Consider the following 56750-nt stretch of genomic DNA (forward strand, 5'->3'; position numbering starts at 1 on the left):
GCTCCGCTCTCCTCAACCACGACATTTCTCCAGCCGCCTCCCCCCCCCCCCGGCGCCCCGCCGGGCGCCCCCCCCCGCGCCCCCGCGCCCCCCCCCCCCCCCCACGCCCCCGTACCCGTACCCGTACCCGTACCCGTCACCCGCACCGGCACCGGCACCGGGCGGCTCAGACCAGTTCGGGCTGTGCTTCGCGTCGCGGTTCCGGCAGCCGCACCGGCTCGGGCTGCCGGTCCCACCGCCGGGTGGCCCGGACGTAGCCGTAGGCCACCGAGGCCATCGCCAGCACGATCAGCGGCCCGAACACCCACGGGTGTCCGGCCATCTCCACCGACAGGTAGCGGTACGAGGCCAGGAGCGCGGCGAAGACCGCGGTGCCGTAGCAGACCAGCCGGATCCCCTGCCGGTCCCAGCCCCGGTCGACCGAGCGCATCGCCGCGTCGATCGTGAGCGTGAACACCACGCCGGCGACGATGTCCGCACCGTAGTGGTAGCCGAAGCCCAGGGTCGCGCCGAGCGTGGTGATCAGCCAGAACGTGCCCAGGAAGCGCAGGGCCCACGGGCCCTTGCGGGAGTGCAGGAAGATCGCGGTGGCCCACGCCGTGTGCAGGCTGGGCATGCAGTTGCGCGGGGTGACCTCGTCGAAGGGGATCGGCTGCGGGGTGCCGACCGGCGGCGGCGTGTTCGGCCACAGGTCGGCCAGTGCCCACTGGCCCCCGTCCGCCCCGTACGCGAAGATCGGCCCGACCACCGGGAAGACCATGTAGATGGCAGGTCCGAGCAGCCCGATGACCAGGAAGGTGCGGACCAGGTGGTGGCCGGGGAAGCGGCGCTCGACCGCCACGTTGCGCAGCTGGTACAGCGCGACGATCACCGCGGCCACCGCGAGCTGGACGTAGACCCAGTCAAGGACATGGGCGCCGACCGAGCCGGTGGCCTCGACGATCCGCCCCACCACCCATGAGGGGTTGCCCAACGCGTGGTCGGCGGTCGCCACGTACGGGTCGAGCACCATGGGGCGGGTCTTTGACGTGATCAGCAGCCAGGTGTAGCCGGTCTTCCGGCCGGCCACCAGCAGCAGGGCCAGTCCGACGCCCTGGAGCAGCAGGACGCGCTCCCGGCCGGTGCGGCGCGTCACGGCGATGACGGCACACCCCAGCGTCACCCACAACGCACCGTTGCCGAACATCATCTCGGCGCCGACCGCCCACCGCACGAGCCAGAAGACCAGGTCGATGCCGATGGCTGCGCCGACCGCGAGGAAGCGCTGCCGCCAGGTGAGCACCACCAGCATCAACGTCATACTGGCGTACAGCACCGTCCCCGACGCGGGAGCGAAGATCACCTCGCGCGCCTGGGCGGTGATCGGACCCGGCGTGCCGTAACCGCGCGCGGCGATCTCCAGCGCGACGAGGAATCCGAGGGCCACCGCGCTCACCGCGGCCCACAGCACCACCCGCGGCCGACGCCACGCGGCCGACTCGACTGCCCCGTCGATGCGCGCGAGGACGCGCGATACCGCAGATATCAATTCTTCAGCCGATGTTCATGATTCAACTTGGTCAGTGTTGACTCGAACATGCTAGCGGAGCGACCGGGATCCACTACCAGGTGATCCCTACCACGCCGAGGGGCCCCCGCAGGCCGACGGCCGCCGGTGGGGACGGCTCGGCGCACCCGGGTTGACGGCCGCCTCGGCCGCGGCGGGACGGATGGCGACGGAGCCGACCGGGCGTCATCGGCGATGGCGCAGACGGCACCAGAGCGGCAGGCCGAACCAGAGCCAGACCACTCCACCGAGGATCACGGACGTCAGCACCGCGGAGCCGCCCACGCCCAGCACCATGGCCACCACCAGGAGGAGCGAGCTGCTCATGGCCACCATGAGCAGCACCAGGCCGGCGATGGCCAGCCTGTGGGAGACCGTGACCAGTTGGGTCCGCATTCCACAGCGGAACACCACCCGGTGGAACGGTGCCGGCGCGGTGAGGAACGCGGCGGCGCCGAAGGTGACCAGCAGGGTCACCACGTACTGGCCGGCCTGCACGTCCGTGAGCGCGTCGAAGCGCGGGCTGAAGGCGAACGTCATGAGGAAGCCCAGCAGGATCTGCACCCCCGTCTGGGCGACACGGACTTCCTGTAAGAGCTCGGCGTACGCATCGCCCGGATCCGGTTCGGTCCGCGCATCGGAGTCGGGGGCAGCCGGCGGCGCGGGCGGGCGGTGCCGCTCGGGAACCGGCCGGAGGGTCGGCCTCTTGGCGGTCAGGGCCATGGCGGTACCTCTTCCAGTGGGGGTGGTCCGGCGGGCATCCGCGTCGAGGCAGCGCCGCGCCCGTCGCACGGGCTTCCCGCCGAACCCCTGATGAAGTTCCGGTGAACGGGTAAACGACACCCCCGCCCGCCCGGTTCACCCGACTCCTGACGGACCACACACCTCGTCACTTCGCGCCCCTGCCCACCGCACAGGAGGGGAAGCTAACCGGATAGATCATCCAGATAGCTGCTACGATCCGACAAACGGATGAGCTATCCGATTCGAGAGAGGGTGGGTGAGCCATGAAAAGGACGGCAGTGGTCACGGCTGGAACGGGCGGCATCGGCTTGGAGACTGCGCTGGGACTGGCGGCTGCCGGGTTCTCGGTCACCGTGGTCGGGCGCGACGCCGACCGGGGTGCCCGGGCAGTCGAGCGGATCAACGCAGCGAGCCCGGCGCCTGCCGCCCGGTTCCTCGCCGCCGACCTCGCCTCGCTCGACGAGGTGCGCGCGCTGGCCGACCGGATCGCGGCCGACCGTGCCGCCGCGGGCGCACCGCTGACCGTGCTGGTCAACAACGTCGGGGCGATGTTCGCGGAGCGACAGGACCTGGGCGGCGTCGAGGCGTCGTTCGCCGTCAACCACCTCTCGCCCTATCTGCTGACCGAACTCCTCCTGCCCACCCTGACGGCCGGCGCGCCGAGCAGGATCGTGAACGTGACCTCGGGTGCGGTCGCGCTCGCCAAGCGGACGTTCAACGCCGTTGAGCCGCCCGGCGGCTACTACGGCTTCCACTGGTACGGTCGCGCCAAGCTCGCCAACCTCGTCTACACGCTCGACCTGGCCGAGCGGCTCGACGGCACGGGCGTATCGGTCTTCGCCGCCGACCCCGGTGGCGCCGCGACCGCCATGACCGACGGAACCCTGACCGACCCGAAGATCGTCTCGCCCGCCCTGCGGTTGCTGTGGCCGCTGGTGCGCCGAAAGTTCGAACGCTCGACTTCGGGTCCGGCCTCCGTGGCGGCCAGGCCTTCGATCGTCGCGGCCACCGATGACGCCCTGACGGGCCGGACCGGCATCGTCATCGGCGCACGGGCCCGTCCGGTGAGGCCGTTCAGCGCCGCGACCGACCCGCGCGCCGTCGAGGCGGTGCGCCGACTCAGCGAGCAGTACGCGCCCCTCGTGGCGGGCTGAGCGGGCGGGCTGACCCGGCGGGCGGCGGCGGCACGGGCGGCGGCGGGATCACCGGATGGGGCATCCGATTAGCATGTCCCCATGACGACGACGCCCCTGCGCAAGGACGCGGCCCGCAACTGGGACCGGATCGTCGCCGTCGCCCGCTCGCTCGTCGACCAGGGCATACCGTTGCAGCTCAACGACGTCGCCCGGCGCGCCGAACTCGGTGTCGGCACCGTCTACCGCCACTTCGCCACGACCGAGGCACTGCTGGAGACCGTCGCCACCCCGTGCCTGGAAGCCCTGGTCGCCCACGGTGAGCAGGCGCTGGCCGACACCGACCCCGGGCGCGCGCTGGAGGCCTTCCTGACCCGCACGGTCGAGGCGCAGGTCACCGACGCCTCACTGGCACCGGTCACCGCCGCCCCCGCAGACGCCCTGCCGCACACCACCGAACTCAAGAAGTCCCTGTGGTCGACCGGCAGCGCACTCCTCGACCGGGCCCGCACGGCCGGGGTCGTACGCACCGACGTGGCCTCCGCCGACCTGGTTCCCCTCATGTGCGGCATCGCCTACGCCGTGGACGTCCACAGCGGCGGTTCCACCGACCGGATCGACACCGCGCACCGCTACCTGGCCACACTGCTCGGGGGTCTGCGCGCCGCGCCACCGCGGCCGTGAGGCTCCTCCCGGAGCACCGGCACCGGACCTCGGTGCGACCCGTGGGGGCAGGTGCGGCCAGCACCGGCACGGTCAGGAGATGAGCGAGCGGCCCGTGGGCGCCAGGCGCAGGGTCCGGGGGGCGGCCGTCTGCTCCCGCTCGATGCCGGACAGGACTTCGTCCCGTGCGACGGGGTGTGCACGTACGGCGGTGAAGTGCCGGCGGTGAGCACCTGGACGCTCCGGGCTGGTACCGGGAGCCCGAGCAGACGCCGCAGCTGCCGCTGTTCGTCGACGCGGTGCTCACGCAGCGGGTCGTGGACGCGCGCTACCGTCGCTGACGCGCGCCGCAGGAGGTGTCCCGCCGTCTCCGCCCCTACGGCCTGGTGCTCAAGTCCGGCGTCTGGTACGTCGTAGCCGCTACGGAGAGCGGGACGGCGACCTACCGCGTCGCCCAGGTCCTCGACGCGGTGCTGAGCGAGGAACGGTTCGACCGGCCGCGGGTCTTCGAACTGGGCGCGTACTGGGCCGCCCACCTGGCGGACTTCCAGGCACGCCGCTACACGGGCACGGCCACCATCCACCTGTCCCGGCGAGGACGCCGACGCCTGCCCGACAACGTGGCGCCGGAGGTGGTGCGGGGCGTCGACGCCACCGCGACGGCCGTCGGCGCGGACGGATGGGTGGAGGCGGTTGTTCCGATCGAGAGCACCGCGCACGCATGCGTGAACTGCTGCGGCTCGGCGCGGACGTGGAGGTCGTCGCGCCGGCCGAACTACGCCGGGCCATGGCCGACACGATCGGCGCACTCGCCCGGGCCTACGGGCTCACCGGCCCCGTCTGACCTCTGGGTCGGCTCCCCGCGACGGGCGCGTCGAAAGGCTCCGGGTGGTCTTCCCCCCGGCCGGCCCCGTAGCAGGATCCGGGGCCTGCGCCGTCCCGTGCATGCTCACGGCCGGGCGAGGATCCTCGACAGGCCGTACGCGAAGCGCTCGTCGAAGGAGTCCGCGCCGACGTGGGCGAGCGCCCGGTGGAGGGCGGGGTGCGCCGTCGCGGAGACCGCTGCTGGCAGCCGTCCTTCCAGGGGTTGGTGTGCGGCGGCCTGTTCCTCCTGGGCCAGTCCGAGAGTGAAGTAGACGAGCGTCCACGCCGTCCAGGCTGCCTCGCGCTCGTCCAGGCCGCCGTCCAGCAGGCCACTGACGAGGGCGTTCGCGAAGCGGAGGGTGTGCGGCTCGGGGGCATTGGTGCCGACGACGAGGGCAGCTCCGTCACGGTGGGCGAGCAGCGCGCCGCGATAGCGGCGGGCCAGTTCACGGACCCGCTCGTCCCAGGAGTCGGGCAACCCGCCGAGCGGGATCTCGCCGATGAGGGCGTCGGCCATCAGCTCCAGCATCCGCGCCTTGGTTTTGACGTGCCAGAGCACGGTGTTCATCCGCACGCCGAGGCGGTCGGCGACGGCCCGTGTGGACAGCGCCTCCAGCCCCTTCTCCTCCAGCACGTCCAGCGCCGCCCGGATCACCGTGTCGGCGTCCAGGCGTGCGCCCTGCCCCTCACCCGCTTGCTTCTTGGTCATTGACCTAGTTTACTCAGCGCCAAGCATTGGTCAGTGACCAAGAAAGTAGTGAGGGGACGTCATGGAACAACTCGTCGTCATCGCCGGGGGCGGCCCGGTCGGCCTGTGGCTCGCAAGCGAACTGCGGCGCGGCGGTGTGGACGCCACCGTGCTCGAACAGCGCCAGGAGATCGATCGGCGCTCCAAGGCGCTCACCATCCACCCGCGCACCATCGAGGTGCTCGCCTCGCGCGGCACACACGGCCCGTTCCTCGACGAGGGCCTGCGCATCCCGGGGGGCCACTTCGCCATGCTCGCCGAGCGCCTCGACTTCCGGGGGCTCGCCACCCCCTTCCCCTACACCCTCGCCCTGCCGCAGGCCCGGACCGAGGAACTCCTGGAAGACCACGCACGCGCGCTCGGGGCCCGGCTCCTCCGTGGTCACCGCGTCACCGGGTTCACCGAGCACACGGAGTCGATCACCGTACGGGCGCAGGGGCCTGACGGCCCGTACGAACTGCCGGCCGCCTACCTCGTCGGCTGCGACGGCGTCCGCAGCACCGTCCGCACCACCGCCGGCATCGACTTCCCCGGTACCCCCTCCACCGTCTACGGCTGGCTCGGGGACGTCCTCCTCGACAGCCCGCCACGGGCGGGCTTCAGCACCTTCGGCCCCCGCGGCGGACTGATGGTCGCACCGATGCCCGACGGGCTGTACCGGGTCGTCGGCGTCAGCCCCGACAGCCTCACTGCAACCCGGCCGGCAGAGCTCACCCTCGCCGAACTGCGCGACAAGACGATCGCCATCGCCGGAGAGGACTTCGGCATGCGGGACCCCCGGTGGCTCTCCCGCTTCGGCAACGCCACCCGCCTGGCCGACCGCTACCGCCGCGGGCGCGTCCTCCTCGCCGGAGACGCCGCCCACCAGCACTTCCCCGCCGGCGGAGTCGGCATGAACGTCGGCATCCAGGACGCACACAACCTCGGCTGGAAACTCGCCGCCACCCTGACCGGACGTGCGCCCGACGGCCTGCTCGACACCTACCACGACGAACGCCACCCCGTCGGGGCCCGACTCGCCGAGCACAGTCGCGCCCAGACCGCACTGATGTCCTCCTTCACACCCGAGAACCTCGCCCTGCGCACCCTGCTCGGCGACGTGATCGTCCGACGCCCCGCGGTCAACGAGGATCTGTCCGAACGCCTCACCGCGCTCGCCGTCCGCTACCCTGCGACCGTCCCGGACGCGCACCCCCTCACCGGCACCCGCGCCCCCGACCTGGCCTTCGCCGGCTCCGACGCCGGCCTGTTCGCCCTTCTGCGGGCCGATGCTCACCTCCTGCTCCTGCTGTCCGGCGGCGACCGACCGTCCACACCGGATCGGCCCGGGCTCGTCGTACGCACCGGCGCCCTCCACCGCCCGCCCGCCGCCTGGGCGGACGTACGCGCCGCCCTGATCCGCCCCGACGGGCACGTCGCCTGGATCGGCACCGAGGGGAACGACGCGGACCTCGCTGCCGCCGCACAGGAGGCACTCGCCGCAGCCACACCGTGAAGGCGGACGGGCTCGCCCTGAGCGCGCAGCGGAAGACGCCGGCCGACAGGCCCGGTGTGGAACGATCAGATGTGTCGTCGCCGGGTGCACGTGACCGCTCCTAGAACCAGCTGCCCACGGCCGCGGCGACGGGGTCGGCCCCCGGCTCGCGCAGGGCGTAGAGCGTCTTCGCACCGACCCACAGGAGGGTCCTGCCGTAGGGGAGGTCGGGGTGGCGGTCGACCATCGTGTGGAAGAACTCGGTCGCGGAGGAGCACTGCTCCAGCGACGCCTCGGCGTCGTCGAGGTACCGACGGGTCCCGGCGATGACGCGGGTGGCGTCGTCGTCGAGGTCCTCGTTCTTGTGGCCGGCGACGACGTACCGGGGTGCGAGCGCCTCGACGGTGCTGATGGCCTGGCGCCAGGCGTCCAGGCCGCCCCCGGCCGACTCGCCGAGGTACATGTGGGCGCCGTTGTAGAGCGCGTCGCCGGCGACCACGAGACCGAGGTCGGGGACGTGCACGACGCTGGTCTGCTCGGTGTCGGTGTGGCCCACCTCGACGAGGTGCAGGGCGTGCCCTTCGAGGGTGAGGGTGTTGTCGGGGACGGTGACGGCGGTGACCGGGGCGTCGGGGATCTGCCCGGGCCAGAGCTTGTCCCAGGCGAACGGCCGGGCTTCCACGTTGCCGTGCATGACGGCGATGGTGCCGGCGGTGGCGATGACGTTCTTCCCGCTGTCGGCCACCCATGCGGCGACCTCCTCGATCTGGCCGTCGGTGCTGCCCCTTCTGGCGGGCTGGAGCGGTGCGATGCGGGAGGACGGGCTCGGGCCGTCACGGGGCCGTCACCGGGCCTTCGTGGGTGGGTGCCCAGGCGGTGATCGATGCGGCTACTGCGGGTCGGCGAGGAACGCTTCGACGTCGGCGGCGAACTCGGCGTGGTGCTGGAACAGGAAGCCGTGGGCCGCGTCGGGGTAGATCTTCAGCCGTGCCTGCGGGATCAGACCGGCGAGCAGGTGGGTGTAGTGGGGCAGGATCATCGGGTCGCTGTCGCCATTGGCCACGAACACGGGCAGTTCGAGGCAACCGAGCCGTTGGAGCAGGCCGTGGTCGGGGATGCCCCAGGCGCAGACCGCGTCGTACTGCGCCTCCCGGGTCGCCCAGGACGTCGGCACGTCCCGGTCCTCGGTCCTGGCGAACATCCGCTGCAAGGACTGTTCCCCAGCCTTCCGGCTCGCCGGTGAGGGGGTGTAGAAGACGTCGAGCACTTCCTCGGCGCCGCTGTCGGGGGCGCCGATGGCGCCGATGACCTCCGGTGCCCAGCCGTGCATCCCGGCCGCGCCCTGCGGCGCTGACGAGGCCAGCACCAGGCGCCTGACGACGTTCGGCCTGGTCAGGGCGATCTGCTGGGCGACGAAGCTACCGAGGGAGAACCCCAGGACGTCGACCTGCTCCAGGCCCGTCGCGGCCAGGAAGGCGAGGGCGTCGTGGGCCATCTGCTCCACGGTGTGCGGTGTACTACCGCCGGAGCCGCCGACCCCGGTGTTGTCGAAGGCGATCACACGCCTGGTCGAGGCGAGCGCGTCGACGAGTGCGGGATCCCAGTTGTCCAGGTTCCCGCGGAAGTGCTGGAGCAGGACCAGCGGGACGCCTGTATGACTCCCTCCTGTGTCCCGGTAGGCGTAGGCGATGCCGTTCGCGGCGGTGACCGTCTTGTTCGGCAGGGTGGCGTACGAGTTCTGCTGCCCGCTCCTGGCGCTGCTCTCGGTGGTGCCGGTAGCCATGTGCACGCTCCGATGGGGTGTCCTGCGACCACTGGTCCGGAGGGCTCGGTGACGCTGACCCGAGGCCACCTCCCATGTCCGTCTCGGAGGCGCGGGGGACACCGTCACACTCGGCAGGCCTCCGGTCCCTCACCTAAACATGTGAGGGAGCCTCCGGTGGTCAGGCCGCACCGGTGGCCGGCCGATAGAGGACCCACGAGCATGCACATCGGTTCGGCCGAGCCGTGGACCGCAGTCCGCGCCGCGGACGGCCACGGCTCCGGTCGAGTGGTGCTGGTCAGCGGAGCAGCGGTCCAGTAGACGATGCCCCGGGACGTGATCTGGTGGCACAGAGGGCGGGCAGGACAGCGCGCGGCCGCGACCGGACCTCCGCCCCGGTCGCGGTCGCGCCGCTTTGGAGGTCAGCCACTTCTGGCGGTCAGTAGCCGCCGGAGGAGGTTGCCGGGGCCCCGAGGGTGAAGGTGGCCGGAGCGGCGCAGCAGCCGCCACCGCTGTTCTCCCCGGCGGCCTCGGGCTGGTCGAAGAGGCCCGCGCCGCCGCAGACACCGGTCTCCGGCAGGGTGAGTTCGACGCGTTCGGCGGCCTCGCGGTCGCCGGCGAGGGCGGCGGCGATCGAGCGCACCTGCTCGTAGCCGGTCATGGCCAGGAAGGTCGGGGCACGGCCGTAGGACTTCATGCCGACCAGGTAGACGTCCTGCTCCGGGTGGGAGAGCTCGTTCACGCCGTGCGGGTAGACGGTGCCGCAGGAGTGCTGGTTCGGGTCGATCAGGGGTGCCAGCCCGACCGGAGCCTGGAGGCGCTCGTCCAGGTCCAGGCGCAGCTCGGCCAGGAACGACAGGTCGGGGCGGAAGCCGGTCAGGACGATGACCTCGTCGACCGGGTCGAGGCGGCGGCCGTCCTCGGCGACGAGGACCAGCTGCTCGCCGTCCCGTTCGACGGCGGTGGTGCGGAAGCCGGTGACCGCGTCGGCGTACCCGTGGTCGACGGCGGCCTTGGCGGCCAGGCCCAGGGCGCCGCGGGCGGGCAGCTGGTCGGCTTCGCCGCCGCCGAAGGTGGAGCCGGAGATGCCGCGGCGCAGGATCCAGGTGGTGTGGGTGCCGTCGGTCTCCTCGGCCAGGTCGGCCAGGTACGCGAGTGCGGTGAAGGCGGAGGCGCCGGAGCCGATCACGGCGGTGCGCTTGCCGGCGTAACGGGCCCGGATCGCCGGGTCCTCGAGGTCCGGCACGCGGTAGGAGATCCGGTCGGCTGCGGTGCGCTCGCCGAGCGCGGGCAGGCCGTCGCCGCCGATGGGGCTGGGGGTCGACCAGGTGCCCGAGGCATCGATCACGGCGCGCGCGGTGAGCCGCTGCTCCGTTCCGTCAGCGTGCGCGACGTGGACGGTGAAGGCCTGCTGCTCGCGGTCGGCGTCCACGACCCGGTCGCGGCCCTGGCGGGAGACTCCGGTCACCCGGGCGCCGAGGCGGACGCGGTCGCCGAGTACGGCTGCCAGCGGCTGGAGGTACTGCTCGGCCCAGTCACCGCCGGTCGGGTAGCCGCCGGGCTCCGGCTTGACCCAGCCGGTGGGGGCGAGGAGCTTCTCGGCGGCCGGGTCGACGACCTCGCCCCACGCGGAGAACAACCGTACGTGGCTCCACTCGCGCACGGCACTGCCGGCGGCCGGGCCGGCCTCCAGGACCAGGGGTTCCAGGCCCCGATCGACGAGGTGGGCTGCGGCGGCCAGGCCGGAGGGGCCCGCTCCGATGACGACGACGGGCAGGTCGGTGGTGGCGGGCGCGTTCATGGTCGACTCCTCGATATTTCGATACCTGTCGATGGCTTGCCCTGCCAGCATGGCGCTTGTTTCGATAGACGTCAACATAGACATTCATCGAAGCAGCATCTCCCCCTGGCGGTGCGCAGCCCTCGGCGGCGGCCTGGACGACCACGGGCCGCCCACTGCACCACGGCGGCATCTCCCTCACGCATGACCGGCTTGCCTCTGTGGGGCCTGGAGGGACACTGGCCGCACTAGTTCGACGTATGTCAACATAGATGCATGTCTAACGTGAGCACGCTGCCCCTGCTGGAGCCTGAAGCCGTTGCGCCGTGCTGCCCGCCGCTGACCGAGCGCCCGCTCACGGCAGAGGAGGCGGAGCGCACGGCGAGGATGTTCAAGGCCCTGGGCGACCCGGTGCGTCTGCGCCTCTTCTCCGCCGTCGCCTCCCACGAGGGCGGGGAGGCCTGCGTCTGTGACATCTCGGACGTCGGCGTGTCCCAGCCGACCGTCTCCCATCACCTGAAGAAGCTCAAGGAAGCCGGGCTGCTGTCCTCCGAGCGGCGCGGGACGTGGGTCTACTACCGGGTCGAGCCGTCCGTGGTCGCGGCCATGGGCGCGCTGCTGGCCGGCGCGGGGAAAGCAGCTTGACCTCGGCTTCCTTCAGGCGTCGTCCCGGAGGAGCGGACCGAGGGGCTGCTCGCCGAGTCCTACGGCGCGGGTCCGGCTGACGGTCTCCCCGAGGAATTCCGGGTGTGCCCGCTGCCCTTGTTCGGCGGACGGAAGGCCGGTGACCGTGGCGTCCTGGCCGAGCATCGCGGAGATGCCGAGGGCGTCGATCGCGCACATGGACCAGACCTGGACGCCGCCGGCCAGCCGCACACGGTGGGGTAGGCCGCAGCGAGCCGGCCAGCCGCGTCTGCGTCCACCCTCAGGAAGTTTTCGCGATCCGGCTCGGCCAGCGCGTCGGCCGCCGGGCCGAGATCGTGCAGCGCATGGCAGAGCTGAGGCAGGCGGGGGCCGCTGTGCGGGAGCTCGCGGGGCGGGCGGCCGCCGCAGACCCCCGGTCCTGCTCGGCCGGGGACGTCTGCCCGATCCTCACCCGGTCGTGACCACGGCCCGCGCCGGGACGAGCCGGGGAACGAGCCGCACGTAGGCGACCATGCCGAGGACCTCGACGAGGGTCTGGGCGACCACGACCACCGCGGCGACCGCGAGGTCGTCCGGCAGGGCCAGGGCCAGGGGCAGGACGACGAGGGAGTTGCGGGTGGCTCCGGTGAAGATCACCGCCCGTGACGCGGCGGCGTCCAGGCGGAACAGGCGGGCGACCGCACGACCCGCGCATGCCATCACGACCAGGAACGCGGCGTAGCAGGGGACGACGGCCGCGACGTCGCCGAGACTGCCACCCAGCTCGGGGACCTGCGAGGCCACGACCGTGACCAACGTGGCGGCCATCAGCGGCACCATCGTCGTAGTGGCTGCCCGGGACACCGTCCGCCCGGCCGGGCGTCGGGCCGCCCACGCCTGTAGGGCCCAGGCCAGGGCCAGCGGGATGACGATCAGGGTGAAGAAGGCCTCCAGGAACGGGCCGGCGTCGACGACGTGCCCCAGGCCGGAGCCCATGAAGAGGTACAGGAAGACGGGAAGCAGCAGCATCTGCGCGATCAGCAACAGGGGCGTGGCTGCGAGCAGGCGGCGGCTGTCGGCACCGGCGAGGCCGCTGAAGACGATGACGTAGTCCACGCACGGGCACAGCAACACCAGCAGGACACCCAGTCGCACCGCCTGGTCGGCGGGCAGGAACGCGAACATCGCGGCCACGACGAGCGGTACGACGACGAAGTTGACCACCAGCGCGGCCCCCATGAACCTTCCGTCGCGCAGCGAATGCAGCAGGTCGCCCGCGGGGACCTGGAGGAAGGTGACGAACAGCAGAGCCCCCAGCACCGGGTTGATCGCGTACTCCAGGCCGGGCCCGGCGGCCGGAGCGGCCCAGCCCAGCAGCGCGCCCGAGGCCAGGGCGGCCAGGTAGATCGCGATCTGGTGGTCCTCCATGCGCTGGACCAGCCCGCCCTGTGCTGTGGACATGTTCCGCAGTCCTTCTGTTCGTACGCCGTGGCCGGCTCCCGGTCCGGGCCGGCGTCAACGGGGGAAGCCGGCTCCGGACCCATTCTCTCGGCGCGTGGGAAGGCCCAGGTCCACGTGGCCGCTCTGATCACTGCGGCAGGGCCGCGGCCTTGCGCCGGCGCAGCCGCAGCCGCAGCCGCGGGAGCGCTCAGTGCCGGTCATGAGGTACCTCCCGGGAACAGGTCGGCCAGCAGCCCGGCGGCGGCATCGGGTGCCCGCACCGTCAGCGTCAGCCGGTCCCGGCGCCAGGCGGAGGTCGAAGTCGAAGAAGGAGCAGCAGCCCTGCTCGGCCACTGCCAGACGCGCCAGTTCACCGGCCAGGTCGGGGCTCGCGCCGAACGTCAGCCGCAGCCCTTCCGGGATCTCGGTGGCCGGCGCGGTCGCCGGCTCGGTCGCCGGCTCGGTCGCCGGCTCGGTACGCGGGGGCGAGAGGTCGACGGGCATGGGCCCGCCCCCGGCACTCCCCTCCCGTGTGGTGCAGCCGCATTCGGGGCCGCAGGCACCGTCCGGCGCGGCCCGGAGAGGTGCTCGTGGACGTCGGTGAGGCGTGCGGAGAAGGCGGCCAGCTCGGCCACCCCGCCGGTCGGCGTCGGCGATCCGGTCCGCGACCAGGGGCAGCATCCGCGCCCTCACCTCCGCGCACGCACCTTGGTCACGTACCTCGAGGAGCTCCCGGATGTCCTCCAGCGTCAGCCCCATCAGCGTAAACCTTCGACCCGAATCGAAGGTCAAGCCCGCAGCAGCTCCGCGATCTCACGGGCCGCCTCACGGGCGGGGCGACCGACACCGATGAGGGTGGCCGAGGCCGGGCCGGTCCAGTCGCCGTAGCCGAGGAGGTGGAGCCGCGGCTCGTCGACGGCGCGCGTGCCGAGGGTGGTGATGTGGCCGCGGGTGCCGCGCAGGCGGAGGGAGGCGAAGTGGGCGAGGGCGGGACGGAAGCCGGTGCACCAGATGACCACGTCGGCTTCGGTCTGCGAACCGTCGGACCATTCGACGCCGGTCGCCGTCAGGCGCGCGAACATCGGCTCCGCGGTCAGACGTCCGGCGTCGCGGGCGGCCCGTACGGGCGGGACGGCGACGATGTCGCCGAGCGAGGCGACTCCGCCGGTGTCCGTGCGGCCGTCGTCGAGGGCGCGGCGCCGGGCGGTGGCGTGGTCGAACAGGGCACGGCCGTCGATGTCGTCGGCGAGGTACCGCGGCAGGCGCTGGGTGGCCCAGGTCAGGTGGACGTCCGCCCGGGCGAGGTCGGCGGCGATCTGTGCGCCGGAGTTGCCGCCGCCCACGACGATGACCCGCTGCCCCGTGAATGCGGCCGGGCTGCGGTACTGGACGGTGTGGAGCTGGCGGCCGGTGAAGTCTCGGCTGCCGGGGACCGCGGGCAGGAAGGGGCGGGTCCAGGTGCCCGTGGCGCTGATAACCGCCCGGGCCTGCCAGTCGCCGCAGTCGGTCTCGACGCGTAGGTGCGCGCCGTCGCGGTGAACCGCCTCGACCCACACCTCGCGACGTACGGGCAGCTCGTACCGCTTCTCGTAGTCGGCGAGGTACGAGACGACGTGCGCGGCGTCCGGGTAGGTCTCGCCGGGCTGGACCGGCATCAGCCGCCCGGGCAGGGACGAGTACTGCGCCGGGGAGAAGAGGCGAAGGGATTCCCAGGCGTGCTGCCAGGCGCCGCCGGGCGCGGCAGCCGCGTCGAGGATGACGTGCTCGATGCCCAGGCGGCGCAGGTGGTAGCCGGCGGCGAGCCCGGACTGGCCGCCGCCGATCACCACCACGTCGGTGCGCTGCGTCATGCCGCGGGCGGGTCCTGCTCGGTCCTGCCGCGCATGAAGATGACGGCCACCAGGGCCAGGCCGACCACGACACCGATCAGCTGCATGCCGATGAAGCCGGCCACCGAGCTGGGGGCGATGCCCGCGAAGGTGTCCGTGAACGCACGGCCGATGGTGACGGCCGGGTTCGCGAACGACGTGGACGAGGTGAACCAGTAGGCGGCGCCGATGTACGAGGCCACGGCGACCGGGGCGAAGCGGAGGCGACCCGTACGCGCCAGGCCGAAGATCAGCAGGATCAGGCCGGCCGTGGCCACGACCTCGCCGAGGAGCAGGTTGCCGGCGGAGCGGTCGTGAGTGGACCACTTCACCAGCGGCTCGCCGAACATCGCGTCCGCCAGGATCGCGCCCGCGATCGCACCGACGATCTGCGCGGGCACGTACACCGCCAGCTCACGGGCGTTCACGCCCGCGCCACCCCGCCGGGCGGTCCACCACTCGGCCAGCGTGACCGCCGGGTTGAAGTGCGCACCGGACACCGGGCCGAGCAGGGCGATCAGCACGCCGAGGCCGAACACCGTGGCGGTGGAGTTGGCCAGCAGCTGGAGCGCGACGTCCTGGGTCAGCTCGGTGGCCTGGATACCGGAGCCGACGACGACGGCCACCAGGGCGGCGGTGCCGACCAGCTCGGCGGCGGCCCGGGCGATCAGCGGGGTACGGGGCGGGGTCGCGCCGGGAGCGGGCTGGGGCGCGTCGGCGGCAGCTATCGGGGACTCCGCTGCGGGGGCGGTGCCGACGGGCTCGGTGGCGGTCAAGGCAGGTTCTCCTCGGGCAGGGTGAGGCTGGAAGCGGGCTAGGGGCAGGACCGCTTGTTGTTCGTTTCGGCGGTGGCCCGCGCGGTCTTGGCGAGGTCGGCGAACTGACCGGCGATGCCTTCGATGACTTCCGGGCGCAGACGGTAGTAGACGTACCGCCCGCATGGCTCCGTCTCCACGACCCCGGCCTCTCTCAGCACCTTCAGGTGGTTGGAGAGGTTGGTCTGCTTGGCACCGGTCTCTTCCACGAGGTGCGTGGTGCACAGCGTCTCGCGGGCGAGCAGGGTCACGATCTGAAGCCTGAGGGGGTCTGCCAGGACTCGGATCAGTTCAGTGTCGACTGACGTCATCATGGACTGATACTCTCACATCAGTGGTGGCTGACACCACCGGGAGCTGATCTTTTGTAGCTCCTTTTCCCCTTGAGTCGAGAGAGACGTCTGATGTCCGAGCAGTCCGGCAAGCCCTCTGTCCTGTTCGTTTGTGTCCACAACGCCGGCCGCTCCCAGATGGCCGCCGCCTGGCTGTCCCACCTGGCCGGCGACCGCGTCGAGGTCCGCTCCGCCGGCTCCGCCCCCGCCGACTCGGTCAACCCCGCCGCCGTCGAGGCCATGCTCGAGGTCGGCATCGACATGTCCGCCGAGACCCCGACGATCCTCACGGTCGACGCCGTCAAGGCCTCCGACGTGTGCATCACCATGGGCTGCGGCGACACCTGCCCCGTCTTTCCGGGCAAGCGCTACCTGGACTGGAAGCTCGAGGACCCGGCCGGCCAGGGCGTCGAGGCCGTCCGCCCCATCCGTGACGAGATCAAGAAGCTCGTCGAGGGCCTGATCGCGGAGATCGCCCCGGAACCGGCGGCGTGAGCGCGGCGGGGGGCATACGCAACATCATCGTCATCGGCTCCGGCCCCGCCGGGTACACCGCCGCGCTCTACACGGCGCGGGCGAACCTGGAGCCGCTTGTCCTTCGCCGCAGCCCGGAAGATCAAGACCGTACACATCGACAGCGGAGCCGGAGAACCAGTGGCTCCATCAGCCGAGACGGCATCGAAGGCCATCGGGGCCGCGCGGTTCGTCGGTACGGACGGCGACTTGACCCTGGCCTTCGACTACGGCGCCCCCAGCCCCGGGGCGTACCCGATCGTGCTCATCACGTACGAGATCGTCTGCAACAAGGGCAACAAGGCGGAGACGCTGGCGGCGCTGAAGTCCTTCCTCACGTATACCGCCGGCGATGACGGCCAGAAGATCCTTCCCGAGATCCACTACGCTCCGCTGCCGACCGGCGTGGCCGCCAAGGTCCGCGAGGTCGTTCCGACCCTGCGCTAGGTTCAGGCGGTTGCCGGATCGAGGATGTCGCGCAGGCGACGCAGGCCTTCCTCGTCCACGGAGTACCAGGCCCAGGTCCCCCGCCGTTCGCGGGTGAGCAGACCGGCCTCCGTCATCAGCTTGAGGTGGTGACTGACCGTCGGTTGCCGCAGGCCCAGGCATTCGGTCAGGTCGCACACACAGGCCTCGCCGGAGGGCGAGCGCTCGATCAGGCGCAATATTTGCAGGCGGGTGGGGTCGGCGATCGCCTTCAGCATGCCGGCCAGCCGTTCCGCCTCCGTGCGGTCGATCAGAAGGCAGGACAGCTTCGGGGAGCATGCCTCCGACTCCGAAGCGTCCGCCTCCGACTCGGATGCGCCTATCGCAGTGACGGCCATCTATTCACCATACGATCGAACGAATGATCCACCGTCGTCCAGGAGCCGCCCAGGCACCTATTCACCTACCGTTCACCTTCGCGTCCCGCCTCCCCGATACATAGACATCCGCCTATCATGGCTTGTGAGAGGCGCCACGTAGCCGTGGGCCCGGGTGAGGAGGTGCTGCGGTGGACGACTCGACTCCCCTGGGCCCGCTGGGTCGCCCCACACCTCCCTTGCGTGACACCGAGGCCGTCCTGGGTCGCATCACCGCACGGCTCGCCGCCCGGCACCGCCGGTGCTTCTCGCGCGAGACGGTGGCGGAGTACGTCGCCGACTGCGCGGACCTTCTGGGCTACCGGGCGCGATGGGAACGGCACGTTCCCGTACTCGTCGAGCGTTTCGCCGACCAGCGCCTGAGCGCCCTGGCCCGCGGCCTGGGGCTGTCGCCCAAGCCGGTGCCCGAGGTGCTGTTCGTGTGCACGGAGAATGCCGGCCGGTCACAGCTCGCGGCAGCCCTGATGCGGCATCTCGCAGGAGAGGCGATCCACGTCCTGACCGCCGGATCCGCACCGGCCCGCGCCATAGACCCGGTCGTACGGCAACTCCTGGCGGAACAGGGCCTGAAGACCGGTGAGGAGTTCCCCAAGCCGCTGACGAAGGAGATCATCACGGCGTCTGACGTCGTGGTGACGCTGGGCTGTGGTGATGCCTGCCCCGTACGACCGGGCCGCCGCTATCTGGACTGGGATCTTCCGGACCTGTCCGGGCTGGACATCGAGAGCGCCCGCTCCGTCAGGGACGCGCTGCGGCACCGGATCGAGCAGCTGGTGCGCGAGCTGCTGCCGGCCGGTGCGGCGCAGGCCTGACGGCCCGCGCCTTCCCGTTCTACGCAGGGCCGGCCCGCCCCGCGGTCCGGTCGGCCGCGCACTCCAGGCGATAGCCGACGCCGCGGATGGCGTCGATCGTGCAGCAACTTCCGCCCTCGTCCACGAGCTTGTGCCGGACCCGGCGCACGTGGACGGTCAGCGTGTTGCTGTCCAGATGGTCGGTGCCCCACAGCGCCCGGGTCAGCTCGCCACGGCTGACGACACGGTTGGGGTGCTGCATCAGGTAGCGCAGCAGCATGAACTCCCGTACCGGGAGTTGGAGAGACCGGCTGCGCACGGAGACGTGGAAGCCCGCAGGATCGAGTTCGATGTCGCCGATCGAGCTCGTCGAGGCCCTGACCGTGGCCCAGCAGGCCATCTCTTCGATCCGGTACGGGCGGGCGACGAAGGCAAGGGCTCCGGCCGCCAGGGCTGCCGTTGCCGGGCTGCGCTGGGCGCCGACCTGGGCCTGCTGAGGTGCGTCGGGGGTCACCCGTGGTTCTCCTTCATATCTGGCTACGGCGGCTGCGTTCCGGCCGCATCGGGACCGGTCAGCCGAAGCGGCCTGAGATGTAGTCCTCGGTGCGCTGGTCGGAGGGGTTGGAGAAGAGGCGCGACGTCTCGTCGTACTCGACCAGTCGACCGTGGCGCACACCCTTGTCGTCGATGTCCGCGGTGAAGAAAGCAGTGTGGTGCGAAACTCGGGCGGCCTGCTGCATGTTGTGGGTGACGACGATGATCGTGAACTCCTGGGCGAGGTGCTCCATGAGGTCCTCGATCTTCGCGGTGGCGATCGGGTCCAGGGACGAGCAGGGCTCGTCCATGAGGATCACCTCGGGCTCGACGGCGATGGTGCGGGCGATGCACAGCCGCTGCTGCTGACCACCGGACAGTGCCAGGGCCGAGGACTTCAGCTTGTCCTTCACCTCGTCCCACAGGGCGGCGTGCGTCAGCGTCTCCTCGACGAGGTCGTCGAGGTTGCCCTTGGCGCCGCCGACGCGCGGGCCGTACGCGATATTGTCGTAGATCGACTTCGGAAACGGGTTGGGCTTCTGGAAGACCATGCCGATGCGCCGGCGGACCTCTATGGGGTCGACGTCGCGGCCGTACAGGTCCTCGCCGTGATAGCGGATCTTGCCCGCGATCCGGGCGCCCTGGATGAGGTCGTTCATGCGATTGAAGCAGCGCAGCACGGTCGACTTGCCACAGCCCGAGGGGCCGATCATGGCGGTGATCTGACGGTGGCCGATGAGCATGTTGACGTCACGGACGGCCTCGTGGTCGCCGTAGAAGACGGACAGGCCTCCGACGTCGAAGACCGGGCTGTCGAGGGAGCCCGCCTCACGGTAGGTGACGCGCGGCGTCCTGGTGCCGCCGGAGCTGTCGGGCGGGGTGGTCATGGCGGTCTCCTGCGGGGCATCGGCTGCCGGTTCGATGGGGGCGGTCATGGCGGTCACCAGGTGCGGGAGTAGCGGTTGCGGAGCCAGATGGCGAACGAGTTCATGGCGAGCAGGATCACCAGGAGGATCACGATCGCGGCGGAGGCGAGGGCGACGAACTCGGCCCGGGACTGGCTGATCCAGTTGAAGATCTGGATCGGGAGCACGGTGAACTGGCTGTGCACGCCGGTCGGGTTGAAGGTGATGAAGGTCAGGCCGCCGAGCAGCAGCAGCGGGGCCGCCTCGCCGATGGCGCGGGACAGGGCGAGGATCGAGCCGGTGGCCATGCCGGGGACGGCGGCCGGCAGAACCTGGCGCCAGATGGTCTGCCACTGGGTGGCGCCCAGGGCAAGGGATGCCTGCCGAATGGACTGCGGTACGGCCCGGATCGCCTCCCGCGAGGAGATGATCACAACCGGCAGGACCAGGAGGGACAGGGTGAGGGAGGCCGTCAGGACGGTCTGGCCGAAGCCCAGGCCGCGGGAGATGACTCCGAGGCCGAGGATGCCGTAGACGATGGAGGGTACGGCGGCCAGGTTCTGGATGTTGATCTCGACTGCGCGGTTCCACCAGCGGTGCGGATCGGCGTACTCCTCCAGGTAGATGGCCGTGAGGACGCCGGTGGGCAGGCAGTAGAGGGCGGTGAAGCCGATCACCCACACCGTGCCCATGATCGCGGACTGGGCTCCGGCCTGGGTCGGGTCGATGATGTCCGGGAAGTTGCTCCACAGCCGGGAGTCGAGGCGCGGCCATCCCTCCACGACGACGTAGACGAGCAGCGACACCAGGAAGACGACGCCGACGGCGAGGGAGGCCCAGAGGCTGAGGTGGAAGAACCGCTCGCGCCACGGGGTGCCGCGGCCCTTGAGGCGGCGGGCCTCGGGGGCCGGGCCGGTGGCGGTGGGCTGGTCCATGACGCGGGGGCTCATTCGTACACCTCGCGGTACTTGCGCACCAAGCGGATGCTGAGCAGGTTCATCACCAGGGTCATCGCGAACAGCAGCGCGCCCACGGCGAAGATCGTCTGGTATCCGGTGGAGCCGGTGGGCAGGTCGCCGATGCCGGCGGCGGCGATGAACGCGGTCATCGTCTGCATGCCCTCGAGGGGGTTGAAGGACAGGTTGGGCTGTCCGCCCGCCGCGATCGCCACGATCATCGTCTCGCCGAGCGCGCGGGAGACGCCCAGGACGACGGCGGCGACGATCCCGGACAGGGCGGCGGGGAAGACGACGCGGGTGGAGACCTGCATTCGGGAGGATCCGAGCGCGAAGGCGCCGTCGCGCAGAGCGCGGGGCACGGCGTTCATGGCGTCCTCGGCCAGGGACGCGACGGTCGGGATGATCATGATGCCCATGACGAAGCCGGCGGAGAGCGCGTTGAAGATCTGCGGCCCGTTGCCCGTGGGCCAGATGTTCTGCAGTACGGGGGTCATCGCCTTGAGGGCGAAGAAGCCGTAGACGACGGTCGGGATGCCCGCGAGGACTTCCAGCACCGGCTTGAAGAAGCTGCGGACGCGGCGACTGGCGTACTCGCTGAGGCAGACGGCGGCCCCGAGGCCGAGCGGTACGGCGACCAGCAGCGCGATCACCGTGACCATCAGCGTGCCGGCGACCAGCGGCAGTACGCCGAAGTGCGGCGGGCTGAAGAGCGGGGCCCAGTCGGTGCCGGTGAGGAACTCGCCGAAGCCGACCTTGGAGAAGAACTGGCTGGCGGGCGGGATCAGGGCGACGACGATGCCGAGGGTGGTCAGCACCGAGACCAGGGAGGCGGCCACCAGGAGGACCTTGATGACCTTCTCGCCGTAGCGCGGCTGGGACCGCTTCAGGAAGCCGGGGCTTCCCGAATCGGCCCGCCGCCTCGTCGTCGGAGCGCTCATGACCCGTGCTGCGTCCGCAGCTTTTCGAGGGCGGTCTTGAGCTGTGCCTCCTGGGCCGCGTTCAGCGGCACGAAGAGGGACTTCTTGGCGATGTCGGCGTGGTTCGCCACGTAGAACTCGACGTACGCCTCGACGGGCTTCTTGTCCAGCGAGGCCGCGTTCGGGTAGATGAACAGCGGGCGGGAGAGCGGCTTGTACGTGCCGTCCTGGACCGTCTGGGTGGTCGGCTCGACGCAGCCGTTGCCGCCGTCGATCTTGACGAGCTTCAGCTTGTCCTTGTTCTCCTCGTAGTAGGACAGGCCGAAGTAGCCGAGGCCGCCCTTGGAGCCGGAGACGCCGCGGACGGTGACGTTGTCGTCCTCGCTCGGGTTGTAGTCCGTGCGGGAGGCCTTCTCCTTGCCGTTGATCTCCTTGGTGAAGTAGTCGAAGGTACCCGAGTCGGTGCCGGCACCGAAGAGTTCGAGCTTGGCATCAGGGAACTTGGGGTCGACCTGGTTCCAGTTGGTGACCTTGGAGCCCGGCTCCCAGATCTTCTTCAGCTGGGCGACGGTGAGGCACTGGACGAAGTCGTTGTCCTTGCTCACCACGACGGACAGGCCGTCGTTGGCGACCTGGAACTGCTCGAACTTGATGCCCTTCTTGTCGCAGGCGGCCTTCTCCTCGTCCTTGATCGCACGCGAGGCGTTGGAGATGTCCGTCTCACCGTTGCAGAACTTCTCGAATCCGCCACCGGTGCCGGATGTCCCGACGGTGACCCTGACCCCGGGGTTCTGGGTCTGGAAGAGCTGGGCCGCCGCGGTGGACAGCGGGGCCACGGTGCTGGAGCCGTCGACCTTGACCGTGCCGGACAGCTTCTCGCTCGTGCTGTTCGAGCCCGCGTCACCGCCCCCGCACGCGCTCACCGCCAGCATCACAGCCGCCGTCAGAGCCATCGGGAGCGAGGCCTGGCGCAGCGAAGTGGAAATGTTCACGACTTTCGACCCTCGCGTCTGCCAGCGCCCCGCGTCTGAAAGCCGGCGCGCTGAGCGCTCTTTTCGGACAGTTAGATCGAAGCTCGCCTATATGAACAGAGCGCGAAGAATTACCCCTCAACGCGTGAACTATAGGCAGGCATCTATATAGACAGATCATGATGCAAGCCTGAGCCCCTGCTCGCCGCCAGGGCCGTTGGCGCGTCGACCAATGCGAGCGCGGCGACATCACCCGGCCCCCTCTCCAGGCACCTCGAGGATGCAGCGCGGCAAGCCCGGGACCCGGAGTCGCGCGGACGCCGACCCGAGCCGGCAGGTCCGTGGGCAGCTGCACGTGCACGGTGACGGGGTGGTCGTCCCAGGTCGCCCGGTGCCCGGCCCCCTGGCCATCCACGAGGACCTCCACCACGGGGTGTGGCCCGCCTGGACGGTGGCGCTCACGGAGTGCCCCGCGTACTCGATGTGGAAGTGACGGCGTCGTCTCATCGGCACGGTGCCCACCGGTCCTCGGCTCAACCCCCACCCCAAGCGTAGCCACGCCGCCCCTCCCGGGCCTGCCACAGCACCGGCGACGGGCACAGACCGGTCTCGTGGCCCAGCGGAGCGAGCACGTTCTCAACCCTGGCGTGCCGCGGAGGGCCGACCGAAGGCCGGCGACCATGACGGGCGGCGATCCGACGTCTCCCCCTACCCCGCCCGCCACTTCGACCGGCCACCGGGCGGTCAGCCGGCGCGGGCTGGCTTCACCGCGCGGACGATCGCCGAGTACATGGCGTCGGCGACCGAGTGGGTCGAGGTGATCTCGATGTTGGTGAAGCCCGCGGCCTCCAGGCCCCGCCGGTATTCGGCGAACGACAACGCGCCGGCGATGCAGCCCACGTAGTCGCCGCGCTCGGCACGCTCGGACGATGACAGCTCATCATCGGCGACCACGTCCGAGATGCCGATCCGCCCGCCGGGAGCGAGGACCCGGTACATCTCCGCGAACACGGAGGGCTTGTCGACGGACAGGTTGATCACACAGTTGGAGATCACCACGTCGATCGTGCCGGCGGGCAGCGGGATCGCCTCGATCGCACCCTTCAGGAACTCGACGTTCTCGGCACCCGCCCTCCTGGCGTTCTCGAGCGCCAGGGCGAGCATCTCCTCGGTCATGTCGAGCCCGTAGACCTTACCGCCGGCTCCCACTCGGCGGGCGGACAGCAGAACGTCGATCCCGCCGCCCGAGCCGAGGTCCAGCACCCGCTCGCCTTCCCGCAGCTCCGCCACTGCGAGCGGATTGCCGCAGCCCAGCGAGGCCGCGACGGCCTCGGCCGGCAGCGACTCCCGTTCCGACTCACCATAGAGGCGCGATCCGAAGTTCTCTTCGATCTCGGCACCATGGGTCCCGCAGCACGCGCCGCCACCCTCGACCACCTGCAGCGCTGCCGCCGCGTAACCAGCACGGACCTTCTCACGCAGGTCGGACTCATGGCTCATGAGTGGACCTCCCGCCCGTTTCGACACCTATGGAAACAACAGTGGCCCTTGAATCGAAATCCGTCAACATAGACGTTCGCCTAAACAACGGCAGACTTCCGCGCAGAGCCAGATCATCGACTATCGTCGATTATCGATGAATGCCACCCCACAGCGGCATCCGGTGCTCACCGACGAAGATGCCCAGACCTACGCCGCCTGGTTCAAAGCTCTGGCGGACCCGATGCGGGTGAGGCTGCTCCACCTCCTCGCGACCGAACGCCGCTCCATGACGGTCGGGGAGATCACCTCGCGCCTCCCCATCGGGCAGTCCACGGTCTCCCACCACCTCAAAGTGCTGGCAGACGTTCGCTTCGTCCTGCCCGAGCGACAGGGGACCAGCAACCACTACACCCTCAACGAGGCCTGCACGGACTGCTTCCCGGCCGCCGTCCGAGCCATCATGGGGCAGACGTGATCATCACCGCCATGTCCGAGGCACACGCCCAGCAAGTCCTGGCGATCTACCAGGCAGGCATCGACGAAGGGAACGCCACCTTCGAGACCGAGGCTCCGTCCTGGTCCGCCTTCCACGCCTCCAGGCTTCCCCGCCACCGCCTCGTCGCCACGAGCGAGAACGACGGCGACCGGGTGCTCGGCTGGATCGCGGCCAGCCGGGTCTCCGACCGCTGCGCCTACGCGGGCGTCGTGGAACACTCCGTGTACGTTCACCCCGCCGCGCGAGGACAAGGCGTTGCCCGCAGACTCCTCACGGCCTTCATCCACTCGACCGAAGCAGCCGGCATCTGGACCGTCCAGTCCGGCGTCTTCCCCGAGAACACCGCCAGCCTCGCCCTCCACGACCGCGCCGGATTCCGCGTGATCGGAACGCGGGAACGCATCGGCCGCCATCACGGCCGGTGGCGCGACGTCCTCCTCCTCGAACGTCGCAGCGAGGTCATTTCCTAGCGACGCCCCGACGTCGCGCGCGAGGACCGGCGGACAGCAGCTCCGTTGTCGTGCTGCGAAACCCCGAGTCAGGGAGCGGAAGGCCGGCAAGGTCGCCAGAGGCTGCGCAAGTTGTTCAGCGGCGACAGGCTCGGCAGGTTGTGACAGGTAGGTCCACGACGTGACGGCGGCCGCGATCCACGGGAGCGCGCCGTCCCCCTCCGCCATGCCGCTTCGGGGCAGCCCCGCACGGTCAAGCCCGCGGGTCCCCAACCGGTCCCCAAAATGATCGAGGGGCCGTTTTGGAATGATCCAAAACGGCCCCTTGATCTGCGACTCTTTCGAGTCGGGACGACAGGATTTGAACCTGCGACCCCTTGACCCCCAGATCGATGGGTCGGAGTAGCCCCTCCACGCCGTGGAGGGGCTCTCGTACCTGAGGAACTTGGTGCTCTTCCGTGTACTCGCCGGGGCTCGGGCGTGCGCCATGGAACACCCCGACGCGTCGGCCGTGTCCGCTGTCCTACGAAGCAGGTCCCGCGCCGCCGGCCACGTGGAAGCCGAGGGCGCCCGATGCGGCGATGGAGAGCTCCACCAGCGCCGCCCGCTCCACGGAGGGTACGGCGAACGCGTGCGCGCCCGCGAATTCGACGAACTCCGCCGGAAGGTCGAGGTTGTAGCGCTCGACGTACGCGGAGAGGTCCACCCGCCACACGAAGCGCCCGTCGGTCAGCAGGGACGAGCCGCCAGGCACCCGGAAAGCGCCCCCGATCACGTCGGACGTCATCTCCATGATGTCGAAGATGGGATGCCCGTCATCGAGGTACTGCTTGACCTCGGCCTTCGGATAGGGCGCCCGGTGCCGCACCTTGTCGCCGATGGCCTCGCGGAAGACTTCGCCGTTCTCCGGATCCATTTCCCGGTAGAAGCCGATCATGTCCATCCGGTTCATCCTTCCAGCATGGGGAGGAACACCCTCCAGTAGCCGCCCTTGTCGATCTGTGGTGTTTGCCCGGGGCCGAGCGCCGGGTTGGTGCCGACGCGGTCCGTCGGCGCGCGCACCGTGGTTCCGAGTTCGTTCGCAATGCGCTGGGCGATCCAGGAACCGTCCGAGCCCGAGTGGCACACCATGAGCCGGAGAGGTCCGCCATTGTAGTGTGGATTGTTCGTCACGGCGTCCACCAGCTGACCGGCGTTGACGTGGCCGTTGGGCGTCTCCAGCCAGCCGTCCCGGCTGCCGTGCGCCACCACGTCGTGTTCGCCGGCGTTTGCCACGTTGTTGAAGTTGCGCACGCTCTGCCCGTCGGCGCCGACCAGCGTTCCCGTCGGCCCGTGGGTCACCGGATCGCCCGCGGGAATTCGGTTGTCCTCCATGTAGTCCATCCCGCCGTGGCAGGGGGACAGCCCCAGAGGGTCGCTCAGGCGGTGCGGATTGCCGACGTACGCGACAGGGTTGGGCGCCGGGGTGATGCCGAGCGGGTCGGGGGAGGCGTAGCGCCCTGACTCCGGGTCGTAGTAGCGGAACCGGTTGTAGTGCAGCCCCGTCTCGGGGTCGAAGTACTGCCCGGGGAAGCGGAACGGCGTGTAGGCGGTGCTCGACGCCGCCCACGCGGTGGAGCCCCACACGGTGCTGCGGGTGTGCCAGGCCAGCCGGCCAGCCTCGTCGACGAGTTCGCGGGGGGTGCCGATGAGGTCGGTGATGATCGAGAAGAACCGCTCGTCGACCGCCTTCTGAGGGGAGTCCGCCGTGAACCGGCGCTCAGTCTGGGTGAGGGGGCGCACCCCCTGGTGGTCCCAGGTCAGGGTGACGCGGTCACCGCGCGTCGCCACCGCCCTGCGGCACCACGCACGCACAACGCCGCGTACAAGAGGCGATCCTGACAACCCGTTCGCCGGGCTCGTCCTCTGCCGGCCCGACGGCCGACCGCTCGGACCACACATGGTCCTCGACCGGCTCCACCAGCTGTCCGAAGAGGCTGGCGTCCCACGGATCACCGTCCACGACCTGCGTCACCTGGCTGCCACGATCACGATCTCCGCCGGCGTGCCGCTCACTGTGGTGTCCAAGACGCTGCAGCACTCCACCCTGTCGACCACCGCGAACATCTACAGCCACCTCACCGGCAGGCAGCCCGCGAAGCCGTCGACACCATCGACCGCACCCTCACCGGAGCCCAGAACACCGGCCGCGAAACACGCCGCCCGGCAGGGCTGCGACCACCACGCGACCACCTGCAGCAGCTGCGCGGAGCCCTCCGCGGACTCCGCTCCCCCACGCCGCCGGCCTTCAGTGCCACGGCCAACCAGCCTCAGGCTGGACATGCGACCACATTGCGACCACCATGGCCCCGGACGCACCAAAGGCCGCCCTCTCATGGATAAGAGAACGGCCTCCGACCTGCTGAAAAGCATGGTCGGGACGACAGGATTTGAACCTGCGACCCCTTGACCCCCAGATCGTTAGGCAGGGGGACCAATCGGGACATAAACAGCCGTTCGAGGGCGTATTGCGTTCGCAGGTAGGCACTGCGTGCACCCATATCCATGGATGCCGGTCCCCAACTGGTCCCCAAGCTGAGGGTTTTCGCACGGCAACATCCTGCGCAGTCGGCCGCCTGCGCGAGGGCGACGGTCCGTGTGGTCCGCAAGCAAGTGAGCCCCGGAGCTCTCGGAACCAGCAGACGTCGATCTGGCTGGTCACCGGCGGCAGGTCCCTCGACGCCCTAACTGCAGGCAGCGTCGCCGCCATCGCGGGAGTCGAAGCGCCCCTTCTGACGGACGCGCTCGTCCTCGCGGCTGCGGCGGCCACCTCGTGGGCCTCTCCCGTCCGCGGCCTGGCCGTCGTGTCTACGCACAGCGATGATCAGAACGGGACACGCCCGACCTGCGCCCCGGTGGCCACCTGGGCGATGATGCCCAGCATGCCTGCAAGGGTGCCTGTGTACGCGTGGACCTGTTCTCGGGCTCGCGCCTCCATGCCTTCGGGGGCCACGAAGAAGCCGGGGGTAGTACCTGCGGGGTGCTGCTGGCTCCGAGCCGCCTCGTATTGCGCCCAGTCGATCCGGTGCACCCTGCGCGCTTCGAGGAGGTCCTGTTCGCGGACCTCCTCGGCGCCGAGCCGTGCCGTCAGCCGCTGAGCGGCCACCTTGAGCACGATGGAATCGGTCACCGTCAAGGGCATGTCCGGTCGGCCGATGCCGCGCTCCAGCAGGGGCACGCCGGCAGTACGCCATGGCGAGCACAGAGCCGTGAGCGCCGTGTGCAGTTTCTCCCAGTCCGGTTTACGGGTCCGCTCCCCCTCCTCGATGAGCAGTTGGACGGTGCGGCGCTGCTGGTACGTGGCGGAGGGGTGGGCGAACTGGTCCACGATGCGGCGGGCGTTCTCCTGCCGCCGGGCCCTGTTCGTCTTGCCGGTGGTCTGCGCGTACGTGCGAAGCGCTCTGCGCGCCTGCCCCACCGGGACGACGGTGTCATCGGTGAGCCAGACAAACAGCACCACCGGAATGAAGGTGTGGTGGGGAATCCGCTTGAGCGGGGACCGCTTGCGGGCTTGTAGCAGTTCGCTGAACAGCCGGCGCTGCACCGCGGGGAACACGCCGGGGTCTCGACCGTGCTGCGTGGATTTGTGGAACTCGGGTGCGGCCAGAAGGCCGACCTCCACCCAGTCAGTGATCATCCTGGCGGAGACCTGCTCGACACCAAGGGCTTCCGCATCGCGCACGAGATCGTCCGCTGTGCGCGGCTCCCACTCCTTGACGTGCGTTTCTTCCACGTTCTGGAAGTTACACCGAGACGGGGGCCGTTTCCGGGCTGGCTCTGTCTTTGCCCCGGCAGGGTGATGTGCGTCAGACAGGAGCCCTTGCGCAGCTAGTGACCTGGTTTTGAGGTCTTGGCTCGCCCCATGAGTCGTGTTCTGTTTCAGATCTTGGCTTTCGCCTGACGGGGCAGGTTTCGGTCCGGTGTCCTGACGGCATGGGTGATAACAGGCTGCCACCAGTGGTGCTGTCGGAAGCCGAGCGGCTGAGGTTGGAGAGCTGGGCCAGGCGGCGTTCAACAGCGCAGGGCCTGGCCCAGCGAGCGCAGATCGTGCTGGCGTGCGCACGAGGTTGGAACAACACCGTCGTGGCCGCGCGGCTGAACACAGAGCGCAAGACGGTGGCCAGATGGCGGACGAGGTTCCTGCGGGACCGACTGGACGGCCTGTCGGACGAGCCGCGGCCCGGAGTGCCGCGGACCATCACCGACGCCCAGGTGGAAGAGGTGGTGGTCCGCACCCTGGAACAGACACCCGCCGGCGGGACGCACTGGTCGAAGCGGGAGCTGGCCAAGGTCGTGGGGATTTCTCCGGCGAGCGTGCTGCGGATCTGGCACGCCTTCGGCCTGCAGCCCTGGCGGACCGAGACCTTCAAGATCTCACCGGACCCGCTGCTGATCGACAAGATCCGCGATGTCGTCGGCCTCTATCTCGCCCCGCCAGCGAACGCGGCGGTATTCGCGGTGGACGAGAAACCGCAGATCCAGGCCCTGGAACGGACCGCGCCGGTGCTGCCGATGCTGCCCGGAGTTCCCGAACGGCGGAGCTTCGACTACGTCCGCCACGGCACCGTCGACCTGTTCGCCGCCATGAACACCGCGACGGGCAAGGTCATCACGAAACTGTCCGCGCAGCACCGGGCCGTGGACTTCCGGGACTTCCTCGACGAGATCGACCGCCAGACCGACAAGGCTCTGGCGGTCCACGTCATCTGCGACAACCTCTCCGCCCACAAGGCACCGGTAGTGCGCAAGTGGCGACTCGCGCACCCCCGGTTCCAGCTCCACTTCACTCCCACGTACTCATCGTGGATCAACCAGGTCGAACGGTGGTTCGCCGAGCTGGAACGACGCTGCCTCGAACGCGGAGTGTTCTGCTCACTCGACGACCTCAAGGCCGCACTCGAGAACTGGATCAAGGTCTGGAACGACGAGGCCCGACCCTTCAAATGGACCAAGACCGCCGACCAGATCCTCGACCGCATCTGCCGCTACTGCGACAGGATCTCCAAACCAGGTCACTAGCCGGACGGTACCGAGCGCAACGGCAAGACGCCTTGGAGGATTCCATGACTCGACGCAAGCGGCACCGCGCACACCCCCGTCCGGCTCGAGCCGGACGGCGGCAGGAAGGCAACCTGGTGGACAGGGTGCTGGGCGCGTTCGTGACCGGTGTGGTGGCAGTGATCGTCAAGGAAGCAGCCAACCTTCTTCATCGCGGCTGAGGGAGCCGACAGGGCTGGACGCCGCGACGGCTGACTGGTTGGCCGAAGCGGCCTCACCCTTCTGCTTTGCTGGTCGAGCCGGCCGATGCCGCGCCGAGGAAGATCAACGCAGCCAACAGGACCATCGCGGTCTGGTGGCGCAGGGGAAGCGACTCCCACAGATCGTGCGCGATGGTGTTCCGGACGTTCGGCCCCGCAGCCGGTTCGACGAGCAGCAGCAGGAAGCTCCTCGCCCATGCACTTCCGGCCATATCCAGCCTATCGGCCAAGCAGCGCAGGAGCCCCCCAAGCAGGCCGGCGCCGCCGGTGGATTCACCCTTGGCCAGGTGGATCGGAGGCCCGCTATTTGGCAGGCTGCCAGAGACGTGGGCCCTGCTGCTATGGGAGACCCTCAGGGCGCTACAGCAGGTCGCCCAATCTGGGCCGTGAGATTGCGGCCTGGCGCGAGCGACGCACAGCTGGGGAGAGATAATGGCTCAGCCGACGGCAGCCGTGGTCGCGGTATCCGAGATGGCAGTGGTCCGGGCACTGGAACTGGCAGGCAACCGCCTGATGGCCCGGAACGGCCGGGGTGACCGGTGCTCTGCAGCGCATGGCCCCCTGGGACCGACACTCGTTCTTCCGCGTGACTACGGCTGGCCGGAGCGGGTTCGTGGCGAGGCGGGACACGATCATCGCGCCCCGCTCCCGAGTGCCCTGGGGAGACCACGGGAGGTCAGGATGTGCGCACCGGCCCGGGCCTGAATGATCGGGGGCGTCGGGGGTCAGGCTCCGCCGGCCGCCCCCGCGCGTCCTGTTCGGAGTCTCGCCCTCCATGATCGGCAGGCCGGTCGGCCGCCGAGGTGCCCAGGCCGGATGCACGATGCCACTGCAGTACGCACCGAGGGCCGCGAGGAGCAGTTGCGTCTGTACCCGAACGGACAGCCGAAGTCGATTCCCGCTATGCCGGCCTGACCCGCGATTCCCCGGCCAGCTCAGCGCCCCGCCGAAGAAGCCGGCGACGGACGCCGGGCCGTCCGAGCGCAACTTCTCGCCACCCGTGCCGCGCTCATCCGGACACGGCGAGGCGAGGTTCCCGGTGGCACGCTTGACCACCGGTTCATTGCGGGGCAGAAGCCTCTGATCCCCAATGCCCGCCAGAGCGGACCAAGCCCGACAAGCAACCCCGGCTCATCGAACAGTTTCTGCGTGCACCCTCAGGTCAGCGCAGGCCATCCGTGTCGTCGGACTCTTCGCCGACCGGGAGTGGCCGATGGTCGCCCTCCGAGATCTCGCCATGGACGACCGAGGAGACCGCCCGGTCGTATGCCTCGTCGAGACCGTTCCCGCTTGTGCCGAGGATGTTTTCCCAGTCAATTCCCATAGCTGCGATCCTATCCGAACTGCCCGACATTCTTTGTGATTTGGGACACTGCGGCCGTGCACCCGCACGGCCTGGAGCTACATCCGACGACGGATGCACGGGCCCGTGGCCAACCGAAGGTCGACCAGGCCGATGTGCCCCTCGACGCACGGATCCACACGACCGGCGTGAGCGGCGACGCGCCGCACGCGATGCGGCACCGGACCCGGCCGCCCGCACAGCGTCATGCGCCTGGGCCTGCACCCTCTCCGGCCGGCTTGTTGCGGACATCACGCATCCGGACATCTAGAGCGGCCTGGGTCTCCGGGTCGAGCTCGTGGTCGCCGGCGGTTTCAGGGTTGACGCTCAGCGCGTGGGAGCGGAAGGCCTCCCGCTCGGCGGAGAGTTGCCGGATGGTCTGGTTGATCCGGTGGATCTTCTGCAGCAGCCTCTCCCGCTCCTGCTCGGCGATGGCGAGCTCGGCGAGCTGTTTCTGGATCTCAGCCTCGTTTTCCCGGGCGTAGTTGTCGCTGACCAGTGTGATCAGCGGAACCCCGAGAGCCTCGGCAGCGGTGACCGCCTCATCGAGCCTGACCGCACGGGTCTGCTGCTCGATGCGCGTGATGGCAGTGGCGTCAACGTTCGCGCCGAGCAGTGCGGCCATACGGCGCGCCAGCTCTGCCTGGCTGATGCCGAGGCGTTCGCGCTCTTGACGAAGCCGACGGGCGAAAAGGTCACCGGGCAGTGGGTTCATGGCGGTTTGACACTTCCTGGTCAAGATCGCGATCGACGGTGGGCAGGCGGGGGCGGCCCACCTCGGAATCGAGCAGGCCGACGTCCCGGCACTGCTGGAGCAGCACCTTACACATCCCGAACTGCGGATTCCACAGCAGCCCGCTCCACCTCAACGGCCGCGCGCCACCTCCACGACCACGCACCGCGACGTCGATTCACCTCGTCCCCGAGGCTCTTTCGATGGTCTATCGATACATCTAGCGCACCCCTACGATCGACGATTCGAATGGTGTACGTTAGCCACTCGGGATGCACACGTATACGAGTCAGCAAGAGGAGTCGATGGCTGCCATCGACCTACTCAGCCCCTATCACTACCTGCCATGGTAGGTAGTCAGTGCTTGTTGCCTTGCGACTCGATGTCACACCACTGAATGAATCGAAAGGCGAGAGGAAAGAAGTATGCCGAAGACCGACGGGGCAGCCGTCCTCACACAGGCACCCCTGCCGAGCGCCGCCTGGGACCTGACCAGCTTCCTGCAGAACGCCAAGTCCCAGGTCCAGCTCTGGGGAGGTTCTGTACTCATGCTGCTCGGCGTTGTCGGCCTGGTCTGGGGCGGCGTGCTCTTGATCAAGAAGCTGATGGCCAACCCGCAGTCCGCCGGCCAACAGCAGGGCTGGGGCACGATCGCGCTCCTCGTTCTCGTCGGCGGAGCTTTGAGCACCGGCGGCTGGACGCTGATCTCGACGATCGGCTCCGGCGGCCAGCAGACCATTACGGATCTCGGCGGCGGCACGGTGATCGCGCAGACCTTCGACCAGGTCACCGGATTCCTGAGCGGCCCTTCCAAGTAAGGGGCCGTCACGGACTGCGCACACGAACGGTGACAGAGCCATCGAGCGAACCGGGTCGGTTGAGGCGCAAGGCCTCTTCCGACCCGGTTCGCCGTACCCGGGCTCGCAGCACGGTGCAGGCGCGAAAGAGAGCAGAACATGGGGATCAGGAACAAGGCGCTGGGCTTCAGTAGGAAGTTCAAGCTTGACTCGCACCACGCGATCGAGCGTTTTGGGGTGTTCTTCGGCATCTTCGCGGTCACAGGCGCGATCGCGATCGGCGCATCAGGGGTCTCGGCATACCAGGCGGGACGTGACTCGCTGTCACAGACGGCGCTGTACACCAGCGACTTCAAAACGTCGAAGACGAATCTCGGCGGCACCGTGGACGGGGTCTACACCAACGAGCGCGGCAACAAGGCGCTCGTGATGATGCACTTCAGCCCGACCGCTCCGATCTCGTACAACGCCGCGGACTACAGGGCGTTCCTGCTCGGGTCGGACACCTCACTCAACAGCGAGCCGGTCAGCACCAGCGGGATCAAGGGATCCCTCTACGCCTTCGGCTCGACCGGCTACATCGGGGTCCTCCTGAACGCCGACCGGCCCTTCGACCGTCAGGTGTTGAATCTGACGGTCCGTGCGAATGCCGAACTCACCGCGCCCGGAACCCAGCCGAAGCAGAGCAGCGGGAAGCTGGCCGGTGACGAGACCTTCACCAAGTACGACCAGTGGCGGGTCTTCTTCAACCCCGGTGCGTCCGGGGTCCAGAAGATCGCCGCGCTCAACGCTCCGACCTTCGATCCCGCACAGGTCTACTACTGGGTCGCACTCAAGAAGAAGGAGACCGAGGCCAGGAAGGCCCTGGACCAGAAGCTTGTCGAGATGCGCGCGAATCTGACGCAGATTCGGTCTTATACGTCCGACCTGCAGACGACGAAGATCGACGGGTTGTTCCTGCGTCCGCCGACCGTTCCGGCCTCGATCGCCACCGACAAGATCACGGGGGTCTCCGCAGCCGAGGCAAAGGACGGCGTCCCGACGCTGGCGCTGCAGACCAAGCACGTCGCCCCCGGCGGCTTCGACCTCAACTGGCGTACAGGCAACGTCTACGACGGCTACCTCGATGCCCTGGCGCCGGCCGGACAGAGCTACGCCCAGTTGTTCACCAAGAAGCGTGACGAGGGAACAGATCCGACGATTCAGCAGATCTCGGACATGCAGTGGATTCTCTCGGATGGCACCAGCCTCACCAAGGACTACCAGTCCTCTGACGTGACGATGCGCCCGCTCATGAACATCATGAACAACCTTTCACATGCGTATCAAACCTACTCAGTGAACAAGTCCAAGTACCAGTCGGACCTCTCACTCGACCTGCTCCGACTGGACGTGAGTCTGCGGGACGTGCAGTCCAACAGCACCGTTCGTGACGACAAAGACTTCCTCACCACGCTCCACTGAGTGCGGCGAAGAAGTGTCGGATCCTGCTACCTGGATTGAGCCGGAAAGGAAAATAGCATGGCCGCCGACCAGCCGAATCGGAGCTCCGAGACGGGGACGACGAAGGACCAGCCGGACACGTCGGCGAGTCAGGGGATGCCCCGGCAGGGTCGCGGGACCAAGAGCCTCGATTCGGCGGCGCCCCTGCGCCGGCACAGCAGGATGAAGGCGGCGGCGCCCACCCGAACGGAGGGCAACGAGAAGCCTCCTGAGGGCAAGACCGCCGTGCCCAAGCAGCTCCCGGGGCGGGAAGCTGATCCTTCCGGTCCTTCCCGCCCTTCCCGCCCTTCCCGTACTTCCCGTCCTTCCGTTCCTTCTGGCCCTTCCGGCCCTTTCGACCCTTCTGTCCCTCCTGGTCCTCCTGTTCCTTCTCGTCCTTCCGGCCCCTCCGGCCCTTCCGGTCCTTCCGGTCCTTCCGGCCCTTCCGGTCCTTCCGGTCCTTCCGGCCCTTCTGACCCATCCGGCACGGCGAACACCGAGCAACCGAAGACGTCGGAGGCCGGGGCGAAGGTACCGGACAGTGCAGACACCGCAGGCAAGACAGCCGGGGCCGCGAACGCCGGGGCGACGATCAAGCAGGGGATGAACGGCGTCGCCGGGAACCTGGCCGGAGGCGCGACCCAGAAGGCGATCGAAGGAGACGGCAGCAGCGCGACCCGTCGTAATGTCGGGCGTTACGCGGGAGCTGCTGTCTCCGGTGCCGTGGCCGGCGCACAGGCCGGCGGGCTTCCGGGAGCCGCCGTTGGCGCAGCGAAGAACCTCGCTGTCGAGGGTGCCCAGGACACGGTCAAAGGCGTGTCCAAGGCCACCGGCGGCAGCCCGGACGCCAAGCCGGCCGACCAGCGCGAGCTGGGTGTCGGCGGCACGGGCTACGAGCGCGGTGCGACGAAGGACGACGAGGGCCTGGGCGCGAAGGCGGCCAAGGGCGTCGCCATCGGCGGTGGTGCGTCTGCTGCTCCGCCGGCCATGGGCCTGGTCATGGCCATGGCCTTACTGAACTGGCTCAAGTCCATGTTCTTCGCAGCCATGGCGATGGCCGTCAACGCCGGGAAGCTGCTGTGGACCCTCTTTGTCAACATCCTCAAGGCGGTTGGTCATGCGATCGCCGCACCGTTCATGGCGATCGGCAGCTTCCTGGCCAAGGGGGCCGGCGCGGTCCTGGGCTTCACCGTCACTGCGACGATGGCCCCTGTAGCGGCAGCGCTGTCGGGTGCGGTCGCGATGACCGCCACCGTGGCCCTGCTGGGCACGGTCCTGACCGGTGTCCTCAACTCGACGGCGTTGACCGAGGGCAGCATCGACGCGAACAGGGCGGCGTGCGTCGTCAACGCGGACAACGTCGGCAACGGTTCCGGTGCCACCGTCCCGGCGAACGTGGAGAAGAACGCCAAGGAGATCTACTCGGTACTCAGCAGTTGGGGGATGCCGAAGGCGAACATCGCGGGCATCCTCGGGAACTGGTCGCAGGAGTCCGGGATCGACCCGACGAGTGTGCAGAACTTTCCGACGGGGACGTATGCCATGACCCCCGCGAAGGCCGGCGCCGCGCAGAACACGGACAACGGTATCGGTCTTGGGCAGTGGACGTTCGGCCGCAACACGCTGCTGCGCCAGTACGCGCAGCGCAAGGGCGTCGACTGGTTCACGATCAAGGCCCAGTTGGCCTTCATGGTCGATGGTGACAACCCGGGCGACGTTGCGGTCTTCAAGGACATGCTCAGGAAGTCGCAGGGCTCGCCGCGTACGGCGGCGGTGCACTTTCACGAGAACTGGGAGCGCTCCGCCGACGGCGCGGCCGGGGTCGCTGTGCGAGGCGACAACGCCGAGATGTGGTTCGGCAAGATGAGCGGCTGGTCGGTCGACAGCTCGATCGTCGGTGGCGTCGAGGACGTCGTCGGCGGGATCATCGACAACATATCGAACGGGATCGACACGATCCTGGGAAACTGCGCCTCCACGGCCGGCGGTTCCGTCTCGCCGAAGGACGGCGGGATGACGCAGGAGGAGGCCCAGGCCCTCGTCGACCTCTTCAACAAGGAGGGCGACAAGTTCCTCGACGACCGGTACGGTCCGGGCGGCGGCCCCGGTTCCTGCGGCGACAACCACGCGATGAACTGCGTGAGCTTCTCGACCTACTTCGTGAACAAGTACACGACGTTCCAGGCCTACCCGGCCGGTGATGGCAAGGAGACGGCCTACACGATCGCGAGGGAGACCGGCAAGACGATGCAGTCGACCCCCGGCCCCTACTCGGTCGGGTCCGGGCCGGGATCCACTTCCGTCGGCCACACCCTGGTGGTGCTCGGCGTCCAGGGGGACAAGGTCATCCTCGGTGAGGCCGGCTACTGCGCCTACATGGGCCGGGTCCGCGTCGACAGCGCGGCGCGGCTGGCTGCCGCGGGCTGGAAGTTCGTGGACATGTCGGATGCGATGCTCACCTCCGACAAGATCAAAACGGCCTGATGCGCAGCATCTGACCTGGGAGGAAGAAGCCGGTGCTCGGCGATCCGGGCACCGGCTTCTTCGTGTCCGAGTCAGGTCCGCGCGCCGGTTCCGCCTTCGACGCTCTTATTGAATGGATTCATACTCGGCCATGAATGGCTTTTGATATAAGCTTCAGTCGTTTATGAGAACAACGCGGAGTGAGGAGCGTTCCGTGACGACAACCCCTGACGAGTCCGAGGGCATCGGACCGGAGCAGGAGAGCGAGTCGATGCCCGGGGAGAAGCCCGCGGTATCGAAGACGCACACGAAGGTCACCGGAGCCGAGCTCGAAGAGCGCTTCGCGGGCTGGATGATGCGCCGGCGAGAGAAGGGCCAGGCCCGCGCCCCGGCGGACAACGCGCGCCTGCTCCGCCGCGGCGTCACCGCGGTGATGAGTGCCGGGATCCTCGCCCTGGTCATCACTGCGGGCGTGACCGGCGAGAGCTTCAAGACGACCACAGCGGACAACGAGGCCCAGATCCTCCAGCTTACGCAACAGTTGGACGATGCCCGGTCCAAGCCCGCGAAAGCGGACGTCGGCGCGCAGTTGTCGAAGCTCGCCGAGGCGGCAGCCGCCGACGCGAAGAAGGTCGCGGCGGGTGAGCAGACCTTCGCCGAGTTGTACCACCAGGCCGATGTCCAGCCCAGCCGGAAGAACGGGGCTCCGAACCAGGCCACGCTGGAAATCGTCGAGCACCGACGGGACTTGGCGCCGCTGTTCGACAAGAACTCCTTCCTCGTCAGCGACAAGGAGGCGTACAGCACCTCGTCGCTGACGCCGTTCGACGCGACCACCGAGATCGATCCGCGCCACGCCTGGTACATCCGCTACGACGGCGACAAGGCAGCTGCCCCGAGCACGTACGCATGGAAGGTCGAGACGGTGATGCCCGATCTGAGCGTGAAGGGCGGCTCCGGCGCGACGAACCAGGCAAGGGTCATCTGGCTGTGCCGGGACACGACGAGCGGCGAGGTGCTCGCCTGGGCGAGCGCGCGTTACGTACGCAATGGCACGGCGGGGACCTTCGACCACTTGGCCCTCGTGGTAACCGCCGCCGGGGCTTCGCACGAGAACCCGGCGGTCAGGATGCCGGCCGGGTCCGGAGTACCCGAACTCAGTGGCACGGGCACACAGGAGGCGGGCGGGAAGCGATGACGGAGCAGACGGCAGCACCCGCGCGGCGGGGATTCTTCCGGCGCAACCTCTCGGTCCTGGGGACGGCAGCGGTCCTCACGGTGGTCGCGACGGTTGGCGGAGTGACCTGGAGCAGCCGGCACGCGGCCCTGGTTGAGCAGGAAGCCCGGATCAACGATCTCGAGGGACATCTGGCGGCAGTCCGGAAGAGTGACGCCGAGCAGGTGAACGCGGACGTCATGGCGGCCCTGGGTGTCAGCCGGAGTCGGCTGAGCACCGACCGTGAGCGCATCAAGTCGCTGCTCTCGATGGTCTTCACGTGGGACTCGGGGCAGAGCTACGAGGCTGCGCGCGAGAGGCTGAAGAGTCGGTTCGACCTCACCGAGAACGAGATGTTCCTGAAGTCGTTCATGCCCCCGTCGAGGTTCAACGAGGATTCCCAAGGGCGGCGTTACCACTACATCGACGCGGTTGGCCTGAACTCGGCCCTCGGCGCGGATCCGGACGTGGAGGTCATCGACGCCAAGGCGGGCGTCTACACCTACGCCGTCCTTGCCGACGTCGAGGTCACCTCCGACGCGACGTCCCAGAACAAGGCGAGCAAAGCCAGTGTCACGGCGTACCGGCGAGCGCTCCTCTTCGTCACGGTCGACGCCCAGGGCAAGGTCTCGAACCTCTCCGGCGTGCCGGCGAGCGGCGAGACTCGCCATTCCAAATGACTCACAGACCCTTTCGACTCGCCTCACTGATAGAGTTAGACTGATATTTGAGTGGAACGGCGAGTTGAGGAGCAATGACGTCGACACAGACCGATGAGTCGGGCGGGTCCGCGGTACGCAAGACGCGCTTCGTCGCGACGTCCGGTTCCTCGCAGGAGGGCTCGGACACTCCTGAGCGCATGGAGCCCGCGGGCGGCCTGCGCAAGCGCACCGTTGCGGCCGGTCTGAGCATGGGTGTCGGCGCACTGCTGTGCTTCCTGCTCTCCGCAGGAACTTCCGACGGCCAGAGCGCGGTGCGCGGTACGGCTGTACCGGAGGTGTCCTCTCTGCGGGAGCAGCTCAGGATCGCCGAGGCGAAGACCGCGGCGCTACCGAAGGCCGACGACGCCGAGCGTGGTCTGACCGCGGCCCTGAGGGCGGCTGGTCAAGTCGCGAAGCTGCAGAACGACTACCGCTACCTGACGCCCAAGGTGGCGGCAGACGGCGGCAAGCTCGACGCGGCGACGTCTCAGTCGACGCTACGCAATCTCATCCCCTACTTTGCCCCCTCGGTACACCGGGAAGACCTGGGTCCGTGGTACCTGCTCGCCGGCGACAAGGACGTACCAGCCGGCGTCGGGATCCCCATGAGCTTCGACTCGGGCTTCGAGTGGGCCGGCCAGGTGCCTTACCTGGTCAACGACGACGGCACCATCTCGGTGACCTGGCTGGCGACGGAGACCAGGACCGGGGCGGGCGAGAAGCCGGCGGTGCTGGCCTGGGCCCGCGCCGACTACGACCTGGTCCGCAACGCCTTCGTGAACATCCGGACCGGTACGACGGTCACGGGCAAGGCTCTGGAGCAGGAGGTGAGGACACCGTGAAGGAGGAGATCAACGACAAGTTGCGCCTGCACGCCGGGAGGATCCTGCTCGGCGGCACCGGGGCGCTGCTCGCGCTCTCGGTGGTCACACTCGGAGCCGGCCTGCTCAGCGGCGGTCCGGCGGTGTCGGACATCCAGGACAACGCGGTCGTTCAGAAGCTCGAAGGCGATCTCAGCGACGCCCGGACCGAGCTCGCAGCACGGCACACGGCGCTGCTGGCCCAGTTGCCGGGCGTGGACATCGAGCGGGTGAACCGTGACAGGACGACGGGCCGGTCCCTTCTGCTCGGCCTCACGGACAGCTCGGCGTCGAGCCGGACCGTCAAGGAGCAGCAGGCGCTACTCGACGCGCGCTACGGCTTCCTCGACCACGAGTCCCGGGTACTGACCGAGTTCGTGCCGGAGTGGATGACTGCGACCGGAGCCACGAAGGGCGCTGGGACGACGTACGCGCTTGCCGATCTGGACGTTCATGTGAGTCGGGTGCAGGGCCTGAACTACTCCTACACGGGGGTGGCCCGTCTCGATCCGGTCCGCGTTGGACCGGATCAGAGCAGCGCCGCCAAGAGCGAGTTCGTGGTCCTCACTTACTCCACCTCTCAGGACGGCACGGCGACATCGCTGGACGCCTATCGGGCCTCCGGCAAGACCCGCGACGCCCTCGTCGGGGCCGGCGAGGAACAGTCCTCCCCCAAGCCGAAGCGGTGAGCGAAGCACCCACCGTTTCGGCACGCACCCCAGAAGACCTCTACGAGACGTAAGGACACGAAGATGTCGACTCAGGCCCTGGAGAAGACCGAGACGACTGTCCCGACGAGCACGGCCTCGGCGGCGAGGAAGACCACGGCCAAGCCTGAGAAGGAGCCCAAGGCTTCGAAGCCGCGCACCGGATGGCGGCGCCTGGCTCCGGGGAATCAGGCCGGTGGGTTCTCCGTCGTGGTGTGGGCGGGGTTCTTCCGGGCCGTCGTCCTTCTCGCCGACTACCTGCTGGCATGCATCACGGCCGTGGTCGTCATCCCGCTGCTGGGCGCATGGCTGCACCAGCAGTCGGGCGCATCCCGGGTTGCGCTCAGCGGGGATGGAACCATCGCCATGTGGCTGATGCCGCTCCTCTTCCTGGTCGCACTGCTCGCCGCGGGCGAGATCGTCGTGATGCGCGGCATGTGGCGCTGGGCAACACGGATGATCGCGAAGATCCAGGACGCCCGGGGCGAAGTGACCGAGGCCGACGTCACACCGGAGTCCACGACCAGGACCACCAACCAGAGCAGGACCAACCGCAAGAGGAGCAAGTGATGCGCACGGCAGGACTGACCATGAACGACGTATGGGCCCACCGTGTCCTGCGTGAACGAGGAGTGGAGACGTACCGGCTGGAGGGGGTGGTCGCCGAGCTCGGCGTCATGGTCGAAACGCTCGACCTCAAGCATCGGGGCCGGGAGGAGAACTACCGTCCGTATCTGCACATGACGGGCGAGCTGCGCTCGGTCACCCCTGCGGAGGCCCTGCCGTTCGGTATATCCCAGGTGACCTACTCCCCCGGCCAGGGCGAGAAGGTGGACGCCTTCTACGAGTTCGACGACGAGCAGCTGGAGGTGCTGGCCGGCAAGGGCTACTTCACGAGTGGCTTCACCGTGCCCGAGCAGTTCACTGGGATCGAGTGGGAGCTGCCGGCCACGGCGGACGTGCTCGTCCTCGCTCCGTCGGAGGAGCGGACCGAAGGCGATGTGCCCGTGGTCTTCACCCAGATCCACGGCATCGGGGGCTTGGAGATCGATCTCGAGTCCAGCGGCTACGACCTCGCCGGCTACTTCGCCGACCAATCCAAGAACGGCGTCCCGCGGGCCGAGGCCGTAGTCGACGCACGTGGGCTGAAGTCGCGCTCGGACGCGATCAACCCGCTGTTCACCGAGGACGAGTTGGGCCTGGACACCGAGACCAAGCAGGTCGTCGGAGCGCCCGCGCCCGAGGCAGCACCGGTCGCTGACGGCATGAACGCACGCTTGCGGCAGATCGAGGCAGAGATCGCCGCCGAACGGGAGCAGTACAAGACCGAGCGTGCGAGCACCGAGGGCACCACGGAGAACCTCTACCGGGAGCGCGTGGCCGCACCACTGCACAAGGCTGAAGAGCAGGAGGTGCCGTCCGCTTCCTCGGTCCCGACCCGTGAGGCGCAACGCGACCTGAACCCCGATCCCGACCTGGAGGAGGAGAAGGAGAAGGAGGAGGCACGCCGACATGAGGTCAAGCCCGTCCCGAGCCTGGACGAGCGCAAGCTCCAGGTGGCCCGGCGTGCGGCCGATCTGGACTTCGGCGTTGACGACGAGCAGAGCTTGGGCTCCTGAGGACGGATCAGGCATGACGTGCGCGGCCCGGGGAGCCGGCTGACAGGAGCCGGGGCCCGTAGTGCATCGGTGGCGAGACAGGAAGGAGAGCGACGATGGGCCTGAAGCAGGACATCGTGATCGTGAATGAGTTCACCGTGCCGCTGCCCGGCGGCAAGGGATCGCGCGGTGCGACGCCGGGCGACTACGTCACCCGGTACATGGCCCGCGCGCAGGCGACGGAGTCCCTGGCTCCGATCCAGCGTCTGCGCACCGACGACTTCATCCTGCGCTACACGGCGCGGGAGTCCGCCGTCGAGCGCGTCGGCATCTCGCGGGGTGCGACGAAGCACGAGATGCGCCAGGCGCAAGGCGACGGCGGCGTGGCCTTCGGCTACGGCTCGGTCTCGCTCTCGGACGAACAGCTCAAGGCGGCCGGCAAGGACATCCAGCACTACTTCGACGCTGGGCACACCGTGTTGAAGACCGTGCTGTCCTTCGACGAGGAGTACCTGCGGAAGCAAAAGATCATCGACGTCGACTTCCGCTGCGAAGCCCGCGGTGACTACCGCGGCCACATCGATCAGATGAAGCTGCGCATGGCGATCATGTACGGCCTGGAGCGGATGGGCTCGGGCACCAGCGGCTTCGACGACCTGCGGTACGTGGGGGTCATCCAGGTAGACACCGAGCACGTGCACTGCCACCTGGCCATGGTCGACGGCGGCCGGGGCCAGGTGACGAAGAACGGCACGCAGCGCGGCAAGCTACTGGACCGGCACAAGTCCCGGCTCCGCCGCGGCGTCGATGCCTGGCTCCACGAAAAGCAGGCGGTGGCCCACCTCTCCAGCGCCGTCGGCTACGAGCGGCGCAACGTCACCACCTTCATCAAGCGGTGGGCGCACGAGCGAATCCGTGCCGAGTCCCTGCCGCAGTTTCTGGTCGCCTGCCTGCCTGGGGACCGAACGCTTTGGCGCGCCGGCTCGGACGACGCTCGCATGCGCAAGGCGAACCAGCTGGTGACCGAGCTCGTGAGGGAGCAGCTCGAACGCGCCGGCTCCCCGATGCCCGCGGCCATGGAGCGCATCGTCGACTACGCCAACGAGCGCCGCGCGAAGGAGTCTTTGAGCACGGAGGAATGGCAGAAGCTGGTCGAGCGGGGACGTACGCAGATCACGGAGCGCGCCGTCAACGGCATCTTCCAGATGCTTCGGGCCATGCCGGAGTCGGAACTGCGCGTGCGCACGCCGATGCTCGAAGTCATGGGGATGGACTACCAGCAGATGGCGGCGCTGGCTGCAGATCGTCAGGTGGACCACGAGAACACGGAAGCCGATCTGGTCTCCTTCGGCTTCCGGCTGCGCAGCTACGCCTCACGTCTACGGCATCACCGGGAGAAGGTCGGGGTCTACCGCGATCTCACCCACCAGTGGGAACAGGCCGATAGGGCCGGTGTGGCCGCCGAGGATTCGCGCCCGCTCTACGACTTCTATCGCTTCGAGGAGGCCTACCACTGGAGGCTGATGAGCAAGTACCGGCACTTCCTGCCCTTCGTCGGGGATGCGGGCGCATGGCACGAGCAGCAGCAGGACGTGGCGGCTTACGGCCGGCGGCTGCTCTCGCTCATGGCCCTGCGCGCGGATGCGTCTCTGCAGCGGATGAAAGACTCCGGGGAGGCCGAGAATCTGGGCCGGACGATCTACGGTCAGCCCGGCGGCAGGCTCCTGGCCGAGGGCGAGCGCGGCCGGGCGGTGCTGGACGCGCGCATTCGAACGATGAAGCACTCCTATGACCGGAAGTTGCACGGCCTCCGGGCCGATCTCGCTTCCTCTGGCCTGGTGCTGCGCGTGGGGTCGAGCGCCGAGCATCGGGCGGGTACGGAGACGGACGCGGTCAGCACGGACTTCAAGGTGGTCGCCGGTACCGCGTATGACTTCGACGAGGTCAAAGGCTTGGATCTACATCACCTGGGCTACGACTTCGTCACCGACGTCCGAATCGGGCCGCGCGCACACCAGGCCTTCGTCGAGACGGCCAGGGATCGCCGACGGCTGCTGCTGGCGGCGATGGACTACCTGGACCAGTCCGGTCAGGCAGAGGCAATTGCCGATCTGCCGGTGAACGATGTCGCGGCGATGACACGGGTGTCCCGGGAGCTGACATCCCAGCAGACGGGGCGGCGATCCGGCTCGCTCATGTTGCGTTCCAGAATCGCGGAGCTGCGCGCCGGGCGCGAGCAGGCCGAGAGGATGCGGCGGTCCAAGGCTTCCTCGCTGGACGCCGGTCTGGTCGTGCGGGTCCAGGCCCGAGTCGATCAGGCTGTGACCACGGCAGACGCCGAGATGGCATTCGACGCGCATCAGCCGTCCATCTCAACCGCTTTTGAGCCCTAACAGACGAGCTGATTACGTCTTGTTCGGGCAATGTGACTGGTCGCGGTCGACTGTCAGATGACAGTGGGGACAAGTGGAGGGAAGAGATCATGGCACTTCTCAAGGGCCCGGGCGCGATGACCGGAGTCAACCTCATCGCGATAGCCTACAAGAAGGGCTTCACCAGGGATCGCAAGTCCCAGTACGCCGACGTCCAGCTTGACGCTCGAGACCTGCGCGGCCCGAAGCAGACGAACCTGCATCTGAAGTCCGATCGGGTTCAGGGCGAGGACGGCAAGGTCCGCTACAACAACGGCGCCCCGTACTCCACCAGTCAGATGGAGGAGATCGCCGAGGCTGCGGGGCCGAACACCGAGCCGATCCTGGACAAGGACGGCAACGAGATCGGCACCATCTACGGCTTCAAGGGCAATGTGATGCCCGCGACGCACGGCACCGGCCTGGTGGTCAACACCAAGTCCGTCGAGGCCTCCGAGTTCGTGGTCGACAGCAGAACGCTGGACCGCCAATTGGCCTCCATGCGCGCAGCCCACGAGGCCCAGTCCGCGGCCAAGGAGTCACAGGCTCAGACTTCGGCCCCCGAGACCGAGCGGGAGCAGGCAACCGAGGTCGAGGTCGACCAGCCGACGGTCGGCTGAGACCAAGGGCGAGGCCGAGTCAAGCCCTCGAAAGGCCCCTGGAATGACATCCAGGGGCCTTTCGCGACCTACGACCACGAGATGTCGAGCACTGATCGCGCGGCCGCCTTCCAAGCCCCACCTCCGAATGCCCTCACAAGCCCTTCTCGGCCCCCATTGAGCCCCCTATCGAGTGCGGCTCATGATAGGTTTCGACTGGTTTTGCAGTCGAATCGTCAGCCCTGTCGAGAGGTCTTGTGTGGCATGTTTCAAGAGGTGCAGCTCAACGAGCGCTACCGGCTCCTGTCCAAACTCTCGGAGCCACTGAAGAAGGCCGAGCGCGACATCGTCGGCCGCGAGCACGAGAAGACACAGCTGCTGGCCTCGCTGAGCCGTCCCGAGCTGTGCAACGCGCTCCTGTTGGCCGAGGCCGGCACAGGCAAGACGGCCCTGGTCCAGGCCACGATGCTGGTGGACAAGGACCGCCTCTACCTGGAAGTGGACCCAGCGCGCATGATCTCCGAGGCGGGCACCGCCGAGAACATGGCCGCGATCCTCAAGGGCTTCTTCGACGAGGCCGAGGACTTCGTCAGAAACGAGAAGCACGAACTGGTCCTCTTCATCGACGAGTTCCATCAGGTCGCCCAGCTCTCCGACGCCGCCGTCGAGGCGATCAAGCCGGTCCTCGCCGCATCGGGAACCCGCGGCATCAGGATCATCGCGGCGACAACCTACGAGGAGTTCCACAAGCACATCTCGCCGAACCAGCCGCTCGTCGAGCGACTGCAACGCATCAACCTGAACCCGCCCGACCAGTCGACGACCATCAAGATCCTGCAGGGCATGGCCGAACGATATGGGGTGGCTGACGAGTTCTACGACGACCACATCTTCCGGCAGATCTACGAGTACACCCAGCGCTACATGCCGGCCAGCGCCCAACCGCGCAAGTCGATCCTCGTGCTCGACTCCATGGTCGGCTGGTCTCGCCTGACGCACCGGCCGATGGACCGGGACCTGCTCTCGGACGTGCTCATGGAGACCCTGAACGTCAACGTGGCCTTCAAGGTCGACGGCGCGAAGATCAAGAAGCAGCTGGACGAGAAGGTGTTCAGCCAGGAATGGGCGACCGGCGCGGTGGCGCGTCGCCTACAGCTGGCGGTGGCGGACCTCAACGACAAGGGAAAGCCAATGGCGAGCCTGCTGTTCACGGGCTCCACCGGCGTCGGCAAGACCGAACTCACCAAGCAGCTGGCGAAGCTGCTGTTCGGCGATGACCAGCGGCACCTGATCCGTTTCGACATGACGGAGTACGCCGAGGACTCGTCATTCGCGGCCTTCCGCTCCGAACTCACCAAGCGGGTGTGGGACCTCTCCCACGCCGTGCTGCTTTTCGACGAGGTCGAGAAGGCCTCGGCGATGGTCACGCGCGTGCTGCTACAGGTGCTCGACGACGGCCGGCTCAACGACGACAACAACCGCGAAGTGAGCTTCCTCAACACGTACATCGTTCTGACGACGAACGCCGGCACGGAGATCTACAAGAGCATCTCGCAGTACGCCGCCGACGACACCGGCTCGGGCAAACAGCTGATGGAGTACGAGAAGCTGATCCGCCGCTCCATCTCCTCGACGACGGGCGACAACCGGTTCCCGCCCGAGCTGCTGGGCCGCATCGACGCGATCGTACCCTTCCAGCCGCTGTCGCTGGCGACGCAGCAGAAGATCGTGCGGAAGAAGCTTCGGCAGATGGTGCAGGAGGTGTTCATCAAGCACAACGTGCGGGTCGACGTCGACGCGAGGGTGCTGCAGTACCTCATCGAGGACAAGGGTGACACCGACTCCGATGCCGGCGGCGCGCGGGCGGCCGTGGCGAGGCTGACCGACGAGGTCACCACCGCGGTGGCGACCTTCCTCAACGAGCACCCCTCGGAGCGACGGATCCGCATCGACGTCGTCGGCGACTTGGTCAGCGACGACAAGAACCTGCTGAGTTCCGATGCCTACATCGAGGTCAGTGCGGTGCGATGAGTCGGTAAAGGCCGGCGGACCTAGTCGACTAACGAGTCGATAGCCCTTTCACACCCTATAGTTGCTTACGCTGACAAGGCGGCGATAGGATGCTCGTAAACCAGGCGGACTGTGTTCTTTTGGCGAGGGGATCGGCATCAATGGGCATTCTGGGAGCGGCGGCGGTCCGCCAGAAGAAGGAACGGAAGAAGAAGCCCAATGAGCTTCTGGCCTCCGTGGTGAGAGAGACGGCGATCCCGGCAGCGGTCGAGTTGCTGCGGTCGAACACTCCGTTCGTCTTTCCCAGCGGCACGGCCTGGGTGATGCTCGTGCTTGCTGCCGAGGAGATCGGCGGCTTGAGTATGCGGCACGGCCGGAACGAGGCGAAGGGCTCGATCATCGAGCTCATCAGCTCCGACCAGATCCGCACGGTGGCCACGGCAGAGATGCTCGAAGAGGAAGTCTTCGGCATCATCCCCACCGACGAGACTCTCGCGCGCATGGAGGAGTACTCGCTGCTCACCGGTGCCACCTACGCCTGGGCCGTCGTGTGGCAGAAGCCCGGCGGCGATCTGCTCGTCGATCTGGTGAACGATGCGACCTTCGCACAGGCGCGCTTCGTCGCCGCAGGTATCACGACCCTCGAAGAAGCCGTGGGTAAGAAGGCGTGGGAAGAACACAGCGGCCTGGTCGCCGAGGCTGGGACCGCCGACCCCTCCCCGGCGCTCCTCGATGAGGACGAGGGGGATGCGATCTTCGATGAGATCCCCGGTGACGAGGGGGCTGACGAGGGCCTGGACGACGAGCCGCGTTTCAGCGACGTCGTCGACGACGATGAACGGGTGGGCGCACCCGTGTTCGACGGGGACGACGTGGGCACCGTTTCGGTCGAGTCGGAGCCGGACTACGACGGCGACGAGGTGACCGGCTACGAGGGCTTCGACGAGACCGACGCCGGCTACGACATCGAAGGCGACTACCAGGAAGCCGGCGACGCCGTGCCGCTGGCGGATCAGGCCCAGGTACGCGACGTCATCGCCCGCCGGTTCCTCTCCGAGGAGCTGGACTTGGACGTCCGGCTTGACGAGTTCAACGCGACCTTCACCATCGGCGCACCGGTCGTACAGATCGCCGTGCCCGAGGGAGCGACCGAGTGGCTCGGGGACCAGGTCGCCCAGCTCAACCGGCAGGCCAACGCGGACTTGATGCAGCTCCGTTCCGCGCACGAGGTCGAGCTGCGCGCGCTCTACGTCAACCTCATGTCGGCGCACACCGAGCAGGTCATCCGTGCGGTGGCCACCGACCGCGAGGGCTCCCGGTACAAGCTGTTGAAGGACGTGGCTGAGGCTGAGCACCAGCAGCGGCAGACGGAGAAGGAGGAAAAGATCCGAGCCCGCCGGGCGGAGATCGCCAAGGACTACGAGGCGCAGGCCGCCAAGGTGGCCCAGCAGGCGGCGCTTTCGGCGGAGCTGCAGTACAAGGAGCGCAACCGCTCGCGGATGGAGCGCGAGCAGATTGACTCCGTCGCCCAGATCGAGCGGGACATCGAGGACACCCACGCGCACAACCAGCAGGAAATCCTGCGGGTCCGGCGGTCGGACGCAACGCTGAAGATGCAGACCGGGCAGACGCGGATATTCGAGGTGCTGGCCGAGCGGCAGTCGGAGTACCTGGCGGCCGAGGAAGAGCGCCTGAGCCGGTGGAAGTCCGAGATCCAGCGAATCGTCGACGACAACCGCAAGGCCGACATCGCCCAGTCCGAGGCGCTGGCCGAGCACCAGCGGACCACGGACGAGATCGGCATCCTGCGCCGGGAACAGCAGGACCTCCTGGAATCGGTGCGCTCTGAGCACGCAGACCGGATCCGCCGAATGGAGGACGAGCTCGAACGCAACCGCAAGGACGCCATCACGCAGATGGCGACTCGGGACGCCGAGTGGCAGCACAACCTCAACCTGGAGAAGGAGAAGACCAACTTCCAGGTGACGCGGGTCACCGACCTGCTCAAGCAGCTGACGACGGTGGAGGATTCGGCGGCCAGGCGGTACGAAGCCCGCCTGACGGAGATGCAGGCCGACAAGGAGGCCTACGCCAACGAGCTGGCGCGGGCTTCCGAGATGCAGAGCCGCTCGAACAAGATCCTCGTCGTCATGATCGTCACGCTCTCGCTCCTGATGGGTGTGGCCGGCTTCATCGTCGGGGTGGTCTTCATCCGTTGAGCGATCCGGTCATGACCTACGGGGTGATCTGACGGCGCACGGGGCGCGTTCCCCATGCGCCGTCGTCGTCTGCGCAGCCGGGCGCAACGGACAGCGGGACAGCGAAATGGGCGAGGCTCGAGAGTAAGGAATCACGATGGCCACGAACAGACGGAAGGCGGCACGGCCGAAGGCGAGCAGCTGGGAGAAGATCTCGGCGCGGACGCCCGGCGAGACGCTGACGAACCGAGACGTCCACGCCAACCAGCAGTTGGACCGCAGCAAGTTCCTGACCCTGAGGTCGAACAGACCGGGCATCGTCGTCGCGGTGATTGCCGGCGTGCTGGTGACGGTCGTTGCCTGGGTCCTCTACTCGCTCATCGCCGCGGCGGTGCTCTCGATGGGCGTGTTCGTGGGCTCGGGTGTGTCCGGCAGCGGCAGCGGCAAGCCGAGTGCGTACTACGTTCAGGACACCATGACGGGTGCGGGCGGCTCGGTCGTGAAGTGTTACCGACCCCTGACCGAGGACGGCAACCCGGACGTGAAGGCGAAGTGTCACCCCAGCGCCGAAGCTGTTCCGGTCCCCGTCTGGTACACCGCGGCGAAGGACGGCAAGCTCGGCGCCGACAGGCCGGCTGAGCCCAAGAAGAGCGCGACGACGGTCGGAGAGCAGCTGGCCGACGTCTCGGGGTTCAAGCTTTTCATCACGCTCGGCTCGGGTCTGATGGTCGCCCTCGTCATCGGCACGTGGTTCTCACGGAGGGTCGCCGCGGCGAACCTGATGAACACCACGAGCGACATCAACCAGTACCAGAACGACCAGCACATCGCTCTGCCGGAAGAGATCCAGCAGAACTACGACTGGTTCCCCGACGCCGGTGCTCACTCGAGCGTGCAGGTCAGCTCGATGCTCAGCCACATGATGCTCAGGCAGAAGGGTCTGGGCACCGTCGAGGTCGCCCAGCGCGCCAAGGAAGACGTCACCGATGAGGAGGGGAACCTCGTCTATTACGCCGGCGAGGTCATGGACGACGACGAAGGCAGTCCGCTGACGCAGACCCTGCCGATCATCGACGAAGTCTTCGGCGACGAGCTGTTCGAGGCTTCCGGCCTCCCCGATGACAAGACCCTGCGGCAGAAGTACGACGCCACACGCATCCCGTACAACCCTGACGGCAAGAACCGGGACAAACTCGGCTTCGGATCGAACACGTACAAGACCGTCGCCTCCCTGATCAAGGAGGACTGGACGTTCCCGGAGTACGAGGTCCAGCGCCCTGCCGGGGCGTACGTGGTCGATACCGCGCCGGTGAACACCATGGTGCTGGCCATCACCCGAGCCGGTAAGGGCCAGACGTACATCGAGCCGGTCATCGACATGTGGTCGCGAGAGAAGAAGCCCTCGAACATGGTCATCAACGATCCCAAGGGCGAGCTGCTGGTGAAGAACTACGTGCCCCTGGTCACCCGGGGGTTCGAACCGGTGCAGTTCAACCTGATCAACTCCATGAAGACCGACATCTACAACCCCCTGGGGCTGGCGGCCGACGCAGCGCGTGAAGGCAACTTCACCAAGTGTGCACTGTATGTGGAGAACATCGCCGGGATCTTCTTTCCGCTCGACGGCGGCGAGGACCCGGTCTGGCCCAATGCCGCCAACAACGCCTTCAAGCGCGCGGCCTACGGACTCATCGACTTCTACCTGGAAGAGGAACGGGAGCTGCGCAGCGCCGCAGCCGTGCTGAACATGGACCCGGCGCTGCTCGAGCAGAAGCTCGATGACCTCTGGGGCAAGGTCACGCTCTACAACTGCTACCAGCTCTTCGTGCAGATGAGCTCGAAGAAGATCAAGAACCCTGAGGCCGAACTGGAAAAGCGGGTCAAGGCAGGCGAGTTCGAGAACGACGCGGACGCCCTGGCCGAGGAGCAGGAGAAGGCTGCGGCCCGGGCCTTCATGTGGGAAGGCAAGGCCGATCAGGACATGCTCAGCCTGTACTTCAACGCGAGCGAAGCGCTGCCCCGCAACAACATGCGCACGATGGTGGGCAACGCCCACAACGCGCTGCGCTCGATGGCCGGCGCAGAGAAGATGCTCGCCTCTGTGTACGGCATCGCGATCACCGCCATGTCGTTCTTCACCGACCCCACGATCTCGACGCTGACCTCGGGCAAGCCGTCGCAGAACACCGACCTGGCCGGCCTGAGCTTCCCGCGTCGTCTCGGCGTGCGCTTCGCGCCGAACTACGTCAAGCGCGACCACCTCGTCGGTCAACAGGCCGTGTGGTCCGCCTACGCGGACCCGATGTTCACCAAGAACCTCGGCGAGGACTTCGAGCACGAGGAGATCGTCGGCCGCGAAGGTTGGGCCCGGTACAACTTCAAGGGCAAGTTCCCCGGCGCCGAAGCCTGGCTCAAGCTGGAGCTGGTCAACCCACAGACGAAGATGCTGCTGCGCACCTTCTACTTCAGCTTCACGAAGACCCACCAGGTCTCGCTCAATGGCCGGCACTACGTGGTCGAGCCGGTGACGGGCAAGAAGATCGTGAAGAACGGCGTGATGCGCGAGCTGAAGCCGGTGCGTGAGGGTGGCACTCGGGACGGGAAGATCCTGTCCTTCCAGGCCGGGGACACGCTCTACCCGGACACGCGACTCGACTTCTCCGGCGGCGGCAACCCGGAGAAGGTCTCGTATCAGGCACGGGCGATCACGCAGAAACTGTCTCGCTACTCGGAGTCCCCGAAGGCGCTGTTCCTGGTGACTCCGCCTCACCTGATGAAGTACGCGAAACTGATCCTGATTCTGGTCAAGCAGCTGTTCGACGTGAGCGCCGACCAGTCGTACATGACGAAGTCGAACCAGAAGCCGCTCTACCGCACGCGGTTCATGCTCGACGAGCTCGGCAACCTGCAGTCGGAGGGCAAGGGCATCGACGGCTTCGCGACGATGCTCTCCATCGGCCTGGGCCAGGAGCAGCAGTTCACGCTCATCCTGCAGACCCTGCAGCAACTGCGCGACGTCTACGGCGAGAGCGTCGACAAGATCGTGCAGGGCAACACCTCGAACATCGTCTTCTTGAAATCCACGGACGACTCGATGATCGAGACGCTGGAGAAGATGAGCGGCAAGACTCACCGCTCGTACAGGGACAGCAAGCAGATCAGCCAGGATCTCGACAAGGTCATCGGCGGCAAGACCGAGGGCCGGGTCTCCTACACGATGAGCACCAAGGAAGAGCCGCTGATCAGCTACAACGACATGGCCTTCCTCTCGCCGCGCAACTCGATCGTCTTCCGGGCCGGCGATGCGCCGATCTGGAACCGCAACCAGACGATCCTGCCGATGTCGGTCCGGCTGCTGAGGAACACGATCAAGCACCCGGGGCACACGTACTCACTGCAGACGATCCCGACGCTGTCCAGTGCCATGGACTTCGACGTGCGGATGAATCAGCCGGACTTCGTGAAGATGCTGGAGAAGCGCATGCGGCAGGCGGTCAAGGCCGCGGACGCGAAGGCGCAGTACAAGGAGATCTACGGCTACCGGGAGGTCGACATCGAGCGCCTGGACCCGGATGTCTACGCCGACGAGGTCATGGAGGTCATCACGACGATGACCACGGTGGACGAGGGGCATGACCCCAACGCTCCGGTGGTCGTCGACCCCGACGAGTACGAGGGGATGAGCATGTTCGACGAGGACCAGTTCATCGAGAACGTCGAGGTCGGTGTCGCAGTCGCCGAGAGTCAGGCGGTCAGCGTCGAGCGGCAGCGTCTGCTCTACGCGGAGGGGACGATCAGCAAGGAGATGCTGGTCAATCCCGACGGCTCGGCAAAGGTCAAAAGCCTGGACATCGAGATCGCCGAGGCCTACAAGTCCGCGCAGACCGAGTTGGAACAGGATCGCGAGCACTTCTCGGTCGGCGGCGACGGCGAACTGCGCAGCGCCGATGGGTCTCAGACCTACATCAGCCAGATCCGCTCGGACGCATACGCCAAGGCCGCCCGCCGGATCAACGGCCACGTGAAGGACGAGGACTCGCGGGTGTTCGCGGAGGAGGACCTCACCGAGGAGGACCTGAAGTCGCTGGCGACGGTGAAGGTCCACTCGGCCTTCTACCAGTACCTGGCCTCGCTGCCGAGCTGGGAGGTACTGGCCGACGGCCGGTTCGACCGGGCGATGGCCATCGAGATGAACTCGAAGTAGCCGGCGGCCGCTTGGGGTCGGACAAGGATCACAACCAGTGCCGAGGCCATCTCTCACCCAAGACAGCAGCCCCGGCACTGACCTTTCGAATAGCTTCCAACTCTCTTTCGATAGGCGATGTAAGCTCTATGCAACCCGGAGCATCCACAGGAAGCTGATTGACTATGAAGAAGGCACGCGGACTGCGGAAGTACTTCTACGAGTACGTCTACTACAAGGCTGTCGAGCAGGCCCGGGTGCAGGCCGGACAGGTCATTCCGATCTCCCAGGCCAAGGCGATCCGCGCCCGAGTCGACGAGATCCTCGGCCGGCGGGGCACCGCACTGGCCGACCCCCGGCTGGGCATCGCGGACTGCCTCTCCGCCATCGACCAGGCGTTCGCGGAGAAGGTGTCCGACTACGAGCCGCAGTTCGGTGATCATTCCCCGCAGAGCGAGCGCTATCAGCAGTTGCAGCGGGAGTTCACCCGCGTCACCGGGGTCGGTGCCCAGGTCGACTCGCAGTCGGCCCGGCTGCCGATCAGCCCCTATGACCCCGACTGGTCCGAACGCGCGACCGTGAAGCGCGCAGGAACCGCGCTGCTGTACCTGCCGGACGAGACGATCGGACGCGTCGCCGGCGGCGAGGTGGAGACCCTGGCCGACCCGCGGCGCGGAAACATGGTGCTCTGGCGCGTCGACGACAACGGCCGGCCGTTCGAGGCAGGCCGCGCGATGACGAACGACGACGCCGCCGGGCTCACCGCGCTCATGGACAAGATGAGCCAGCAGGAGTACGACCGGGTGCGCGAGTGGGTCATCGACGGGGTCCGGAACCCACAGACAGGCCGCGTCGACCGCAACCGCCTCATGTCCCGGCGCGCCGTGGCGCGCTCGGCAGCGCTGCTGGACGAGCTGAAGGCCCAGGGCGTGTCCTACGAGGTGATGCGCGACCGCGAGCCAGGCCAGATCAAGGCGAAGATCGCCAGGACCGGCATGGAGATCCGCCTCACCGACACACGTCAGGAGGAGTACGCCGGAGCTCGGATATACGACAACGGCACCGTGCTGCGCTACTCGACGAACCACCGGGTTCCCGGCGGCATGGCGGTCTACTCTCCCTCGCCGGCGGAGGCCGTCCAACTACTGCGCTTCGCCCAGGGACATCGCGTCGAGCGTACGGATCTTCCGGGGCGCGCCGCCGGCGAGACCGGCGCGACGCACCAGGAGCCCGGCCGTGGCCGCATGGTGGTGGATGTGCCCGACAGCTACCACGTTGACCGTGAGTCGATGTTCGTGGTCGGCGACTACGTGGCCCCCGGTGAGTCCGGCCCTCGGCCCGGCTCGAAGGTGATGCTGCGCCGGGACGCGAAGAACCGCTCACTGCCGGCCTTCTTCCTCGACACCGAGTCGGCCGCGGCCTATGCGAAGACCGCCGTCGAGAGCGCTCGGGAGAACCTGCGGGCAGCCCTCGGCGTCGAGGACCTCATTGCTCGTGCCGAGACGGAGCTGGAGCGAACCGGCGGACAGCTGGATGCGATCGAACCGCCGGAGTACTCGGCTGACTCCGAGGTGGCCGCGATCCAACGCTCGTACTGGGACGTGCTCACAGGCGCGCACAGCGAACTGCTGCGCCCGGGTGCGACCGAAGAGATGTACCAGGAAAGGCTGGAGGGGATCGGCGAGCTGCAGGCCGGGGAGGCGCCCGAGATGGGCAACCTCGTCTACGGCGGCACCGCCGTAGACAAGGTCCGACAGCACGCTGAGGACGTTCCCTTCGAACTCATCGGGACCTGGGAGCCGCAGCCCCATGACGTCGACGGAGAGTGGGTCGATCAGCGCTTCAACCCGGAGCGGGTGGCGCGCTACATGACCAGCCCCACCGGGCAGTGGTCGAACCTCGACAACCTCGCCTCAGCGCTGCGTCGTTGCGAGATCTCCCCTGACGAGATCATGGGCTCGACCTTCCAGACGACCCGGTTCAAGAACCGGCTCGTCCGCTTCAACGCCGAGCGTGCCGTACCGATCGCCGATCACGAATCCGCGTTCATGCGGCGTATCGGGGTCACCGTGCGCGAGAGCATCGAGCGCAACGCGGCGACGGTCGCCGAGATCCTGGTCGACGATCACGGCGTCATTCGCTGGAGTGGCGAGAAGCTTCGCCGTGACGGCAAAGGCATTCCGATCTCGGGTGAGATCGGCCAGGTCTTCGATGTCGGCGAGTACGGCGAGATCACCACCGCCTTCGCCGGCGGGCAGAACGCCCTGATCGTGCCCGGCTACGAGGCGACGATCACGGCCCAGACTCCGGGCGAGGCTCCGACCTCGGTCGAGGAGCGCACGCGCCTGCGCGGCTACGAGCAGCTCATGCACGAGCGCATCCAGTACCAGATCGCCGGTGACGTCAGCACCGGGCGGAGCGAGACCGGCGAGCCCTCCTCGCTCAACACGGTCTACTCACAGCTTTACGGCACCAAGCACCCCATCGACTACATCGAGCGCGCCACCACGTACCGGCGGGACGAGTCCACCGGCGAGATCAAGGCACACCTGGACGAGTGGACGGCAGCCATCCTGCAGACCGAGGCGCGCCGTGTGCGCTACTCCAACGAGATCAAGGCCGGCTCGACCGTCTACGCCGAGTACAGGGCCCAGCGCGACCGAACCGACCCGGCTGATGACAACCACTTCGACGCCTGGCGGCTCACCGGCGGGCGGAACATGGCGGTGCTCACCGGCAAGGACCGGAACAACGTGGCCGCGCCGAGCGGCTACTTCGACCCGGTGATGACCGGAGGCGGGACCAACCAGGGCATCGTGCGGTACCTGACCACTCAGGCCCAGGTCGACAGCGATGGTCGGATCGTGCCGGGCGACGAGAGCGTGGCCGGACAGCGTGCGCCGCTCATGGCTCTCCCCGAGCTCGAGACGTTGCGGTACGACCCGTTCGACCGTCAGCAGATGACGGCCTCGACGATCATGCAGTCCTCCGAGGTCACCGCGCCGGCGAAGACGGCGCTGATGACCTTCGGCGGTTGGACGGCTGATGACCCGATCGTGGTGTCGAAGGAATTCGCCGGGCGCCACCGCATCCGCGGGGCCGGCGGTCGGGAGCGCGATCTCGTCGTGGGCGACAAGATCTCGGATCTGCACGGCAACAAGGGCGTGATCTCGCTGATCGTCGACCGGGACATGCCTCTGCACGACGCGCAGCAGCAGGCCGTCGTCGAAGAGGTCAACTGGTTCCGGGCCAACCCGGGTCTGGACGTGGTGATGAGTCCGTTCAGCCTCATCTCCCGGCGCAACGCGGGCTCGGCGCGCGAGCTGATGAGCGGGAACGTCTCGGATCTGCGCTCGCCCAACGGAGAACTGCGGCCGAGTGCCCTGGGCGAGATGCGCTTCGTGGTCACCCATATGGCCGTCGACGAGAAGACGAAGGTCTACGACGACGAGCAGGTGCGTGCCGGCAAGGGCCGTAAGG

General features: G+C 68.2%; 53 protein-coding genes and 2 pseudogenes (1 of these 55 cut by a window edge). 31 read left to right on the forward strand and 24 right to left on the reverse strand.

The window, feature by feature from the left end:
* Nucleotides 1-166 precede the first annotated feature (166 nt).
* Together ACFVGY_RS22575 and ACFVGY_RS22580 are read right to left on the reverse strand one after the other, a co-directional pair.
* On the reverse strand, nt 167-1453 hold the full coding sequence (locus ACFVGY_RS22575) for a phosphatase PAP2 family protein (RefSeq protein ID WP_385680190.1): 1287 nt from the start codon (nt 1451-1453) through the stop codon (nt 167-169).
* Between the two features lie 279 nt (nt 1454-1732).
* Nucleotides 1733-2269: a DUF6328 family protein gene (locus tag ACFVGY_RS22580; protein WP_385680085.1), complete on the reverse strand. Its 537-nt coding sequence runs from the start codon at nt 2267-2269 to the stop codon at nt 1733-1735.
* Nucleotides 2270-2553: 284 nt separating this feature from the next.
* Here ACFVGY_RS22580 and ACFVGY_RS22585 point away from each other — a divergent pair, with 284 nt between their 5' ends.
* From ACFVGY_RS22585 to ACFVGY_RS22600, 4 genes and pseudogenes are all read left to right on the forward strand, one after another.
* Nucleotides 2554-3444: an SDR family NAD(P)-dependent oxidoreductase gene (locus tag ACFVGY_RS22585; protein ID WP_385680087.1), complete on the forward strand. Its 891-nt coding sequence runs from the start codon at nt 2554-2556 to the stop codon at nt 3442-3444.
* Nucleotides 3445-3525: 81 nt separating this feature from the next.
* Nucleotides 3526-4107, forward strand: a complete 582-nt coding sequence (locus ACFVGY_RS22590) for a TetR/AcrR family transcriptional regulator (RefSeq protein ID WP_385680089.1) — start codon at nt 3526-3528, stop codon at nt 4105-4107.
* A gap of 365 nt (nt 4108-4472) precedes the next feature.
* Nucleotides 4473-4748 (forward strand): annotated as a pseudogene (locus tag ACFVGY_RS22595) (WYL domain-containing protein); the annotation flags it as partial.
* Nucleotides 4749-4807: 59 nt separating this feature from the next.
* Entirely contained in the window at nt 4808-4930 is a 123-nt protein-coding gene (locus tag ACFVGY_RS22600; protein WP_385680194.1) for a WYL domain-containing protein, read from the forward strand.
* 105 nt (nt 4931-5035) lie between these two features.
* Here the strand turns inward: ACFVGY_RS22600 and ACFVGY_RS22605 are convergent, their stop codons facing one another.
* Complete coding sequence (locus tag ACFVGY_RS22605) at nt 5036-5659, reverse strand: TetR/AcrR family transcriptional regulator C-terminal domain-containing protein (RefSeq protein ID WP_385680091.1); 624 nt, start codon at nt 5657-5659, stop codon at nt 5036-5038.
* Nucleotides 5660-5720: 61 nt separating this feature from the next.
* On the opposite strand from ACFVGY_RS22605, the gene ACFVGY_RS22610 reads away from it, so the two are divergent.
* Complete coding sequence (locus ACFVGY_RS22610) at nt 5721-7193, forward strand: FAD-dependent monooxygenase (protein ID WP_385680092.1); 1473 nt, start codon at nt 5721-5723, stop codon at nt 7191-7193.
* A gap of 100 nt (nt 7194-7293) precedes the next feature.
* Here ACFVGY_RS22610 and ACFVGY_RS22615 read toward each other — a convergent pair whose 3' ends face one another.
* The 3 genes from ACFVGY_RS22615 to ACFVGY_RS22625 form a co-directional block, all read right to left on the reverse strand.
* On the reverse strand, nt 7294-7917 hold the full coding sequence (locus ACFVGY_RS22615) for an MBL fold metallo-hydrolase (RefSeq protein WP_385680094.1): 624 nt from the start codon (nt 7915-7917) through the stop codon (nt 7294-7296).
* A 144-nt stretch (nt 7918-8061) separates the two neighbouring features.
* A complete protein-coding gene (locus tag ACFVGY_RS22620; RefSeq protein ID WP_385680096.1) occupies nt 8062-8955 on the reverse strand; it encodes an alpha/beta fold hydrolase in 894 nt (297 codons plus the stop codon).
* 418 nt (nt 8956-9373) lie between these two features.
* Nucleotides 9374-10735, reverse strand: a complete 1362-nt coding sequence (locus ACFVGY_RS22625) for an NAD(P)-binding domain-containing protein (protein ID WP_385680097.1) — start codon at nt 10733-10735, stop codon at nt 9374-9376.
* A gap of 255 nt (nt 10736-10990) precedes the next feature.
* Between ACFVGY_RS22625 and ACFVGY_RS22630 the strand changes: the two genes are divergently transcribed.
* Nucleotides 10991-11359, forward strand: a complete 369-nt coding sequence (locus ACFVGY_RS22630) for an ArsR/SmtB family transcription factor (protein WP_385680099.1) — start codon at nt 10991-10993, stop codon at nt 11357-11359.
* A gap of 12 nt (nt 11360-11371) precedes the next feature.
* On the opposite strand, the gene ACFVGY_RS22635 is transcribed toward ACFVGY_RS22630, so the two are convergent.
* The 5 genes from ACFVGY_RS22635 to ACFVGY_RS22655 form a co-directional block, all read right to left on the reverse strand.
* Nucleotides 11372-11557 carry a hypothetical protein gene (locus tag ACFVGY_RS22635; protein ID WP_385680101.1) on the reverse strand — a complete coding sequence of 62 codons (186 nt, stop codon included), beginning with the start codon at nt 11555-11557 and terminating at the stop codon, nt 11372-11374.
* Between the two features lie 249 nt (nt 11558-11806).
* A complete protein-coding gene (locus tag ACFVGY_RS22640) occupies nt 11807-12799 on the reverse strand; it encodes a bile acid:sodium symporter (protein ID WP_385680103.1) in 993 nt (330 codons plus the stop codon).
* Between the two features lie 767 nt (nt 12800-13566).
* The gene (locus ACFVGY_RS22645; protein ID WP_385680105.1) at nt 13567-14628 is read right to left on the reverse strand and encodes an ArsO family NAD(P)H-dependent flavin-containing monooxygenase; all 1062 of its coding nucleotides are present in this window, start codon (nt 14626-14628) and stop codon (nt 13567-13569) included.
* Nucleotides 14625-15422 (reverse strand): aquaporin, encoded by a 798-nt coding sequence (locus tag ACFVGY_RS22650; RefSeq protein WP_385680107.1) that lies wholly within the window; start codon nt 15420-15422, stop codon nt 14625-14627. The genes ACFVGY_RS22645 and ACFVGY_RS22650 overlap by 4 nt, the downstream gene beginning before the upstream one ends.
* Before the next feature lie 38 nt (nt 15423-15460).
* Nucleotides 15461-15775 (reverse strand): ArsR/SmtB family transcription factor, encoded by a 315-nt coding sequence (locus ACFVGY_RS22655; RefSeq protein ID WP_385680109.1) that lies wholly within the window; start codon nt 15773-15775, stop codon nt 15461-15463.
* 90 nt (nt 15776-15865) lie between these two features.
* Here ACFVGY_RS22655 and ACFVGY_RS22660 point away from each other — a divergent pair, with 90 nt between their 5' ends.
* The 3 genes and pseudogenes from ACFVGY_RS22660 (at nt 15866) to ACFVGY_RS22670 (ending at nt 16753) form a co-directional block, all read left to right on the forward strand.
* Nucleotides 15866-16288, forward strand: a complete 423-nt coding sequence (locus tag ACFVGY_RS22660) for an arsenate reductase ArsC (protein WP_385680111.1) — start codon at nt 15866-15868, stop codon at nt 16286-16288.
* Nucleotides 16285-16401, forward strand: a pseudogene (locus ACFVGY_RS22665) (FAD-binding protein); the annotation flags it as partial. The gene ACFVGY_RS22660 and the pseudogene ACFVGY_RS22665, both read left to right, overlap by 4 nt.
* Nucleotides 16385-16753 (forward strand): hypothetical protein, encoded by a 369-nt coding sequence (locus ACFVGY_RS22670; RefSeq protein WP_385680196.1) that lies wholly within the window; start codon nt 16385-16387, stop codon nt 16751-16753. The pseudogene ACFVGY_RS22665 and the gene ACFVGY_RS22670, both read left to right, overlap by 17 nt.
* Before the next feature lie 2 nt (nt 16754-16755).
* Here the strand turns inward: ACFVGY_RS22670 and ACFVGY_RS22675 are convergent, their stop codons facing one another.
* Nucleotides 16756-17130 carry an ArsR/SmtB family transcription factor gene (locus ACFVGY_RS22675; RefSeq protein WP_385680113.1) on the reverse strand — a complete coding sequence of 125 codons (375 nt, stop codon included), beginning with the start codon at nt 17128-17130 and terminating at the stop codon, nt 16756-16758.
* A gap of 170 nt (nt 17131-17300) precedes the next feature.
* On the opposite strand from ACFVGY_RS22675, the gene ACFVGY_RS22680 reads away from it, so the two are divergent.
* On the forward strand, nt 17301-17981 hold the full coding sequence (locus ACFVGY_RS22680; RefSeq protein WP_385680115.1) for a three-helix bundle dimerization domain-containing protein: 681 nt from the start codon (nt 17301-17303) through the stop codon (nt 17979-17981).
* Between the two features lie 19 nt (nt 17982-18000).
* On the opposite strand, the gene ACFVGY_RS22685 is transcribed toward ACFVGY_RS22680, so the two are convergent.
* The 5 genes from ACFVGY_RS22685 to ACFVGY_RS22705 are packed head-to-tail and all read right to left on the reverse strand — an operon-like array spanning nt 18001 to nt 22267.
* The gene (locus tag ACFVGY_RS22685) at nt 18001-18474 is read right to left on the reverse strand and encodes a winged helix-turn-helix domain-containing protein (protein WP_385680117.1); all 474 of its coding nucleotides are present in this window, start codon (nt 18472-18474) and stop codon (nt 18001-18003) included.
* A gap of 58 nt (nt 18475-18532) precedes the next feature.
* Nucleotides 18533-19381, reverse strand: a complete 849-nt coding sequence (gene pstB / locus ACFVGY_RS22690; protein ID WP_385680192.1) for a phosphate ABC transporter ATP-binding protein PstB — start codon at nt 19379-19381, stop codon at nt 18533-18535.
* A 53-nt stretch (nt 19382-19434) separates the two neighbouring features.
* On the reverse strand, nt 19435-20349 hold the full coding sequence (gene pstA / locus ACFVGY_RS22695; protein ID WP_385680119.1) for a phosphate ABC transporter permease PstA: 915 nt from the start codon (nt 20347-20349) through the stop codon (nt 19435-19437).
* Nucleotides 20346-21296 (reverse strand): phosphate ABC transporter permease subunit PstC, encoded by a 951-nt coding sequence (pstC, locus tag ACFVGY_RS22700; protein ID WP_385680121.1) that lies wholly within the window; start codon nt 21294-21296, stop codon nt 20346-20348. The genes pstA and pstC overlap by 4 nt, the downstream gene beginning before the upstream one ends.
* On the reverse strand, nt 21293-22267 hold the full coding sequence (locus ACFVGY_RS22705) for a PstS family phosphate ABC transporter substrate-binding protein (RefSeq protein ID WP_385680123.1): 975 nt from the start codon (nt 22265-22267) through the stop codon (nt 21293-21295). The genes pstC and ACFVGY_RS22705 overlap by 4 nt, the downstream gene beginning before the upstream one ends.
* A gap of 349 nt (nt 22268-22616) precedes the next feature.
* On the opposite strand from ACFVGY_RS22705, the gene ACFVGY_RS22710 reads away from it, so the two are divergent.
* Nucleotides 22617-22739 (forward strand): hypothetical protein, encoded by a 123-nt coding sequence (locus ACFVGY_RS22710; protein ID WP_385680125.1) that lies wholly within the window; start codon nt 22617-22619, stop codon nt 22737-22739.
* Nucleotides 22740-22990: 251 nt separating this feature from the next.
* On the opposite strand, the gene arsM is transcribed toward ACFVGY_RS22710, so the two are convergent.
* Nucleotides 22991-23746 carry an arsenite methyltransferase gene (gene arsM, locus ACFVGY_RS22715; protein ID WP_385680126.1) on the reverse strand — a complete coding sequence of 252 codons (756 nt, stop codon included), beginning with the start codon at nt 23744-23746 and terminating at the stop codon, nt 22991-22993.
* 136 nt (nt 23747-23882) lie between these two features.
* On the opposite strand from arsM, the gene ACFVGY_RS22720 reads away from it, so the two are divergent.
* On the forward strand, nt 23883-24203 hold the full coding sequence (locus tag ACFVGY_RS22720) for an ArsR/SmtB family transcription factor (protein ID WP_385680128.1): 321 nt from the start codon (nt 23883-23885) through the stop codon (nt 24201-24203).
* An 11-nt stretch (nt 24204-24214) separates the two neighbouring features.
* Nucleotides 24215-24694 carry a GNAT family N-acetyltransferase gene (locus tag ACFVGY_RS22725; RefSeq protein ID WP_385680130.1) on the forward strand — a complete coding sequence of 160 codons (480 nt, stop codon included), beginning with the start codon at nt 24215-24217 and terminating at the stop codon, nt 24692-24694.
* A gap of 502 nt (nt 24695-25196) precedes the next feature.
* Here the strand turns inward: ACFVGY_RS22725 and ACFVGY_RS22730 are convergent.
* Both ACFVGY_RS22730 and ACFVGY_RS22735 read right to left on the reverse strand, forming a co-directional pair.
* Nucleotides 25197-25625: a hypothetical protein gene (locus ACFVGY_RS22730; RefSeq protein WP_385680132.1), complete on the reverse strand. Its 429-nt coding sequence runs from the start codon at nt 25623-25625 to the stop codon at nt 25197-25199.
* Complete coding sequence (locus ACFVGY_RS22735) at nt 25622-26503, reverse strand: RHS repeat-associated core domain-containing protein (RefSeq protein ID WP_385680134.1); 882 nt, start codon at nt 26501-26503, stop codon at nt 25622-25624. The genes ACFVGY_RS22730 and ACFVGY_RS22735 overlap by 4 nt, the downstream gene beginning before the upstream one ends.
* Before the next feature lie 109 nt (nt 26504-26612).
* Here ACFVGY_RS22735 and ACFVGY_RS22740 point away from each other — a divergent pair, with 109 nt between their 5' ends.
* Nucleotides 26613-27122, forward strand: coding sequence for a tyrosine-type recombinase/integrase (locus ACFVGY_RS22740; RefSeq protein WP_385680136.1), 510 nt, complete (start codon nt 26613-26615; stop codon nt 27120-27122).
* A 414-nt stretch (nt 27123-27536) separates the two neighbouring features.
* On the opposite strand, the gene ACFVGY_RS22745 is transcribed toward ACFVGY_RS22740, so the two are convergent.
* The gene (locus tag ACFVGY_RS22745) at nt 27537-28445 is read right to left on the reverse strand and encodes a hypothetical protein (RefSeq protein ID WP_385680138.1); all 909 of its coding nucleotides are present in this window, start codon (nt 28443-28445) and stop codon (nt 27537-27539) included.
* A gap of 200 nt (nt 28446-28645) precedes the next feature.
* Between ACFVGY_RS22745 and ACFVGY_RS22750 the strand changes: the two genes are divergently transcribed.
* Both ACFVGY_RS22750 and ACFVGY_RS22755 read left to right on the forward strand, forming a co-directional pair.
* Complete coding sequence (locus ACFVGY_RS22750; protein ID WP_385680140.1) at nt 28646-29731, forward strand: IS630 family transposase; 1086 nt, start codon at nt 28646-28648, stop codon at nt 29729-29731.
* A 44-nt stretch (nt 29732-29775) separates the two neighbouring features.
* Nucleotides 29776-29931 carry a hypothetical protein gene (locus ACFVGY_RS22755; RefSeq protein WP_385680142.1) on the forward strand — a complete coding sequence of 52 codons (156 nt, stop codon included), beginning with the start codon at nt 29776-29778 and terminating at the stop codon, nt 29929-29931.
* Nucleotides 29932-29984: 53 nt separating this feature from the next.
* Here ACFVGY_RS22755 and ACFVGY_RS22760 read toward each other — a convergent pair whose 3' ends face one another.
* From ACFVGY_RS22760 to ACFVGY_RS22770, 3 genes are all read right to left on the reverse strand, one after another.
* Entirely contained in the window at nt 29985-30182 is a 198-nt protein-coding gene (locus ACFVGY_RS22760; protein ID WP_385680144.1) for a hypothetical protein, read from the reverse strand.
* Between the two features lie 950 nt (nt 30183-31132).
* On the reverse strand, nt 31133-31294 hold the full coding sequence (locus ACFVGY_RS22765) for a hypothetical protein (RefSeq protein WP_385680146.1): 162 nt from the start codon (nt 31292-31294) through the stop codon (nt 31133-31135).
* A 223-nt stretch (nt 31295-31517) separates the two neighbouring features.
* Nucleotides 31518-32027, reverse strand: coding sequence for a helix-turn-helix domain-containing protein (locus tag ACFVGY_RS22770; RefSeq protein WP_385680148.1), 510 nt, complete (start codon nt 32025-32027; stop codon nt 31518-31520).
* A gap of 443 nt (nt 32028-32470) precedes the next feature.
* Between ACFVGY_RS22770 and ACFVGY_RS22775 the strand changes: the two genes are divergently transcribed.
* The 15 genes from ACFVGY_RS22775 to ACFVGY_RS22845 all read left to right on the forward strand — a co-directional run.
* The gene (locus tag ACFVGY_RS22775) at nt 32471-32863 is read left to right on the forward strand and encodes a hypothetical protein (protein WP_366857977.1); all 393 of its coding nucleotides are present in this window, start codon (nt 32471-32473) and stop codon (nt 32861-32863) included.
* A gap of 138 nt (nt 32864-33001) precedes the next feature.
* Entirely contained in the window at nt 33002-34306 is a 1305-nt protein-coding gene (locus ACFVGY_RS22780) for a hypothetical protein (RefSeq protein ID WP_385680150.1), read from the forward strand.
* An 834-nt stretch (nt 34307-35140) separates the two neighbouring features.
* Complete coding sequence (locus tag ACFVGY_RS22785; protein ID WP_385680152.1) at nt 35141-36808, forward strand: phage tail tip lysozyme; 1668 nt, start codon at nt 35141-35143, stop codon at nt 36806-36808.
* Nucleotides 36809-37001: 193 nt separating this feature from the next.
* Complete coding sequence (locus ACFVGY_RS22790; protein WP_385680154.1) at nt 37002-37985, forward strand: hypothetical protein; 984 nt, start codon at nt 37002-37004, stop codon at nt 37983-37985.
* A complete protein-coding gene (locus tag ACFVGY_RS22795; protein ID WP_385680156.1) occupies nt 37982-38683 on the forward strand; it encodes a hypothetical protein in 702 nt (233 codons plus the stop codon). The genes ACFVGY_RS22790 and ACFVGY_RS22795 overlap by 4 nt, the downstream gene beginning before the upstream one ends.
* Before the next feature lie 74 nt (nt 38684-38757).
* Nucleotides 38758-39546, forward strand: coding sequence for a hypothetical protein (locus ACFVGY_RS22800; RefSeq protein WP_385680157.1), 789 nt, complete (start codon nt 38758-38760; stop codon nt 39544-39546).
* Nucleotides 39543-40253, forward strand: coding sequence for a hypothetical protein (locus ACFVGY_RS22805; RefSeq protein ID WP_385680159.1), 711 nt, complete (start codon nt 39543-39545; stop codon nt 40251-40253). The genes ACFVGY_RS22800 and ACFVGY_RS22805 overlap by 4 nt, the downstream gene beginning before the upstream one ends.
* A 63-nt stretch (nt 40254-40316) precedes the next feature.
* The gene (locus tag ACFVGY_RS22810; protein ID WP_385680161.1) at nt 40317-40841 is read left to right on the forward strand and encodes a hypothetical protein; all 525 of its coding nucleotides are present in this window, start codon (nt 40317-40319) and stop codon (nt 40839-40841) included.
* A complete protein-coding gene (locus tag ACFVGY_RS22815) occupies nt 40841-41890 on the forward strand; it encodes a hypothetical protein (RefSeq protein WP_385680163.1) in 1050 nt (349 codons plus the stop codon). Before ACFVGY_RS22810 ends, ACFVGY_RS22815 begins: the two co-directional genes overlap by 1 nt.
* A 95-nt stretch (nt 41891-41985) precedes the next feature.
* Entirely contained in the window at nt 41986-44262 is a 2277-nt protein-coding gene (gene mobL / locus ACFVGY_RS22820) for a relaxase MobL (protein WP_385680165.1), read from the forward strand.
* Nucleotides 44263-44351: 89 nt separating this feature from the next.
* On the forward strand, nt 44352-44900 hold the full coding sequence (locus tag ACFVGY_RS22825; RefSeq protein ID WP_385680167.1) for a hypothetical protein: 549 nt from the start codon (nt 44352-44354) through the stop codon (nt 44898-44900).
* 243 nt (nt 44901-45143) lie between these two features.
* A complete protein-coding gene (locus ACFVGY_RS22830) occupies nt 45144-46910 on the forward strand; it encodes an AAA family ATPase (RefSeq protein ID WP_385680169.1) in 1767 nt (588 codons plus the stop codon).
* Nucleotides 46911-47050: 140 nt separating this feature from the next.
* Nucleotides 47051-49108 carry a hypothetical protein gene (locus tag ACFVGY_RS22835; protein WP_385680170.1) on the forward strand — a complete coding sequence of 686 codons (2058 nt, stop codon included), beginning with the start codon at nt 47051-47053 and terminating at the stop codon, nt 49106-49108.
* A 136-nt stretch (nt 49109-49244) separates the two neighbouring features.
* Nucleotides 49245-53291, forward strand: coding sequence for a type IV secretory system conjugative DNA transfer family protein (locus ACFVGY_RS22840; RefSeq protein WP_385680172.1), 4047 nt, complete (start codon nt 49245-49247; stop codon nt 53289-53291).
* Between the two features lie 164 nt (nt 53292-53455).
* Nucleotides 53456-56750: the 5' portion of a hypothetical protein gene (locus ACFVGY_RS22845; protein ID WP_385680174.1), read on the forward strand. It continues 2255 nt past the right edge of the window; 3295 of the gene's 5550 nt are visible here — the first part of the coding sequence; its start codon is at nt 53456-53458; its stop codon lies off the right edge, out of view.

The organism is Streptomyces sp. NPDC127106 (genome assembly GCF_042677605.1).
GTDB lineage: Bacteria > Actinomycetota > Actinomycetes > Streptomycetales > Streptomycetaceae > Streptomyces.

Bases quoted from the DNA above. Each gene is read 5' to 3' on its own strand.
- ACFVGY_RS22580 (WP_385680085.1), bottom strand. From the start codon at position 2,269: ATGGCCCTGACCGCCAAGAGGCCGACCCTCCGGCCGGTTCCCGAGCGG.
- ACFVGY_RS22585 (WP_385680087.1), top strand. From the start codon at position 2,554: ATGAAAAGGACGGCAGTGGTCACGGCTGGAACGGGCGGCATCGGCTTG.
- ACFVGY_RS22590 (WP_385680089.1), top strand. From the start codon at position 3,526: ATGACGACGACGCCCCTGCGCAAGGACGCGGCCCGCAACTGGGACCGG.
- ACFVGY_RS22600 (WP_385680194.1), top strand. From the start codon at position 4,808: ATGCGTGAACTGCTGCGGCTCGGCGCGGACGTGGAGGTCGTCGCGCCG.
- ACFVGY_RS22605 (WP_385680091.1), bottom strand. From the start codon at position 5,659: ATGACCAAGAAGCAAGCGGGTGAGGGGCAGGGCGCACGCCTGGACGCC.
- ACFVGY_RS22610 (WP_385680092.1), top strand. From the start codon at position 5,721: ATGGAACAACTCGTCGTCATCGCCGGGGGCGGCCCGGTCGGCCTGTGG.
- ACFVGY_RS22620 (WP_385680096.1), bottom strand. From the start codon at position 8,955: ATGGCTACCGGCACCACCGAGAGCAGCGCCAGGAGCGGGCAGCAGAAC.
- ACFVGY_RS22625 (WP_385680097.1), bottom strand. From the start codon at position 10,735: ATGAACGCGCCCGCCACCACCGACCTGCCCGTCGTCGTCATCGGAGCG.
- ACFVGY_RS22630 (WP_385680099.1), top strand. From the start codon at position 10,991: ATGTCTAACGTGAGCACGCTGCCCCTGCTGGAGCCTGAAGCCGTTGCG.
- ACFVGY_RS22635 (WP_385680101.1), bottom strand. From the start codon at position 11,557: ATGTGCGCGATCGACGCCCTCGGCATCTCCGCGATGCTCGGCCAGGAC.
- ACFVGY_RS22640 (WP_385680103.1), bottom strand. From the start codon at position 12,799: ATGTCCACAGCACAGGGCGGGCTGGTCCAGCGCATGGAGGACCACCAG.
- ACFVGY_RS22645 (WP_385680105.1), bottom strand. From the start codon at position 14,628: ATGACGCAGCGCACCGACGTGGTGGTGATCGGCGGCGGCCAGTCCGGG.
- ACFVGY_RS22655 (WP_385680109.1), bottom strand. From the start codon at position 15,775: ATGATGACGTCAGTCGACACTGAACTGATCCGAGTCCTGGCAGACCCC.
- ACFVGY_RS22660 (WP_385680111.1), top strand. From the start codon at position 15,866: ATGTCCGAGCAGTCCGGCAAGCCCTCTGTCCTGTTCGTTTGTGTCCAC.
- ACFVGY_RS22675 (WP_385680113.1), bottom strand. From the start codon at position 17,130: ATGGCCGTCACTGCGATAGGCGCATCCGAGTCGGAGGCGGACGCTTCG.
- pstB (WP_385680192.1), bottom strand. From the start codon at position 19,381: ATGACCACCCCGCCCGACAGCTCCGGCGGCACCAGGACGCCGCGCGTC.
- pstA (WP_385680119.1), bottom strand. From the start codon at position 20,349: ATGAGCCCCCGCGTCATGGACCAGCCCACCGCCACCGGCCCGGCCCCC.
- pstC (WP_385680121.1), bottom strand. From the start codon at position 21,296: ATGAGCGCTCCGACGACGAGGCGGCGGGCCGATTCGGGAAGCCCCGGC.
- arsM (WP_385680126.1), bottom strand. From the start codon at position 23,746: ATGAGCCATGAGTCCGACCTGCGTGAGAAGGTCCGTGCTGGTTACGCG.
- ACFVGY_RS22720 (WP_385680128.1), top strand. From the start codon at position 23,883: ATGAATGCCACCCCACAGCGGCATCCGGTGCTCACCGACGAAGATGCC.
- ACFVGY_RS22725 (WP_385680130.1), top strand. From the start codon at position 24,215: ATGTCCGAGGCACACGCCCAGCAAGTCCTGGCGATCTACCAGGCAGGC.
- ACFVGY_RS22730 (WP_385680132.1), bottom strand. From the start codon at position 25,625: ATGAACCGGATGGACATGATCGGCTTCTACCGGGAAATGGATCCGGAG.
- ACFVGY_RS22740 (WP_385680136.1), top strand. From the start codon at position 26,613: ATGGTCCTCGACCGGCTCCACCAGCTGTCCGAAGAGGCTGGCGTCCCA.
- ACFVGY_RS22750 (WP_385680140.1), top strand. From the start codon at position 28,646: ATGGGTGATAACAGGCTGCCACCAGTGGTGCTGTCGGAAGCCGAGCGG.
- ACFVGY_RS22755 (WP_385680142.1), top strand. From the start codon at position 29,776: ATGACTCGACGCAAGCGGCACCGCGCACACCCCCGTCCGGCTCGAGCC.
- ACFVGY_RS22760 (WP_385680144.1), bottom strand. From the start codon at position 30,182: ATGGCCGGAAGTGCATGGGCGAGGAGCTTCCTGCTGCTGCTCGTCGAA.
- ACFVGY_RS22765 (WP_385680146.1), bottom strand. From the start codon at position 31,294: ATGGGAATTGACTGGGAAAACATCCTCGGCACAAGCGGGAACGGTCTC.
- ACFVGY_RS22770 (WP_385680148.1), bottom strand. From the start codon at position 32,027: ATGAACCCACTGCCCGGTGACCTTTTCGCCCGTCGGCTTCGTCAAGAG.
- ACFVGY_RS22775 (WP_366857977.1), top strand. From the start codon at position 32,471: ATGCCGAAGACCGACGGGGCAGCCGTCCTCACACAGGCACCCCTGCCG.
- ACFVGY_RS22780 (WP_385680150.1), top strand. From the start codon at position 33,002: ATGGGGATCAGGAACAAGGCGCTGGGCTTCAGTAGGAAGTTCAAGCTT.
- ACFVGY_RS22795 (WP_385680156.1), top strand. From the start codon at position 37,982: ATGACGGAGCAGACGGCAGCACCCGCGCGGCGGGGATTCTTCCGGCGC.
- ACFVGY_RS22800 (WP_385680157.1), top strand. From the start codon at position 38,758: ATGACGTCGACACAGACCGATGAGTCGGGCGGGTCCGCGGTACGCAAG.
- ACFVGY_RS22810 (WP_385680161.1), top strand. From the start codon at position 40,317: ATGTCGACTCAGGCCCTGGAGAAGACCGAGACGACTGTCCCGACGAGC.
- ACFVGY_RS22815 (WP_385680163.1), top strand. From the start codon at position 40,841: ATGCGCACGGCAGGACTGACCATGAACGACGTATGGGCCCACCGTGTC.
- mobL (WP_385680165.1), top strand. From the start codon at position 41,986: ATGGGCCTGAAGCAGGACATCGTGATCGTGAATGAGTTCACCGTGCCG.
- ACFVGY_RS22825 (WP_385680167.1), top strand. From the start codon at position 44,352: ATGGCACTTCTCAAGGGCCCGGGCGCGATGACCGGAGTCAACCTCATC.
- ACFVGY_RS22830 (WP_385680169.1), top strand. From the start codon at position 45,144: ATGTTTCAAGAGGTGCAGCTCAACGAGCGCTACCGGCTCCTGTCCAAA.
- ACFVGY_RS22835 (WP_385680170.1), top strand. From the start codon at position 47,051: ATGGGCATTCTGGGAGCGGCGGCGGTCCGCCAGAAGAAGGAACGGAAG.
- ACFVGY_RS22840 (WP_385680172.1), top strand. From the start codon at position 49,245: ATGGCCACGAACAGACGGAAGGCGGCACGGCCGAAGGCGAGCAGCTGG.